Source organism: Bacteroides parvus (assembly GCF_017309675.2).
GTDB lineage: Bacteria > Bacteroidota > Bacteroidia > Bacteroidales > Bacteroidaceae > Bacteroides > Bacteroides uniformis.
Genome location: NZ_CP084680.1, coordinates 2710564 through 2768234, shown reverse-complemented (window position 1 = coordinate 2768234; position 57671 = coordinate 2710564). Strand labels below are relative to the sequence as shown.

Sequence of the window (57671 nt, the reverse complement as noted above, 5' to 3'; positions counted from 1 at the left end):
ATACGACTTGCCTTCGTATGGAAGAGACAAAAAATCGTGGAAAGAATTTGCAGAATGTGTCAAACGCGGAGAAACCTCCCAAGGCTATATTGTTCACAATCCGTTGCCACTGCGTCCGGAAGTACTCGCCATAGAAGGAAACGCCTATTGGGTAACGAGTGACAAAGGCGAAGGGACGGTCTGGACTTTCGGAAGGGATGTATCCACACGCATCCGGCATGAGCAACAAATCAAACAGTTCAACCTGATTCTGGACAAAATCATCGAAAACCTCCCGGCAGGCATTGTCGTGAAGGATATCAACAACAACTTCAAGTACCTCTACCGCAACCGCGAATCGTACAACCGCGAAATCCCCATACAAGAGGCATTGGGGAAAGACGACTTCGACTTTTATCCCCTGGAGACTGCCCAGGAAAAAAGAGCACAAGACATTGAAATAGCCAGGACCGGCAAAGAGATGCACTGGATTGCGGAAGAACGCGACGGAAACGGAACCCCCATCTATCTGGACAAGCGAAAGATGAAGATTGAAAGCAACGACTTCTCCCCCATCCTGCTGAACATCGAATGGGACATCACGGAAATGGAACAGATGAAACGGGAATTGCTCGTAGCCAAGGAGAAAGCCGAGACTTCCGACCGGCTCAAATCCGCCTTTCTCGCCAACATGAGCCACGAGATACGCACACCGCTCAATGCCATTGTAGGCTTCTCACGCATTATTGCCGAAAGTACCGACGAGGAAGAACGGCTAAGCTATTACGAAATAGTGGAATCGAACAACGAACGCCTGCTCCAGCTCATTAACGAAATCCTCGACTTATCAAAAATAGAATCAGGCATCGTGGAGTTCACCATCACGCCCGTACGCCTCCATCCGCTCTGCAAGGAGATACACGACGCACATATTTTCCGCTGTCCCAAAGGAGTGGAGCTGATATACGAACCCTCTGACGAGAATATCGTGATTGACGGAGACAAGAACCGGATTTTCCAGGTCATTTCCAATCTGATAGGCAATGCCTTCAAGTTCACCCCCGCCGGGTACATCAGTTACGGGTATCACCGGGAAGGCAAGTATGTAGCATTCCACGTCACCGATACGGGTATGGGCATTGCACCGGACAAAGTGGACCGGATATTCGAACGTTTTGTCAAGGTGAACAACTTTGCCCAAGGCACCGGATTGGGACTTTCCATCTGCAAGACTATCATCGAACGCCTGGGCGGCAACATATCCGTCACTTCGGAAGTGGGTAAAGGCACCACATTTATTTTTGTCCTCCCACTGGAATCCTCCAGCAAAACAGAGATGGAAAAGAAGGAAGAGAACAACCGGGAAACGACAGCAAAGGCACATTCCACTGAGCAGAGGAGCAGAAATACAGCCCCCGGAACTTCCCCGAAGAATGAAGAAGCCGGAACACTCCCTACCCCTCCTTCCAAAACCATCCTGATTGCCGAAGATACAGAAAGCAATTTCATCCTAATTAACGCCATTTTAGGCCGGCTCTATCGGTTGAAACATGCCAAAGACGGCATGGAAGCCGTAACTATGTTCGAGGAAGTCCATCCCGACCTCATCCTGATGGACATGAAAATGCCCAACCTTGACGGAATCGACGCCACACGCATCATCCGTGAACTGGCGCCGGACATCCCCATCATCGCCCTTACAGCCTATGCCTACGAACACGACAAGCAGGCTGCCCTGGAAGCAGGTTGCAACGACTTCCTTACCAAACCCTTCACCCAAGAAGTACTGAAGGAAACCATCAAGAAATGGTTGGACAATAAAGGATGACTGAAAGGACTGTAGGGTGATAAACTATCGCATTATCACCCTACTACGTTATCAACTTTCAGTGAAATTCCACTTTTTCAAGTTCTCATTTATGCAAAGATATCACTCCGCTGGATATAGGCTATCACATCGCCTTTATTGACCACATCCCCTTGCTTGGCGCAGACTTCCACCACACGTCCGGTAAATCCGGTCCATATCTTCTCGTATTCACCCCACGGCGTAGAGATGTAGCAGAACACCTCATCATGCTGGTACTTGCGTCCAATGAAAGGAGCAGAAGAAGGACCTTCGACGGAAACCTCCCAAAGCACTTGCCCTTTGGAAGGCGCGATTATCGGGTCTGCCTTTGCACGCTTCAGCTTCTTGATTTCCTCTTCCGAGTATCCGTTTTTGGCCATCGCCGCATCCTTGGCACGCTGCAGGTCATCCTCAAAACGTTTCTTGGCAACGCCGGATTTATAGTCGCGATACTGCCGGTCGTGCATGGCAAGCTCGAAGAGTTCCTCGTCATCATCGCCATATTCCCAACCGTTTTCGTCCATCTCTTTCCGGTATGTATCCAGAGCATCCGGGTAGTTCAGCTGCGGGTCCGTATCCACGAACTCAAAACCCTTGGACTTGGCCAGTTCCACTATCTCGGGCGCCAAAGTACCGGGCAGGCGTCCGCTCTTGCCCAAAATCATGTCCCACGTATGGTTGTCTATCATCGTCCAGCGCTCCTCTCCCTTTACTTGCTGCATGAGGTTCATCAGAGCCACATTCTTCACATACTGGCTGAAAGGAGTCACCAAAGGAGGATAGCCCAGTTTGGGCCATACATATTCCACTTCGTCGAACAGCATGACGAGTAAGTCGTCCAGACTGAGTTCCGGCTCATTCTTGCCGCGCAGTATCATGTTGATGCCGGAATGCACTCCCTTCAAGTCGGCCATCATGGAGCCCATCATGCCACCCGGCAAACCGCACTTCAGCAAGAGTGAGGACATATGTTTATTGGTGGGATCCATGAAATAGCCCAAGAAATCGTCAATGAACTCCTGCGTCATGGCACGGGCTTTCATGTAGGCTTTCATGTTTATGTCGGGCACCTGGAAACCCAGATCTTTCAGCATGGCCTGCACGGAGATGATGTCCGGATGAACCTTGCCCCACGACATGGGTTCCATCGCCACATCGATGATGTCGGCACCGTTCTCGCAGACTTCGAGAATGGAAGCCATAGAAAGTCCGGGACCGCTATGCCCGTGGTATTGTATCAGCACATCGGGATGCTTCTCCTTAATGGTTCTGACAAGCTGTCCCAGCATACCCGGACGTCCGATGCCAGCCATATCCTTCAAGCAGATTTCGGGTGCCCCGGCTTCAATCAACCGGTCGGCAATACCGGCATAGTATTCCACCGTATGGACAGGAGAATACGTGATGCAGAGCGTAGCCTGCGGTATCATGCCCGCTTCCAGGGCATATTTGATGGAAGGAATTATGTTCCGCGTCTCGTTCAGTCCGCAGAAGATACGGGTAATGTCCACACCCTGGGCATGCTTCACCTTGTACATCAGCCGGCGCACATCTGCCGGAACGGGATACATGCGCAGTGCATTCAGCCCGCGATCAAGCATATGCGTCTGTATACCTGCTTCCCTGAAAGGCGCGGTAAAGGCGCGTACAGCCTTATTGGGATTTTCGCCGTACAGAAGGTTTACCTGCTCAAAAGCTCCTCCGTTCGTTTCGACGCGTGCAAAACAGCCCATTTCTACTATCAACGGAGCAATGCGTACCAACTGGTCTACCCGGGGTTGATACTTACCGGACGACTGCCACATGTCCCGGTAAACAAGACTGAATTTAATTTCCTTTTTCATCATAGTCAGTAATAAGAGATTTTTTTCTTCGGTTAACTTAACATATACAAATATAAAGGATTATTCTGACATATAGTCAAGAATAATCCTTAAAAATTCATCGCAATCAATATGTTATATATCATATTGCTACTACCAAACTATTATCAGATGAAATCTTTCAGTTCATCCTGCAACTTCTGACGTGTAAAGAAGATGCGGCTTTTCACTGTTCCGAGTGGAAGACCGAGACGTTCGGCAATCTCACGGTACTTGAAACCGGACACGTGCATGGAGAAAGGGACTTTATAGTCGCGTGGAAGGGCATTGACGATGCGGTGCATTTCTTTCAGGTCGTAGGCACCTTCGGTACTGGCAAAACCAGAGTCCTGGGGCATACTGAGGTGATACTGATTGTCCGTCTGGTCTACAAAAGTCTGTTCGCGAACTATTTTCCGGTAATTATTGATAAAGATGTTGCGCATAATGGTATACATCCAACCTTTGAAATTGGTGTCGGGTTCAAATTTGTCTTCGTTATCCAAAGCCTTGAGAGACGTCTCTTGCAACAAATCATTCGCTTCTTCCCGGTCGGCTGTCAACTTGTATGCAAAGCGAAGCAGTTCTTCTTGCACTGCAAGTAAATCTTTTCTAAAACTGTAAGTATTCATACTTTGCTCAATTTTTAAATAGTTAATAATGGTTTAGGTTTTACGGTTGCAAGTATAAGGAAGATTTGAAGCTCCGGGGGACGGAATACGGTTTTTATTAGGGGTAAAAACTATCATTTGACAGTTTCCACCCCCTCTATGATAGTTTACGGGTGATATCATGTACTGAAAATCATCATTTTTCCGAAGATTTCGTAAATGTTACGTGATTTTTTTATAGCTTTGCCTACATATAGGGAAACACTTTTATTATATAAAAACACTTTATTTTATGAAATCATTTCAATTAAAGTCACTTCTTCTGCTGGCTGCCGTCATCATCTCCCTGCCCTCCTTTGGACAAGGACTGAAAGCGTTCAAGCTGAAGAACGGTCTTTCCGTATATATATGGGAAGACGAATCCAAATCGGACGTATTCGGACTGGTAGGCGTACGTGCCGGTTCCATCAACGACCCCGAAGAGTACACGGGACTTGCACACTACCTGGAGCACGTCATGTTTAAAGGAACAGACAAGATAGGCGCGCTGAACTGGACGGAAGAAGAACCGATCTACAAGGAAATCATCGCCAAGTACGACCAGATGGCCGAAGAAGCCGACCCGGTAAAAAAAGAAGCCATCAGCAAGGAAATCAATGAGCTGACCGTCAAGGCCGGAAAGCTGGGGCTTCCCAATGAATACTCCAACCTGATGGAAAGCATGGGCGCCAAAGGGGTAAATGCAGGAACCTACTATGACTGGACCTTCTATCACAGCTCCTTCCCTGCCTATCAGATAAACAAATGGCTGGAGATTTCCTCACAACGTTTCCTGCATCCCGTATTCCGTTCCTTCCAGTCGGAGCTGGAAAACGTGTACGAAGAATATAACCGTTCACAAGATGACCAGGGACGTGCACAGAACCAGTTCGTGATGGAGAAAGCTTTTGAGGGACATCCTTACTCCCGTTCCATCATCGGCTTGCCCGAACATCTGAAGAATCCCCGCCTGAGCAAGCTGATTGAATTCTACGAACAATGGTATGTACCCGAAAACATGGTACTGGTACTCGTAGGAAACATCAAAGCCCAACAAATCAGCGGACGCATCAATGCCGCCTTCGGGCGTCTGGCTGCAAAGCCCGCACCCGAGCGCAAGGTCTACCAGAACCTCGAAATAAAGGGCCGCAAACAATATTCGGCCAAAGTGGGATTCTACCCGCAAGTGGCAATGGTATTCAACGGAGTGCCTGCCGGACATCCCGACGAAGATGCTCTGGACATCGCCCTGGCACTGCTGAACAACAACAGCCAGACCGGAACCATGGACAAGCTGGTACTGGACGGTGAGCTGACCAGCGCCGGAGCCTACACCCGTACTTTCCGTGAACAAGGGCGCGCCATCGTAGCGGCCATTCCCCTCTACGACGAAAACCAGCGCCGTTTCGAGTCTACCAAAAGCGCCGAAAAGAAAGCCTTGAAAGCCATCCAGCAAATCGCCAACGGAGAATTCGAGGACTGGAAAATTGATGCCATCAAAGCCGAGAAATGCCGCCAGTTCGACCTGGAAATGGAGTCGAACGAGGACAAGGCCATGATACTGATGAACGCCTTCTACAACGAGCAGGATTTAGGCGACATACTCAACTACAAGGACAAGATTATGGCCATCACTACTGACGACATCAAGCGGGTAGCCAAGAAATACCTGTCGGACAACTACCTGGCCCTATATATCGAAAAAGGGAAACCTGACAAAAACGCCAAGATTGAGAAGCCGGGGTACAAACCCGTAGAACCTCCGGTAGGCAAGGAATCGCTTTATGCAACGCAATTCAAGAACCTGCCCATCGGACAGATGGAAGAGAAATTCGCAGACTACGGCGAAGTGCAAATCAAGCAGCTGAACGACCGTTCCAAGATGTACTACACGCCCAACAAGGAGAACAACGTATTCCAGCTGATTGTACAATACGGAGCCGGTGAACGCGAATTCCCGAAACTGGGCTATGCCGCCCAACTGATGAACAACGCAGGTATCATGGGAGCCTACGAACCGCAAGAGCTGAAAGAAGAACTCAGCAAGCTGAACGCAACCTGCCACGTGACAGCCGATGAAGACAACCTCTACATCATCATGGAGGGCTACGAAGCCACCCTGCCGCAAGCCTGCCAGCTACTTTCACGCCAGATTCTGATGCCGAAATTGGACGAAAAGCAACTGGCACGTCTGAAAGGTTCGGCAATGGGTATGCGCCAGCAGCGTAAAGACAACGTCAGCATCCTGAACGAAGCGCTGCGCCAGTACATGCTCTACGGAGAGAAATCAGACTACATCAAGGAGCTGACCGACAAGGAGATTTACGAATTGCAGATTTCAGAACTGACGGGCGACATCAACCGTGCCTCCAACTACGAGGCAAAGGTATTCTTTACCGGAACACTCCCCTTCGACCAAGTATACGACATCCTGAGCAAGAACCTCCCGTTGGTAGCCAACGAACGCCCGTCCAACTCCCCGCAGGCAAAGGAGATGATGCCGGTAACCGAAAACACCGTCTACTTCCTGCCTAACAACGATGCAGAACAAGCCCAAATCCACCTCTACATCCCGATGCAGAAGGCTGACAAGAAGGACGACGTGCTGCGTAGCGCATTCAACCAGTACTTCGGTCTCGACTTCACCGGCATCGTTCTGAACGAAATACGCGAAAAACGCTCCATGGCCTATACAGCCTACGCATTCGTCGGCACGCAAGGCATAGCTGGAAAAGCAAGCTACCTGCGCGGCTACATCGGTACCCAGAACGACAAGGCAAACGATGCATTGGACGTACTGATGAGTCTCGTCAATGACATGCCGAAGAATCCGGAACGTATCGGCAACATCAAGAGCTACCTCCGCCAAGCCATGCTGACCAGCCACCCCAGCTTCCGCAACAAAGCTATGGAACTGGTAGACTTGGGCTACAGAGGCTACACGGACGACCCAGCCAAAGAAAACCTGCCGAAAGTAGATGCACTGACCTTTGACGACATCGTGAAGTTCTACGAAGAGAACATCAAAGGTAAACCTTACTGCATCTCCATCATGGGCAACCCGAAGGACATCGACCTGAAGCGGCTGGAGAAATTCGGCAAGGTAGTGAAACTGAACGAACGCAAGCTCTTCAACACGAAGGATGCATTGTTCTAACCTAGTCTTATCTCTTTAGCAATCCTATCCTCGCTCCCTTTAATAAGGGGAACGAGACATATGAAAAATTCCCCGACATTTCGGTTTGAAAATGCCGGGGAATCTTATTTTAAAACATCTGGGAAGTGCTTCTCCGGAATGTCCGAGTTTCACCGGAAAATCCCTGAGGTTTTCAGACTGCAAACAACGGACTACATTTCCTGCTCCTCTTCATTACCCGAAAGGATAGGAAGGCAAATCCTATACTTTACTGCCAGTATACGGGTAACGAACACCGTCACACCACCCACAATCTGGCACACGAAAGACTCCATCCCCAAAAGGTGGCACATCCAGTAGAAGGTTCCTCCCACCACACAAGCCATCGCATAAATCTCCTTCCGGAATATCAGCGGAATTTCGTTGATGAATACGTCACGTATCACACCTCCCGCAGCCCCGGTAATGCTGCCCATGATGATGGCCACCCAGAAGGGATAGCCCAGCGCGATGCTCTTGCCCACACCAACGACCGTGAACAGTGCCAGGCCGATACTGTCGAATATGAAGAATGTATTGTGCAGATGGATGAGATGCTTACCGAAGAGGATGACCCACAACAAGGCCAGTCCGGTACAAATCAAATAAATAGGGTCCGTCATCCAACCCGGGGTGACGTCCAGCAGCAGGTCGCGTATCGTACCGCCTCCGATGGCCGTCACAAAACCCACCACATACGCTCCAAACCAGTCGAACCGCTTGGCCGAGGCCAGACGTATGCCACTAATGGCAAAGGCAAATGTGCCAATGAAATCGAGTATCTGAACAAATGTTGGCATTATCACTTTGAGAATTAAAAATTAAAAATTAAACAAGTGCTTCGAGTATCCAAAATTAAATCCGAGTATCCAAAACCGAAAAAGATAATACATATTTCAACAGACACTCTGAAAATAATAGGCAAAGTAACAAATAATTTCCCTAAGAAAGCGTATTTTTGTATCGACATTTTTTTACCAATTACGCCAATGAAAATAACAATCGTATCGGGCGCACGCCCCAACTTCATGAAAATAGCCCCCATCTGCCGCGCCATCGACGCCGCCAGAGAGGCAGGAAAGAACATCTCCTACCGCATCGTCTACACCGGTCCGCAGGATGACACCAGCCTGGATGCCTCGCTCTTCTCCGACCTCTCTATGAGGAAACCGGATGCCTGCCTCGGCGTCACCGGACATGACCACTCGCAGGTGGCAGCCTCCATCATGCTTGCCTTCGAGCGCGAGTTGGACGGGCACCCAGCACAAGTCGTACTGGTGGTAGATGACATGACCGCCACCATGAGTTGCTCCATCGTCGCCAAGAAGCGCGGGCTGAAGGTGGCGCACGTCATAGCAGGCACGCGCTCCTTCGACATGAACATGCCCCGCGAAGTGAACCGAACCATCGTGGACGCCATCTCCGACTATCTCTTCACTGCCGGCATGGTGGCCAACCGCAATCTCAACCAAGAGGGTATGATACCCGACTATATCCACTACGTGGGCAACATACTGATTGACACCATCCGCTTCAACCGCCACCGCCTGGTGCAGCCCATGTGGTTCTCCAGCCTCGGCCTGCGGAAAGGAAACTACTTGCTACTAACCCTCAACCGCCGTGACCTGCTGGCAAAGAAGGCCGTGCTGCACTCCCTGCTCCAAACCGTCATCGAAAAAGCCGACGGCATGCCTATCGTCGCCCCTCTGCACCCCTACGTACAAAAGGCAGTGAAGTCACTGGGACTGGATGCCCCTAACCTGCACATCCTGCCTCCACAGAGCTACCTGCACTTCGGGTTCCTCATCAATCAGGCACGGGGCATCGTCACCGACTCGGGCAACATTGCCGAAGAAGCCACCTTCCTTGACGTCCCCTGCATCACCCTCAACACCTACGCCGAGCATCCCGAAACCTGGCGTATCGGTACCAACGAGCTGGTCGGCGAAAACTCCTTCGCCCTCTCCGCCTCGCTCGACAAGCTGCTGCACGGAGAATGGAAGCACGCCATCCTACCCGACCGCTGGGACGGACGGACGGCGGAACGCATCGTACAGACACTACTGAACGGCAACAATTCATAATCCTCCATAAATTCTATCCCAAGCTTGCAAACGTCTATCCCAAACCTACGGACGCTTATCCCAAGCTTGGGTCTTTCTATCCCAAGGCTTGGGATAGAGCTTTCTCCATACATTGCGCAACTTTATCCTTTATATCCGGCAACTTCTCTACAAGGATTCCGTACATTTTTTATCTGTATCCAGCAAACAAGACATACGACTTTCACGTTCATTTAACCATATCTCCCGTTTCTTTAGTCTATATTTGCTTCTTGATTAACCTTAATTTGTTAACTTTGTGCCCGAATTATCTGTAACTTATGAAGCAAAGATATATAATTTATGCCCTTTTCCTGCTGTCACTGTTTGTCTCCATCAGCGCATCCGCCCAAATTAAGGGTGTCATCACAGACTCTCTCACGAACGAACCGCTGATGTATATCACCGTACAGTATGAAGGGAAAGGTGTAGGCGGCATCTCCAACGCAAACGGTGAATACCAGGTTGAAACCCACAAAGGCTGGGATGAGCTGACATTCTCCGCTGTAGGTTATATCACCAAGAAAGTGAAACTGAATCCCGGTACCCGGGTGCTGAACGTCAAGTTGCAACCGGACGACATCATGCTCTCCGAGGTCGTCGTGAAACCCAAGAAGGAGAAATATTCCCGCAAGAACAACCCCGCCGTGGAGTTTATGAAGAAGGTCATCGAGAACAAGAAGGCCTTGAAACTGGAAGAGAACGACTACTATCAGTATCAGAAATATGAAAAGATGAAGATGTCGCTCAACGACGTTACCCCCGACAAAATGGAGAAAGGTATTTACAAGAAATTCTCCTTCTTCAAAGACCAGGTGGAGGTATCGCCCAAGACCAACAAGATGATTCTACCCATCTCCATCAAGGAGACGGCGAGCAAGACCATTTTCCGTAAAAGCCCCAAGAGCGAAAAGACCATCATCGAAGGCATGAACTCCACTGGTATCGAAGAGTTCTTCAACACCGGAGACATGCTGGGGACCATCCTTACGGACGTATTCTCCGACATCAACATCTACGACGACGACATCCGGCTGCTGCAACGCCGCTTCGTCAGCCCCATCGGTCGCGGAGCCATCAGCTTCTATAAGTACTATCTGATGGACACACTCATGGTGGACAAGCAGGAGTGCGTCCATCTGACTTTCGTTCCGCAGAACCCGCAGGACTTCGGTTTCACGGGGCACCTTTACGTGGTGAAGGACTCCACCTATGCCGTGAAGAAATGTACCATGAACCTACCCAAGAAGACGGGTGTCAACTTCGTGGAAAACCTCGACATCGTGCAGCAGTTCGAACAACTGCCCGACAGCAACTGGGTGTTGACCGACGACGACATGACCGTGGAACTACACTTCGTGAAAGGTATCCAAGGCCTGGAAGTGCAACGGACCACCAAATACAGCGACTATCAATTCACGGAAATAGAGCCCCGCCTCTTCCGTCTGAAAGGAAACGTCATCAAGGAAGCGAACATGCTTGCCAAGAGCGACGAATACTGGGCGAAAGTCCGCCAAGTACCCCTCACCAAGAAAGAGAGCACGATGGACGTATTCATGAACCGCATCGAGCAGATTCCCGGCTTCAAGTACGTTATCTTCGGGGCGAAAGCCTTGATTGAGAACTTCGTGGAGACGGGTGGCAAGAAGCATCCCAGCAAGTTCGACTTCGGTCCCATCAACACGATGATAACCAGCAACTACGTCAACGGCACGCGCTTCCGTCTGAGCGGTATGACAACAGGTAACCTTGACCCGCATTGGAGCCTGAGCGGCTACGGTGCCTACGGAACCAAGGACAAGAAATGGTTCTACTCCGGACAGGTGGCCTACTCCTTCAACAAGCGCGAATACGTATTGTGGGAGTTCCCGAAACACTATATCGCCTTCAAGTACACCTACGACGTGATGTCTCCCATGGACAAGTATCTCGCCACGGACAAGGACAACTTGTTTGTCGGCTGGAAATGGACGACGGTGGACCAGATGTCCTACATGCGCGACGCCACGCTGACTTACGAGCTGGAGACCAATACCGGCTTCTCCGTACAGGCCATGGCGCGCCATCGTAACGACCAGCCTGCCGGACAATTGCAATACTGGAAGAACAACGGAGGGACACCCGGACAATGGGACGAAAAAAATACGTTGGTGCACGACATCACCACCACCGAGCTGGGTGTGACTTTGCGTTACGCTCCCGGTGAGACCTTCGTCAACACCAAGCAACGCCGCGTGCCCGTATCGTTGGATGCGCCCACCTTCACCCTCTCCCACACCGCCGGATTCAAGGGCGTGCTGGGTGGAGAGTATAACTTCAACCTGACGGAAGCCAGCATCCGCAAGCGCTTCTGGCTCGGCTCGTGGGGCAAGCTGGACGTAACGGCACGTGCCGGTGCGCAATGGAACACCGTTCCCTTCCCCCTGCTGAACCTGCCGATGGCGAACCTCTCGTACATCACGCAGAACAACGAGTCCTTCAACCTCATCAACAACATGGAGTTCCTGAACGACCGCTACGCCTCCCTCAACCTAAGCTACGACATGAACGGAAAACTCTTCAACCGCATCCCGCTCATCAAGAAGCTGAAGTGGCGCGAGATGTTCCGCATCCGTGGCTTGTGGGGCACGCTGACGGACAAGAACAACCCGTACAAGAGCAACAATCCCGACTTATTCCTCTTCCCCATGCGCGACGGTGTACCCACCAGCCACGTCATGGGCAAGACTCCCTATGTGGAAGCCAGCGTAGGTATCTACAATATCTTCAAACTGCTCCACATAGAATATGTACGTAGGCTGACCTATACGGACATACCGGGAGTGAAGAAGGGCGGTATACGCTTCATGATATTAATGATATTTTAAGAGTTACATACTATGCAACCATTAGCAGAACGGCTTAGACCAAGAACATTAGATGAATATATCGGTCAGAAACATTTAGTGGGACCAGGTGCAGTGCTGCGTAAGATGATTGATGCAGGACGTATCTCTTCGTTTATCCTATGGGGTCCTCCGGGAGTGGGAAAGACAACCTTGGCGCAGATTATCGCCAACAAGCTGGAAACTCCTTTCTATACGCTCAGTGCCGTGACCAGCGGCGTGAAGGACGTGCGCGACGTGATAGAGCGCGCCAAGAGCAACCGTTTCTTCTCGCAAGCCAGTCCCATCCTCTTCATTGACGAGATACACCGCTTCAGCAAATCGCAGCAAGACTCACTGCTGGGAGCCGTGGAGCAAGGCACCGTGACGCTGATAGGCGCCACCACGGAGAACCCTTCGTTCGAGGTCATCCGCCCGCTGCTGTCCCGCTGCCAGCTCTATACCTTGAAGTCACTGGAGAAGGACGACCTGCTGGAACTGCTGCAACGTGCCATCACCACAGACACCGTGCTGAAGGAACGGAAGATAGAACTGGAAGAAACCACCGCCATGCTCCGCTTCAGCGGAGGAGACGCCCGCAAGCTGCTCAACATCCTCGAACTGGTGGTAGACTCCGAAGCCGCAGACCCTGTCCTCATCACCGACGACATGGTGACCGAACGCCTGCAACAGAACCCTCTTGCCTACGATAAGGACGGCGAGATGCACTACGACATCATCTCCGCCTTTATCAAATCCATTCGCGGCAGCGACCCGGATGGCGCCATCTACTGGCTGGCGCGCATGGTCGAAGGAGGTGAAGACCCTGCCTTCATAGCCCGCCGCCTCGTCATCTCCGCCTCCGAAGACATCGGACTGGCCAACCCCAACGCACTGCTGCTTGCCAACGCCTGCTTCGACACGCTGATGAAAGTGGGATGGCCCGAAGGACGTATCCCACTGGCAGAAGCCACCATATACCTTGCCACCAGCCCCAAGAGCAACTCCGCCTATATGGCCATCAACAATGCCCTGGAACTGGTACGTGAAACGGGCAACCTCCCCGTCCCCCTGCACCTGCGCAACGCCCCTACCAAGCTGATGAAGCAGTTGGGCTACGGCGAGAAGTACAAGTACGCTCACGACTACCCCGGCAACTTCGTCAAGCAGCAATTCCTGCCCGACGAATTGAAAGACCGCCGTATCTGGGAGCCACAACTCAACCCTGCCGAGCAGAAGCACAAGGAACGGATGCAGCAACTCTGGGGAGAGGAAAAGAAATGGTAAACTATCAATTAAAATTAAAAGTTAGAGATTAAAACTCGGATACAGAAAATCCCCACAACAAATAACTTATAACTCCATGAATATAGTAGTATTAGACGGCTATGCCGCCAACCCCGGCGACCTTTGCTGGGACGAATTGCAAGCCTTGGGCGAGTGCACCATCTACGACCGCACCGCCCCTGCGGAAGTATTGGAACGCGCCGCTGGTGCAGAAATCCTGCTGACCAACAAAACCGTGCTCACCGCTGAGCACATGACGGCACTGCCCGAACTGAAATACATCGGTGTGCTGGCTACCGGATACAACATCGTAGACACCGCCGCTGCCAAAGAACGCGGCATCATTGTCACCAATATTCCCGCCTACAGCACCGACTCCGTTGCCCAGATGGTCTTTGCCCATATTCTGAACATCACCCAGCAAGTGCAACACCACTCTGAAGAGGTGCACCGAGGCCGCTGGACAGCAAGCAAGGACTTCTGCTTCTGGGACACGCCGCTCATCGAACTGCGCGAAAAAAAGCTCGGAATCGTAGGCCTGGGGCACACCGGCTTCACCACCGCCCGCATCGCCATCGGCTTCGGTATGAAGGTATGTGCCTACACCTCCAAGACCAACTTCCAGCTTCCTCCCGAAATCCGCAAGATGGAGCTGGACGAGTTGTTCCGCGAATGTGACATCATCAGCCTGCACTGTCCCCTCACCGACTCCACCCGCGAGATGGTGAATGCAGAACGGCTCCGGCTGATGAAGCCCACCGCCATCCTCATCAATACCGGACGCGGCTCGCTCATCAACGAACAAGACCTTGCCAATGCACTTAACAACGGCACCATCTATGCCGCCGGCGTAGACGTACTCTCGCAGGAGCCTCCCCGTGCCGACAATCCATTGCTCTCTGCCCGTAACTGCTACATCACTCCGCACATTGCCTGGGCAAGCACGGCCGCGCGCGAACGCCTCATGCTGATTATGCTCGAAAACATCAAAGCCTACCAAGACGGCAAGCCGGTGAACGTAGTGAATAAATAACAGACATTACAGCATCTCTTCGCTGTATATCCCGGTGGAAGAGATGCTGTAACAAGCTCTGTATGGCAGGGTACCATAACAAAACAAACAAGCAAACAACATGGGAAAGTCCGCCGTAAAAGGTCTGTTCTACATCTGCCTGATAGCAGCAACATTTGTTTTGGCCACCATCACCATAGTGGCAGCCTTCTCAGGAAACGTGGCTCCGGTCGATTCCGCCATCATGCCATTACTGGGGCTGGCAGTGCCCGTACTCCTGATTGTCAATCTGATAACGGCACTCTGCTGGGCATTGGCCCATAAGCGCTGGGCACTGGTTCCGCTGGCGGCATTCTTCTGCAACTGGGGATATCTGACGTCTGTCTTCCAGCTCCACCTGCCGAAAGACAAAACCCCGGCAGGCAAGTATCTGAAGATAGCCACCTACAACATACACAACTTTGGAGGTGAGATTACCGGTTATTCCTGCAAGGAGATAGCCCGGTACATGCAGCAGGAGGGCGTGGATGTGCTGTGCTTCCAGGAGTTCGGAGACAACAGCGACTTCCCCACGGACAGCATACGGCGCATACTCTCGCATTGGTCACACGCGCTCATCCCTTCCGAAGACTCCAAAGGCGTACTGCCTATCGCCGTATTCAGCCGCTATCCATTGGCGAACCACCGTTTCATTACTTACCAGCGCAGCTCCAACTGTAGCATGATGTGCGATGTAGTGATGGATACGGATACCATACGTCTGATAAACAACCACTTGCAGACCACCAGCGTCAGCCAGAAGCGCAGGAAGTGGGAACGCGAGCTGGCCACCGACGACACCCGCCGCGAAGTCCAGGCAGCCAAAGATGCCGCAGGCACCCTGCACGAAAACTTCGTGAAACGGACCACACAGGCTTATGTCATCAGCCACTACGCCAAGGCCAGCCCCTATCCCGTGCTGTTATGCGGCGATTTCAACTCGATACCTTCCTCCTACACCTACCACCATTTGAGGAAAACCCTCAAAGACGGATTCCGCACTGCCGGAAACGGATACATGTACACCTACCGCTATGCCAAACGCATGTTGCGTATTGACTACATCTTCCACTCCCCCAGTCTGAAGGGTATTGCATACTACTCTCCGGACCTGGATTTGTGCAGCGACCACAATCCAGTGATTATGGAGGTTGAAATACAATAAAGTAAAGAAAGCCCAAAACAGCAAGGGCTATCCCGGAATTTCCGGGACAGCCCTTGCCTCATCATATTCCGCCATTCAGCGGAGGTTGTCTACATCCGGTTAGTTGAACACATAACGGATGCCGACTTGCAACTTCCAGCATTCGCTGTAGTTCTGATAGGTGTCGTAAGTCTTGGTAGGATATTCACCGTTCACCTTATACATGGAGAATACCGGAGTCAGATCAGTGACGCTCTTCACCCCTTCATACTTCAGGATTCGGTTGCTGTTGGAAACGGTGTTGGTCTTGGAGATACCCCATTTGGAGTTGATAAGATTACCCACGTTCATGATGTCGAAACTCAACTGGAAGCAATGCTTGGTCTTGCCAATCTTGAATTCAAAATCCTCCAGCAGACGGAAGTCAAAGCGGTGCACCCACGGAGCACGGGCAGCATAAGCCTCGGCATACTGTCCTTTGTGATTCTTCAGGTACGAATCCTGCTCTACGAATTTCCAGAAAGCAACGCGGTCTTCCTCTGTCTTGAAGTTGATTTCACTATCATCCTTCGGAATATACATCAGGTCGTTGTTGATGCCGTCACCGTTCATGTCATTGGTGTAGCAGAAGCTGTAACCGCCGGAAGAATAACCGGAATAGAACAGATTCAGGTGTGTGCCGCGAAGCAGGCCTTTGTGTCTGAAGGGAATGTAGTAGCCCACGGAAGCAATCACCTTGTCGGGAACCACATACTGTGAACGTTGTGCATCCACATAATTGGAACCGTCAATCGTGTTCAGTCCCTGCCAGGTAGAGATGGGGTCGCTGCCCGGAAGACCGGAAACTTCTTTGGACTCCGTGTGCGTATAGGCCAGCATCAGCATCAGGTCGTCCAACGGCTGGGCATTCACCGTGATGTTTGCCGTATAGCCGTAGCCTTTGGATGTATTGTCGAGCACCACGGCATTCTTGCCATTGTAATGCACGAAGTCGCCTGCATATTTCACATTCTTATCGGGGTTGTCATAAAGAGAATAAGAGTACACCATGCGGTTATCCGCACCATTGAAACGTTGCATACCTGTATGCAGCAGTTCCGTAGTTGTCACCTCTTTTCCATCAGCGCCCTTGACGGTGGTCAGCTTATTGTATTTCCATTCGTCGGGGTTCTTGATATTGATATTGTTGATGGTAACGGCATTCACATTCTTTGTAAACATGAACTCTCCCGTCACGGTCAAGGGGAAAGATACGGGTACCTGATAATCCACCGCGATAGACGACTTCCACACCTGTGGCATCTTGAAGTCTTTGGCCACACCCGAAATCTTGCTTCCCGCCACGTGTTTCTCAATCGTGGTGGGGAGGTTGAACTTGTCAATTATCTGGTTCATGTCCGTAATCATGCCACCTGCCAACTGATCCAGACGGGAATCGTGGCCCACCACTTTTCCATTGTCATATTGGGTCTTAAAGGTAACGGAGTTCTGTACCATAGAAGCATTGGTCGGCATATTGGTAAAGAAAACCAACGGCAGACGTCCCGTAAACACACCCGTACCTCCACGTACTTTCAGCGACTTGTCCTTGAACACATCCCAAACGAAACCTACACGGGGAGAAATCTGCCATCTGGAATCCGGCCACTTGCCGGTGTCGATGTGCTGCCCGTCGAAGTCAAGCTCATAGATGGCATCGTTTCTCTGGAGGTCGTCGTTGTCGAACATCAAGTTGTCGAAACGGATACCGTAGGTCAGTTTCAGACTGTTGCCGAGATTCCATTCATCTTGGGCATAGAAGCCAAGCTGGTTGAAGGTAACCTGGGCATTGGGGTTAGCCACGCCGTTGAAACCATAAGTCAAAGCGAATGATTCGGGAGCTGCGCCACTCAGGAAATCTTCCAGACTGTTGTAGCGATAGTATCCCGTACCGTTACGCATATAGGCGTTATTGGCAAACTGGTGCTCGTAGCTAAGGCCTGCCGTCAGCTTGTGGTTACCGGTGAAGAAAGTGAAGTTATCGGTAATGTTCGTAATCTTGTTCTTCACACCATTGTTGTAAGTGAACAGCTCGTAACCGGCGCTCATATACGGTTCCAGAATCTGGTTTCCATTCTCGTCCTTGCCTGCCATGATGTCAATGAAGGGGAAAGGAGAAGAATTGGTGCCGCGCATGTCCTCAATATTGGTGTAGGTAAACAGCAACTGATTGGAAATCTTATCGGTGAAACGACTATTCAAATCTGCCGCCCAAGACTGCACCTTGTTGTCCATAGAATACATGCTGTTGGCAAACGCCATAGACTGCGTACCTACGCGGTAAGTATTGTTCAAACGGTATCCTGTATCGGAAGAGTTACCGTTCGGTGCATTCCAAGCCGTATTCTTCGTATTGTTGTAGCGGAGACTCAAGCGATGGCGGTCCGTGATGTTCCAGTCGATGCGGGCCAGCAGCTTGGTGTTCTCCTCGTCGGCAGGGAAATTGGTGTAGGAGCCTGCATCATAGCCGTATTTGTCCTTCAGATGGTTGTACACCTTCTCCATGTCCGACTTCAGTGTACGGGACACCATACCTTTCGCATCTTCGCCGTCCTCGCGCGCGCGATACTTTATAACCTCTCCCGGAGTCTTCTCTTTTTCGTAGTTCACAAAGAAGAACAACTTGTTCTTGATGATGGGACCACCCAGCGTGAAGCCGTAGGTGGTCTTGGACTCATCGGAACGTGCTCCCAGGTCCTCGCCGTTGATGCGGTTACCACGCATGTCCTGGTTGCGGTAATAGGTATAGGCAGTACCTCTGAATGTGTTCGTACCGCTCTTGGTGATGGCATTGATGCCACCGCCGATGAAGTTCGTCTGGCGCACATCGAACGGGGCGACAACTACCTGCACTTCTTCGATGGCATCCATCGAGATGGGATTGCCGCCACCGGGAAGGTTGGAACTCAGTCCAAAGTTGTTGTTGAAGTTGGCACCGTCGATGGTGAAGTTCGTGGAACGTCCGTCACCTCCGGCAAAGCTCATGCCATTGGCGTAGGGAGAAAGGCGGGCGATGTCGCTGATACTACGGTTCACGGTAGGGAGCTGCGTTATCTGTGCAGAAGAGATGTTGGTAGTGGCACCTGTCTTTTCGGCGGTGAACTTGGTCTTGGCCGCCGTCACAATCACTTCGTTCAGCAGCTCAGAAGATTCGCTCATCTCTACGTTCAGGTTATACACCTCGCCCAGTTGGAGAGTGATGTCCTTATAAATAACTGTCTGATAGCCGATATAGGAAATCTCCACCCGATAGGGACCACCGGTGCGCATACCCTGGATGGAATAGCGTCCATCGACATTGGTCACAGTTCCGTAGCGCGAACCGGAAGGCTGGTGCACCGCCTGAACAGTAGCGCCGATAATGGGCTCATTACTTGCATCCGTCACCTTACCAGCCATAGAAGCTGTGGTGACCTGCGCATCTAGACCTACGGCGGCCAGTAACAGCAGCACCGTCAGTATAATTCTTACTCTCTTTAACATAATGTCTTTTAAATTAGTTTCTTAAAACGTTATATTTCTTAAAACATTGGCAAAGATACGCAAAATTATATATAAAGTTGTTACAACACGATTACATTTTTTAAGCATTTATTCAATACAAGGCAGTATCACTGTGAAACGGCTCCCACGGCCTTCCTCGGACTGGAGTTCGATGCGTCCTCCCATCTTTTCGACGATGAGCACACAGATGGACAAGCCCAACCCGACGCCTTGGGAAAACTCGCTACGCTTGTAGAAACGCTCGAAAATCATCTTCTGCTCGCTGTGCGGAATGCCTATGCCGGTATCTTCCACATAGAGATGTACCTCGCTCATACCGGACGGACAGCAATACCCGAGCCGGATGCTGCCTTTTTTCGTAAACTTGTTGGCATTGTTCAGAAAGTTGGTGAGTACCTGTGTCAGTCGCATGGGGTCTACATTCACCTGCACATCTTCGGGAGGGAAATCCTTGAGGAACTGCAACGACGGCTGGATAAGCAGGCTATGCGTCTGATAGACGTCATCGAGCAGCCGGCGCACACTCTCCCGCTGAAAGGTGAACAAGAGGTTACCCGACTCGATGCGCGACAGTTCCAGCACATCGCCCACCAGCTTCAGTAGCAGTTTGGTATTGGTATTGATGATGTCCACAAACTCCTGCCGCTCTTCGTCTGAAAACTCCGGCTCATTGGCCAGCATGTCCGAGAAGCCGACAATGGCATTGAGCGGAGTGCGGATCTCGTGGCTCATGTTGTTGAGGAACGACTGTTTCAGTTCGGCCTGCTCCGCCAGCTCGCGGGATTCTATCAGCTCCTGCTCGTGGTCTTTCAGTTCCTGGATATTCTGCAGCAATCCGGCTATGATGGGTGCGTGTCCGGGGGTGTGGATGGTATTGTAGCTGAACTCCCACCACTGGAACTCACCGGTGAAGTTACAGCGATACTGCCCCTTGTGGTGCGTGCGTTCATGCCTTGCCGCTATGTTCTTGCGGAAGGCGGGTAAGTCGTCGGGATGGATGTAGGGAGTGATTTCATCGAGCAGAAGACGGCCGGGGCGATGATGAATAAGCTCGCAAAACTGCGAGTCGCAGGACACGGAATCTCCCTCCAGTCGCCAGGCGTAGGTAGAATTTCCTTCGATGGCCAGGCAGAGGGTCTCATGCTCGTAGAGGAGGTTTCGCAATGCCTCACGCTTGCGCCTGCGTTCGCGCAGCAGGCTAAAGGAGAGCAAGACTATCACCGTCAGCACGAAGACAGCGCCCAAGATGGAACCGATAAGTATAGGATAGCGATAGCGCTCCGAAAAAGGGATATACATCACAGTGTACTCTGCCGGAATGCTCTCGAGCGGGATACCATACTTCTGCAGCACATGCCAGTTCAGCACGTACTGCTTGGCGCATTCCGTCACCTGCTGCCGGGGCATCCGCCCTTCGAGGCGTTCCTTGATACCGGTCGCCATGTATCTTATCTGGCTTTCCAGTGGAGTGAAATATCCTCCCAGCAAGTAGTCGGCAAAGCCGAAGCCCTCGTTAATGGTCTGAAACGTGGGATTGTCGAAGAGCATGCCCACACGCTTGGTGGTATAGTCTCGCTTGGTGTAGAGCAGCAACGTATTGTCGCCGCGTCCCAGCCACATCAGATGGCGTATCGCTATGGAGTCGCTCGTCATGCGCACAATCTTCGTGGTGTCCAGCAACACGTCTATGTTCTGCCGTTTCAGTATAGGGCTGATAGTCTCCCTCTCGCGCACACGGTGATAGGAGGAACCGGCAAAGTAAGCACCCTCGGTAGAGGTCACGATGGCGAACCCCTGCCCACGGCACTGCTCATTCAACGCATGCCATATCTTGCGGTCCAGAAACACTTGTCCGTTCATCAGGCAGATGCGCGACTTTCCCATGATACTCTCTATCATGCGTATGGTACGCAAGTAATCGGGCGTGTCGGCATAGCCCGTGATGTTGGGGTATTGCAGGAGCAGAGATATGTTGGGATAGTTCACACCGCTGAACACAACGGGTATTTCATGCGCCAACGGGTGTCTGCATGCCATCAGCGCATAGGCAGCCTGGTCGTCGAGCACAGCTATCAACTCGGCTCCCCAGGCAGAGAGGTCGTCCACGAAACCGGCCATACGAAGGTTTTCTGCCTCCTCCATGTAGCGGTCGCAGTCCAGATAGTATTCGCGTACATCGCAGTCCAAGCCGAGAAGACTGAACTCTCTTTGCAACAGTTCCAAAGCCTTCGCAGCAGGTGGATAGCCCGGCTCGAAAGAGTGTATCAGCGCAATACGCCGCGTCTCCGCATGGGCAGGGTGTGCACACACGAGGCAGAGAGAAAGAATCAATATGTATCCGGCAACTGCCTTTATGTGCTTCATATCCGGAAGGTCCTTTTCGACTTGTATCAGCAAAGATACGAATGTTTTTTAAGAATAACGGACTATTCCTTCTGTTTCTGTAACAAAGAATACGTTTTCTTAAATCATTGACACATGCCAACTTATCTTTCAAAGGATTTACTGAATATCCCTGGAGAACCGATTCTTCGTCCAGTATCCAAAGTAGAGATCTATTTGTTATTAACCTTCGGCAACACCGCATTCAGTACCATATATCCCAACATACCGGCAACAATCGTTCCCAGCAATACACCAAACTTCGCCTGGTTCAGCAGATCCGGATATTCTCCTGCAAAAGAAAGGTTGGCAATAAATAAAGATACCGTAAAACCAATCCCCCCCAACAAGGATACTCCGGCAACACTTCTCCAATTCATTCCCGGAGGCATCGAGGACAAACCACTCTTGACCGCCAGCCAGGTGAATAGAAAAATACCGATAAACTTGCCAAGAAGCAATCCTGCAGCCACCGCTATACTAACAGCTCCAACAACGCCACCGCCTCCACTGAACACCACACCAGCATTGGCAAAAGCAAAGAGCGGCAGTATCACAAAGTTTACCGTACCATGCAAATTGTCTTCCAAGGATTGCAAAGGACTAATCACATAATCAGAAGCGCGTTCTACTTGTTTTAGAGTGGCAATCTGCTCATTGGTCAATATAATATTATCCGATTTGGAAACCGGAAAATCACCGATGATATCGCGGATACGCTTAATGTATTTCCCGGCATCCAAACGGGGACGAGCCGGTATCACAAAAGCCAGTATCACTCCGGAAATAGTGCTATGAATGCCCGACTGAAGGAACAAATACCAAATAATCAGCCCGATAAGTAGGAAAAATATCTTCTGTGTCATACCGAATTTCCCCATATAGTAAAGGAAGAAATAAAGGACAGCGGCTACAATTAGGTATCCGTAAGCCACTTCGGAGCTATAGAAAATAGCAATAACCAAAATACCGCCAATATCATCAACTACTGCAAATGCCGTCAGAAAAATTTTCAGACTCAGAGGCACCCGCTTACCCAGCAGACTGAGTACCCCCAATGAAAAAGCAATATCCGTAGCCATCGGTATAGCCATGCCGCGCGTTTCCGGAGTGCCCTGAACGACCAGAAGTGAATAGACAATGACCGGCACCAGCATACCGCCACACGCCGCTACAAAAGGTAAAGAGGCTTTACGAAAAGAAGAAAGTTCACCCACCAGCAGTTCCCGCTTTATCTCCAACCCCACAGCCAGAAAGAAAACAGTCATCAGGCAGTCGTTTATAAACTCAATCATTTTCAACGGATGACCGCCATGGGAGAACAAGTTGAAGTCTCCGATACGCAGATGCAGTTCCTGCAAAAGAAAGCCCTGATACAGCGGAGCCATCGGCGAATTAGCAATAACAGCCGCCAAAATAGCCATCAAAAACAGCAAGATGCTCGCCGCTATATTCAGCGACGAGAAGTTTTTCACAGTACGCAAAATAATCATAAAGAAGTATATTTGATTTAAGATTTCATCCTTTCGACATCAATCCAGCTTCAAGACTGCAAGGAACGCTTTCTGAGGTACTTCCACATTACCAATCTGTTTCATACGCTTCTTACCTCTCTTCTGTTTCTCAAGCAATTTTCGTTTACGACTCACGTCACCTCCATAACATTTGGCCGTTACATCCTTACGCACAGCCTTAATCGTTTCCCGGGAAATAATCTTGGCACCGATAGCAGCCTGAATGGCGATATCGAACTGCTGTCTCGGAATCAGGTCTTTCAACTTTTCGCACATCCGGCGTCCCAATTCGTAGGCATTGTCAAAGTGTGTCAAGGTAGAAAGAGCATCCACCGGCTCACCGTTCAGCAAAATATCCAGCTTCACCAGTTTGGAAGGACGAAAACCGTTGGGATGATAGTCAAAAGAGGCATATCCCTTAGAGATACTCTTCAATTTATCATAGAAATCGATAACTATTTCGCCAAGAGGCATATCATAGTATATTTCTACACGGTTACCTGAAATATATTCCTGCTTCACCAGCTCGCCACGCTTGCCCAGACAAAGAGTCATGATAGGGCCGATGTAATCAGTGGCGGTAATCACCGAGGCACGGATATAGGGCTCCTCAATACGGTCTATCATGGTAGGGTCGGGCATGCTGCCGGGGTTATGCACTTCAGTCATATTTCCCTGCTTGTCATAGATATTGTAGGAAACGTTGGGCACAGTGGTGATAACGTTCATGTCAAATTCACGGTCAAGGCGTTCCTGCACAATCTCCATATGGAGCAGCCCAAGGAAACCGCAACGGAAACCAAAGCCCAAAGCTAATGAAGACTCAGGCTGGAAAGTCAGCGAAGCATCATTCAACTGCAACTTCTCCAAAGAAGAACGCAAGTCCTCGAAATCTTCTGCCTCGATGGGGTACACACCGGCAAAAACCATCGGCTTCACCTCCTCAAAACCGGCGATGGCCTCTTCGCAAGGACGGGCAATATGCGTAATCGTATCGCCTACTTTCACTTCCTTAGAGGTTTTGATACCCGAGATGATATAGCCCACATCCCCCGTACGCAACTCCGGACGTGGCATCATTTCCATTTTGAGCACTCCGATTTCATCCGCATCATATTCCTTGCCTGTATTGAAGAATTTCACTTTATCCCCTTTACGAATCACACCGTTCACTATCTTGAAATATGCAATGATACCACGGAAAGAATTGAAGACAGAATCGAAAATCAACGCCTGCAACGGAGCTTCCTCGTCACCCTCCGGATGAGGGATACGCTCAATGACCGCAGCCAGAATCTCTTCCACTCCCATGCCTGTTTTGCCGGAAGCACGGATAATCTCATCACGCTTGCAACCCAACAGTTCGACGATCTCATCCTCCACTTCCTCGGGCATGGCGCTTGCCATGTCACATTTGTTGATGACGGGAATAATCTCCAAATCATGCTCAATCGCCATATAGAGGTTTGAAATGGTCTGCGCCTGCACTCCTTGCGAAGCATCTACAATAAGCAAGGCTCCTTCACAAGCGGCGATGGAACGTGACACCTCGTACGAGAAGTCAACGTGTCCCGGAGTGTCTATCAAGTTCAGAATATACTTTTCGCCTTTATATGTATACTCCATTTGTATGGCATGGCTCTTGATGGTGATACCTCTTTCCTTCTCAAGGTCCATGTCATCCAGCATCTGTCCGTTAGTTACTTGTATAGTATTGGTAAATTCCAGCAGACGGTCTGCCAAAGTTGATTTACCGTGGTCGATATGGGCAATAATGCAAAAATTTCGTATATTCTTCATTGTCAATAACTATCTATTAATTGGGTGCGCAAAGATAGTGAAAACAGAGCAAATAAAAAAAATGCGTTGATAACATATTCATGTACCAACGCATCTTTTTATAACATTCCAATCAATTCCTTGCTTAGTTCAGCTTTACAAACAATTCGCCTTCCACTTCAGAAGTAGAAACCTTGTCTTCTCTTAACAACCAGCCCAATCCCAGGAAGAAGTCCTTGTCGATCAGTTTAGTTGCTTTCTTGATTTGCTTGTGAGTCAAGCCATCTGTGCCATTCAGTGCAGTCCAAATCTGTCCTGCAACATTACCAGCTTTTTCTTTTAACATTTCTATTTGCTTTTAGTTAAACGTTATCCTCATCTCCAAAGATAGAGATGTCGGTGTTTTTATATCGCTGCAAAGATAGGTATATTTATGTTATACAACACATTATTAGGCACTTTTTTTCTTACTAAGGGGTAAAAAAGTTCTTTTTTCTTACTTTGAGGACGTTTTTTCCAGGTATTCGGTCCAAATTTGGGCAGCTACCTCTACCATCCTGGCACACGGGCGTTTAGCATAATACTGCTCGGTACGGGCTTCCGGAACGGACGAACCTTCCGGTTTTCTCAACCCCAACAATTCAGCACATACCAAAGAGCCGTTTCGTTTCTTGAACTCAGCAGCCAGCTCCTGCACCAACGCATAGTTTGCCGCCTTACCTTCACGGTCCTTGCCTTCCACAGCTCCTTTTTCCAATCCGGCCAATAGGAACATGCCGCATGCAGCACCGCATGTCTGCCTCATACGACCTATGCCACCACCAAAAGAGGCGGACATCCGGAAAGCCTGCTCTTCTGTAAAGCCATACATATCTGCAAAAGCTCCCACTACCGACTGCGAGCAGTTATAGCCACTCTTGAAAAGCTCCACAGCTTTTTCTATTCTGTCTTTTGTTTCCATCATCATTATTCTGTAATTTCCAACAACATCGGACAATGGTCCGAATGAACAACGTCACCCAATATTCTCGCCTCCTTCAACATCGGGCGCACCGGTTCACTCACCATGCAATAATCAATGCGCCACCCTTTGTTCTTGGCACGTGAATTAAAGCGATAGCTCCACCACGTATATTCCTGCTTGTCGGGATGAAGCCAACGGAAGGAATCTATGAATCCCGCATTGAGAAAGCGCGTCATCCACTCCCGCTCTTCAGGCAGGAAGCCACTGTTAGTGGCATTCCTGATAGGGTCGTGAATGTCTATTGCCTCATGGCAGATATTATAATCGCCGCAAAGAATGAGTTTAGGACGCGTACGTTCCAGCTCCAATACATATTCCTGGAATTTCTCCAACCAGACCATCTTGAAGGCCTGGCGTTCATCACCGCTGGTACCGGAAGGATGATAAACACTCACAACGGACACATCGCCGAAGTCGGCACGGATAAAGCGCCCTTCGTTATCGTATTCTTCAATACCCATACCATATTCCACATGGTCCGGTTCTTGCTTGCTCAAAATAGCGACTCCGCTATACCCCTTCTTCTGTGCAGAATACAGGTAATGCTTATACCCCAAAGCATCCAGCGCCTCTGCCGGATACTGTTCCGGTTGCAGCTTTGTTTCCTGCAAACAAAGCACATCCGGCTGCTCTTGTGCCAGCCACTCGGGAAAACCTTTTGTCACGGCAGCCCTCAGCCCATTTACGTTATATGTAATAATCTTCATACTACTTATTTGATTTCTTAAAAATGAATTATTCAAGATGTCAACTCGGATACCAGCAGCATGATATTCAGCACAGTGACCACCGCAGCAATGGCATAAAGTACAAATGTACTCCATTTGCTGTTTACATACTGCCCCATCACTTTGCGCGAAGAAGTCAGTCCTACTTGCAGGAAAACCGTGAACGGCAGCTGGATGCTCAGTATCATCTGTGAAATCAGCAGTCCTTTGAACGGGTCTCCGATAAAGAAAATCAGCAGCAGCGCAATGCCCAGCGACAGAATCACCCCCACCTGCGAGTGACTATCTTTGATATGATAGGATTCTCCGAAAATACCGGCAAAGATAGAACCTGCCGCCATACCGCTGGTTATCGTAGAAGATATACCCGCCATCAGTAATGCCAATGCAAAAACCACGGCAGCACTGCTCCCCAGCAACGGCTCCAGCAAGGATTTGGCCTGCTGCAACTCTTCCACCTGAATACCGCTCTTAAAGAAAGTTGCCGCTGCCAGCAGTATCATGGCACTGTTGATGGCCCATCCCACAATCATAGAGAACAGCGTGTCGAACAATTCATATTTCAACACCTTACGGATGGACGCATCATCTTTCTTATTATATTCATGGCTCTGTATCACTTCCGAATGCAGAAACAGATTATGCGGCATCACCACCGCACCGAGTACACTCATGATAATCAGCATACTCCCATGCGGGAACGAAGGTGTCACCCACCCTTGTGCAGCCAGCGGCCAATCTATCTTCACCAGAAACAGCTCATAGATAAAGGAGAGCCCGATAACCGAAACAAAAGCAATGATGGAACGTTCTATCTTCTTGTAGGAATTAGTGAAAAGCATGACGACTACAAATACGGTAGTCAAGATAGAGCCCCATATGATGGGAATGTCAAACAGCATCTGCAAAGCGATGGCACCTCCCAATATCTCTGCCAGCGAAGTCGAGATGGAAGCCAGCACTGCTGTACCCAATATGGGACGCGATACCCAGGAAGGAGTATATTTGGTAGCGGCTTCGGACAAGCACAAGCCGGTTACAATGCCAAGATGCGCCACATTATGCTGCAATACAATCAGCATGATAGTGGATAAAGTCACGACCCACAGCAATGAATAGCCAAATTCAGACCCAGCCGCAAAATTAGACGCCCAGTTTCCCGGGTCAATAAAGCCCACAGTCACCAGCAGTCCGGGACCTATATATTTAAAAACGTCCAGACCGCCCAGATAGCGTTTGTGGTCTCTCCGTTTCAAGTCTTTAAAAATATTCTTCATTGTGTCTGTTCAATTAAGAGCGTAAAAATACTCAAATAATAACAAATACCTCCATGTTAGGTTCAAAAAAAGCCCCTGGCATCTTTCAATGTCAAGGGCTCTCATCCATTCTTTCAGGCAGTAGGCTCAATACCCCATCTCGTGCAATGCCTTGCACAATTGGTCGGGGCAGGAAGTGGAACGTCTTCCGCAGCGAATTCCTTCCAAACGGGCAATCACCGCATCTACCGGCATGCCTTTCACCAAACGTGAAAGTCCTTGCAGGTTTCCATTACATCCACCCCAAAATGCCACTTCTTTCACAATACCATCTTCCACATTCAGTTCAATGTTACTGCTACACGTACCTTGCGTCTTGTATGTATATGTCATTATTCTCCGCCTTCTTCCGGTTTCATGTTAGTATAAACCGTCTGTACATCATCAAACTCTTCGAGACGCTCTATCATTTTGTCGATGGTTTCGCGTTGCTCGGGAGTCACATCCTTCATATCGTTCGGGATATAGGTAAACTCACCGCCGACATCTTCAAAACCGCACTCTTCCAAATGTTTCTGGATAGCTGCATAGCTTTTCGGATCACCATAAATAGTGATAGTACCTTCTTCTTCATCCTCTTCGTAGTCTTCCTCTACGTCATAGTCTATCAAGTCAAGAATGAGTTCCTCCATATCGATACCGTCTTTCTTCTTGAAAGTGAACACACACTTGTGGTCAAACAAGAAAGCCAGTGAACCCATTGTTCCCAAGTTACCGCCGAACTTGTTGAACACGGAACGCACATCGGCTACTGTACGGGTAGTGTTATCGGTCAGTGTATCCACAAAAACAGCTACACCGTGAGGACCGTATCCTTCATAAGTCATACCCTTATAGTCGCTCTGGTCCTTACCCATCGCATTCTTGATAGCACGTTCAATATTATCCTTCGGCATGTTTTCACGCTTACAAGTAGCGATAACCGAACGCAGTGTCGGGTTGTTTTCCGGCTCCGGACCGCCGGCCTTCACCGCAATAGCAATTTGTTTACCCAGTCTTGTAAAGGTCTTTGCCATGTGACCCCATCTTTTCAATTTGGCAGCTTTTCTATATTCAAACGCTCTTCCCATTGGAACTGTATTTTAAATTATGAATTATAAATTCTGAATAATGAATCAACGCAGCTTGGCATTCAATTTGTCCTCCAGGTTCTTCACTAGTTTGGACATAATCTTGTCAATCTGCTTATCGTTCAACGTGGCATTCTCATCCTGCAGCAAGAAGCTCACCGCGTAACTCTTCTTACCAGCTTCCAGATTCTTACCCTCATAAACGTCGAAGAGAGAGACCTCCTTCAGCAGCTTTTTCTCCGTCTCGTAGGCAATCTTCTCAATTTCCGCAAACTGCACTTTCTTGTCGAGCAGTAACGCCAAGTCGCGTTTCACGGCAGGGAACTTGGAGATTTCCGTATAGCTCACCTTCACATTGCGGATGGCCTTCAACAATTCTTTCCAGTTGAAATCGGCATAGTAAACCTCGTTGTCAATATCGAATGCCTTCAGCAGCTTCTTTGTTACAATACCGAAAGTAGCCAACCGCTTTCCACCCCTTGTCTGTACAGATAAACCGGCAGCATAGATGTCATCAGTCAGATTGCCGACAACCAAATCATGCATGTGCAGCCCCAATCTGGCAAAGACATTCTCAACGTATGCCTTCAGCTCATATACCGAGCTGTTCTCGTCCGGATGAGCCCATGAGTTGGCCACCCTCTTGCCAGTCACCCACAAACCAAGATGATAGTCTTCGGAATAAGCGGCAAGCACTTTCTCCGGATTCTTCTTTTCCTCGTTGAAGTGATAACAATTACCGAATTCAAAGAATTTCAGGTCTGCATTCTTACGGTTGGCGTTGTGCGAGATGCTTTCCAATCCACCGAAAAGCAGTGTCTGACGCATGGCATTCAAGTCTGCACTCAACGGATTCAGCAACATTACCAGATTCTTTGATGGATAAGACTCCAGATTGTCATAGTAAGCGGCACGCGTCAACGAGTTGTTCAGAATCTCATTGAAACCACAGCCCACCAGCTGCTCGGCAACCAGGTTCTGCAGTTTGTTGGATTTATCATATTCACCCTTGGTAGTCAGACAAGACTTCAAGGTAGTCGGAATCTCCACATTATTATATCCGTAGATACGCAGGATATCCTCTATTACATCGCAATCGCGCTGCACGTCCACACGGTAAGGAGGAACATCCAGTGTAAGCCCTTCGACTGTCTCGTCTACAATCTTCATTTCCAGACTTGTCACGATGCTCTTGATGGTATCCACCGGAATAACTTTACCAATCAGTGAGTTCACTTTCTCATAGGCAAGTTCCACACGGAAATCCTTGGCAGGAGCGGCGCACACATCTTTTATTTCAGAAGAAATGGTACCTCCGGCAAGTTCCTTTACCATCAAAGCAGCCAGCTTCAGGCAGTAAATAGTGGCATTCGGGTCAATACCTCTTTCAAAACGGAAAGAAGCATCTGTGTTCAATCCATGACGACGGGCTGTCTTGCGTACCCATGTCGGATGGAAGTAGGCACTTTCAAGGAACACATCCTTGGTGGTTTCCGTAGAACCGGAATCCAGACCGCCGAACACACCGGCAATACACATCGCCTCTTCCTTGTTGCAAATCATCAGGTCGCGTTCGTTCAATTTACGCTCCACGCCATCAAGAGTTACAAATGGAGTACCTTCCGGCATGGTCTTTACAATCACCTCACCGCCTTTAATCTTATCTGCATCGAAGCAGTGCAGCGGCTGGCCGAAAGCATGGACGATATAGTTGGTAATATCCACCACATTATTGATAGGACGCAGGCCGATAATACGCAACTTGTTCTGCAACCATTCGGGGCTTTCTTTCACTGTAACCCCTTTCACCGTAACGCCGGCATATCGGGGACATGCCTCGCTGTTCTCTACAGTTACTTTAATATCCAAGTCGTGATTTTCTACCGCAAAAGCGTCTACCGAAGGTTTCTTCAAGGTAGCCTGCTTACCGTTCTGTATCAAGTAGGCGTACAAGTCGCGTGCCACCCCATAATGTGAGCAAGCATCGGCACGGTTGGGAGTGATGTCCACTTCCAGCACGTAATCGCTCTTGATGTTATAGTAGTCCTTGGCAAGCGTACCCGGAACAGCTGTTTCCGGCAGTACGATGATGCCTGCGTGGTCCGTACCGATACCGATTTCATCTTCAGCACAAATCATGCCGACAGATTCCACGCCACGAAGTTTTGATTTCTTGATGGTAAAGCACTCGTCACCGTCATACAGTTTTGTACCCAACGTGGCTACTACCACTTTCTGTCCGGCAGCTACATTCGGAGCGCCGCATACAATCTGCACGGGTTCACCTTGTCCCAGGTTCACCGTAGTGATGTGCATATGGTCTGAGTTAGGATGAGCTTCGCATGTCAGCACTTCGCCGATGACCAGTCCTTCCAGTCCGCCTTTAATGGTTTGCACCTCTTCCACACTTCCCGTTTCCAGTCCGATGGAGGTCAGTGCCGCAGCAACTTCATCCGGTGTCAAATCGAAATCGACATACTCTTTCAACCAATTATAAGAGATATTCATATCATTATATTTTTATTGTTTCCAAAAGTGACCTGCAAAGGTAATAAGATTTTTTGGTTGGCAGGGAATTATAAATGAAGAAAATAACAAAAAGGCGATGAAGTGCTTTTCCTTCACCGCCTTTCTCCTAATATTCTATATAAATCTACAATTTATACATTCATTGCATTGGCGCCTAAAGCTCCCAATATGGCGGAAGCAACAGCTATCACTACCTTCAAAATCTTGTCCCAAACGTTCTTTTTCATAGTCTTAATCTTTCAAAATTAGTAAATACATCTTATCCTAACGGGTTCTCTCCCTGGTCACCGTCGGAACCGCCACCGGAATTACCACCATCACCGGCATCATCCTTACCGTCAGTCACCACTCCCGTCCATTTCTCAAACTCCACACCCTGGAGCATGGCACGCGTAGTGCCGATGGCAGCCGGGCGCGTGTATTCCGGAGTAAACTGGCAGCGCAAAGCAGTCACCTGATTGGGATTCACGTCTTCAGATTTGACCACTCCCTTACCTCGCGTACGGGCCTTCATGGTGAATGTGCCCAGGCCATCCAGACGCACCGTACGGCTGTTCAGCAACTGGCTCCTCATTACCGTCATCAGGTTACGGATTACATTATGTACGTCACCCGGAGTCAGGGAAGACTTCTCGGCAATCACCTCAGCCAGCTGTTGTGCATCCACGGCTCTTCCCACTTTCTTCAAACTCAGATGCCAAAGTTTGGCACCCTCTTTTGTCGCCAGAGACGACTGTCTTGCATAATAAAATAAAGGCATAGTTTCTTTCTCCTTTTTACATTTTTAATTCAACATGGTTTTTAATCTCGTTTTGTTGATCAACAATGCAAAGGTGAGGATATATTTGCCTGTAAACAAAGAAAACAGCCTCGCTGAAGCTGTTTTCTGAGATAAGTTCATAAAGTATTGATTTACAAGCTGACAGATTAGGCAAGCCAACTTAATCAAGATATCCTACGATGATGATTGCCTGTACTGCCATATAGGTCAAAGATACTATGACATGGGGAATCTTCAGCTCATTCGCCATAATCTGATAAGATGTTTGCGATGCGGTAGTCCGATATTCTCATGAAGCATCAGGCGGTGAATATTTGGCACGCTTGCAGAAATTGAAGAAGCAGAAGACTAGAACGGAACAGACAACGGTATAGATGAAATCCGCATTGACAAACGTATTGGCAACCGACAGCGTTGTCAAGGTCGTAGTTAAAAAAGCTGTATTTTCATCTATTATTTTACTATGGCCTCTTTTATACACTCCACGATATAATATACATCTTCATCAGTCACCCACGGCCCGGCAGGAAGGCACATACCGATTTTAAAAATAGCTTCGGATACCCCATTGATATAAGCCGGAGCATCCTTATAGACCGGCTGCTTGTGCATCGGTTTCCAAACCGGGCGTGCCTCTATTTTTTTGCCAAGCATAAAAGCACGCAAAGCCTCCACATTCTCGTTGGGCTGGCAATCTGTTGTAGCACAATCTACGGCATGAATCACACCTGCAGCACCACCTACGGCAGTCCTGACAACATCCTTATAAGCATTTTCCTGCCCTTTGATGCGAAGTGAAGAATCCAGAGTGATTGTACAAAGCCAGAAATTAGAGTCATAATCAGCCGAAGGAGCTTCATGCAGCAATACCCCCTCCACATCCTTAAGCAGTTCCTTATAGAGAGCCTGCACATGTCGGTGATGTGCAATATGCTTATCGGCAACGGTCATTTGACCACGACCAATACCTGCACATATATTACTCATGCGATAGTTATACCCTATCGCCTCATGCTGGTAATAAGGATAAGCCTCACGAGCCTGCGTAGCATACCACATGATTTGATTCTTGCTTTCGGCATCTTTACAAATCAACGCACCACCGCCACTGGTAGTAATCATCTTGTTACCGTTAAAGCTCAGCACCCCGAACTTGCCGAACGTCCCCAGTACCTGTCCCTTAAAACGGGAGCCAAAACCTTCGGCAGCATCTTCCACCACTGGAATAGCATACCTATCGGCTATCTCCATGATACGTGTACAGTCATAGGGCATGCCATACAATGCCACAGGAACAATAGCTTTTGGCTTTTTGCCAGTCTTGGCAATGCGGTCTTTGATGGCTTCTTCCAACAGTTCCGGAGACATGTTCCAAGTTTCTTTCTCAGAATCCACAAATACCGGAACAGCCCCCAGATAAGTGACCGGATGCGAAGACGCACAGAATGTGAAGCTTTGTACAATCACTTCGTCACCCTGTCCCACTCCGCAAGCCAACAGAGCCAAATGTACTGCCGCCGTACCGGCCGAAAGTGCCACCACTTCCTTGCCTTCGCCTACAAAACGTTTCAAATCCTCTTCAAAAGCATTCACGTTAGGACCGAGAGGAACCACCCAGTTCGTATCGAAGGCTTCTTTTACATATTTCTGTTCAATACCCTCCTCGCTCATATGGGCAAGGCAGAGATAAATGGTTTTATCCATAAATGTATATGTGATTATTTAATGATCAGACTTCGGATTCCTCACATAGTGGGGAATAAAAAAGAAAGAAAGAAGTTTACAGATCCTTTCCAAGTACTGTGTAGATAATGATTTTGATGTCATTCCAGAAGGACCAATTATCCAAATATTCTATATTTATCTGTACTTTATCCGGGAATAATACCGCATCATTATATTTTTGAGGATTCTCCTGTTCTGCCAATATCTCTTCCTCATTCCGGTATTTTAAACTTGCAGGACCTGTAATTCCCGGTTTCAAAAGAAGCATCCGCCTATTCTCTCCTTCAAGTTTGTCAGCATAACCGGGAACATCGGGACGGGGGCCGACAAGACTCATGTCACCTATCAATACATTCCATAATTCCGGCAATTCATCCAGTTTATATTTCCGCAATTTGGCTCCCAAAGGAGTAATGCGGCTTTCTCCTTTCACAGATACGGAGCTTCCCGAATGGCCGACAGTCATAGATCGGAATTTGTACATGGTAAACAATTGCCCGTGTTGTCCGACCCTTCTCTGCTTAAAGATTATAGGACCACCGGGCATCTTGATGCGAATCAGAATACCAACTACAATCAAAACTGGAAACAAGAAGACTAGACCGAAAAACGAAGCGGTACGGTCAAAAATGGATTTTAGGAGCATAATTTAAATTGTAAACACAACTTCCCATTCTGTCTATTTTCACTTCCCATAACCGATGCATTTATAGATTCCTACTAACGACCCATACCCATAAGAAAGATGCAGCACCACAAAAGATAAAAGCAAGTAAGAAATACTGATTTTACTACGCAAATTTATAGACATACTGATACAGAAAAGAACCAACAGATAGGATAATAATGAAAGAAATGAAAGAAAAGCGAACGGAAGATAAAACAATGCCGCAAACAACGGAAGAAGTAAAGACAGCAAAAACACCAACGGAATAAAATGCCTTACCGACAAAGATTTCAATTGCCTTGTATAATACACCGTCAAGACATTCCATTTTCCGTTAGAAAAATTATTCCTTGCCAATCCTTTAAACGTCTCACGAGCCAAATAGGTACAATAAGTTTCGGGCACAATACAAATGCGACCACCACCATGTATAATACGCTTGTTTAGCTCAATGTCCTGATTACGTATCAAGCGTTCATCATAGTAACCATATTTCTCAAACACCTTCCTGCGCCAACACCCAAAAGGCACGGTTTCCACATCCATTACCTTGTCCACACCCAAACGAAACGTGGAATTCCCCACACCAAACCTATTACTCAGTACCTCGCGTATGGCAAGTGTTTTAGGAGTCTTGTTCAATACGTCCGTCCTGCAAGCAGCCCCCACATTGTCCGCATTCAGTTCATAAAGTTTCTTCACCAAAACCCCAAAATAGTTCGTCGGATAACTGGCATGGGCATCCAGGCGCATCACTACATCTCCTTTGGATGCCCGTATACCAATGTTCATCGCCACCGGAACAATCTTTTTGGGGTTGTCTATCAATTTGATAAACGGATATTCACGGGCATATTCCAACACCCTTTCACGGGTTCCATCCCGGCTCATGCCATCCACAAAGAGCACTTCGAGCTGCTCTTTCGGATAATCCTGAAGCAAAACAGATTGAATGCATACATCAATGTATTTCACTTCATTATATATAGGACAAATTACGGAAAGCATATTTTTCCTACAATCTTCCGTCTATTTGGTTCTTGGGTAGAATGCCCTTCACATCATACACTACTCCATTCTCCGCCTTCAAGAAAGCGCGAGCATCCAAATCCTTGAATTCATTGTGTGCAACCCCGAAAATCACGGCATCAAACTTCCCTTCCAAACTTTCCATATCTCCTTTGGAAATTCCGATACCATATTCATGCTCTACGTGCGCTTTGTCCGCCCAAGGATCATAAACTGTAATGTTTGAAGTATATTCACGCAACGTGCTGTAAATATCCACAATTTTAGTATTTCGGATGTCAGGGCAGTTTTCTTTGAACGTGATGCCTAACAACAGAATCCTGGCATCTTTCACCAATACCCCCTTCTTGTTCATCAGCTTAATCACTTGATTGGCCACATAGTCACCCATACCATCGTTCAAGCGACGTGCCGATGACATCACACGTGGCAATACCCCATACACTTGCGCCTTCTGAATCAAATAATAAGGATCCACGCTAATACAATGACCGCCTACCAATCCCGGCTTCAACTTAATGAAGTTCCATTTGGAAGCAGCGGCCTCTATCACATCGTTCGTATCGATACCCATCGCATTAAAGATCTTTGCCAACTCGTTCATAAACGCAATATTCACATCTCGTTGCGAATTTTCAATAATCTTCGAAGCCTCTGCAACTTTGATAGTCGGTGCTTTATGAGTGCCATTTACCAACACAGAATTATATACATCATCTACTATATTGGCAATCTCAGGGGTGGAACCGGAAGTCACCTTCTTTATTTTTTCCACCGTATGTTCTTTATCGCCCGGATTGATGCGCTCGGGAGAATACCCCGCAAAGAAATCTACATTGAATTTCAGGCCTGATACCTTTTCAACCACCGGCAAACACTCCTCCTCTGTAACTCCCGGATATACCGTGGACTCATACACCACAATATCCCCTTTAGAAATCACCTTGCCTACCGTTTCACTAGCCCCCCACAAAGGTTTCAAGTCGGGACGATTGTCCGCATCAACAGGTGTAGGTACTGCTACTACATAAAAATTACAATCCTTTATATCTTCCAATTTCGTAGTACATACAAAACCATTATTTCTGATGGCATCCTGGAGCAAATCATCCGCTACTTCCAGTGTGGCGTCATGACCGGACATCAACGCATCTACACGCGATTGATTCATATCGAAGCCTAGCGTTTTATACTTTGTTGAGAAAAGTCGAGCCAAAGGAAGCCCTACGTAACCGAGACCGATTACGGCAATTTTAATTGAGTCCATAATTATATTCTAATGTTTTATAATAATTTTAATGAATCTATCCTAATGAATTAATCTAATCACATCACGTGCTATATTATCCCATGAGAAACGATAAAGTGATTTTCCTATCGGTTCATATTGTTCATATTCATCTATCAACCGACATATAGCTTTTTTTATAGAGTTCTCATCATAAGAATCAGCCGCCTCACCAATCTTTTCTTTTAACGTACCATCAATACCTTGTCCTCGAGTATAAAGAATAGGTAGCCCTTGACTAAGTGCCTCGATATAAACCAAGCCAAAAGTCTCACTATGCGAAACCATCACAAAAATATCAGATTCAGCAAACACTTTACATAAATCTTTTTTATCTAATATTTTTCCCTTAAACGTAAACAATTCCGGATGAAGCTTACAATATTTCAAGACCCTTTCATGTTGATTACCTCCTCCGCCAACCAATGTAAGATGTAAACCCTCATAACGAGATGAAAGATTTTCAACGACTTTCATTGTAGCAAGAATATTCTTATTATCATTAAACACCCCTATAAAAAGTAAACTTCTTGGAATCGACGAAACATGTTTACTTTTCGCATGCTCTATCCAATAAGATTCAATTCCATTAGGAATAATTTCCATCTTTCCTTGAACATTTTTTTTTACAGGAAGCATTATTTTCTTTTGAAAAAAATGCCGAGAAATAGCCTCTGTTATAAATGTCACCTTATGCGCACATCTTAACACATTCCAAGCTAATGGCCAGACATGAACCATATATTTCATATAAAAATTAACATCAGTCGCCCTTACAGCTATTACATAGGGAATACTATAATTCTTATATAACCGATATGCTACTGCCCCTTCAGAAAACAAAGTAGCAGCATAAACCATATTTACACTCTGTATATCAATATGACTAATTAGCCATGAAGTCTTCCGTTCTATTTTAAAGAAAAAGTCATACTTGTATTTTTGGGCTGATTCATCTAATTTATACAATAACGTCTGATAATTTATTCCTGTATATGTTGAGCGTAAATCATTTGAAAGAATATTATTTCGTAATACCGCATACACTATTACATTTATACCTTTACCTAAATCAACAATATGCTTGCACAACTGGTGGTGCACTTTAGAGTAAGGATAGTCTTCAGCTAAATAAAGAAAATTCATGTTATTTTACAGTTTAAAGACTTTTATATATTATTTTCCACTCTGCACAACAATAGGAGATATTTTATTTGAACCTTTCGTAGATAATTTCTCCATTTTATAATCAATTACATCATCGGTAAATAAATCAATATTTGATATTTTACATACAACTGCATCAGAAGATATATCAATTTTATTAAGAACTATTTGCGATATATATCCAAAAGATATTGGTAGTCTTTGAGTATCAGATTTAAATATATAGCATTCTTTTAAAGGTTCTTTAAACTCTATTTGACAGTTATCTATCTTTATATTAGGAAGGCATTTTTTTGCTAATTCAAATCTCTCATTTTCTTGTTTGGGTATCCCCATAATATAAATTATACCATCATTTAAAGAGGTCATTTTCATTATGCAATTTTCAAAAAACAAATCGAAAGGAGTATAAGCATTATAAGACGAGGTCAATAAACACGGAATAGCTGCATCAAAGACACAATTACGGTAAGAAATTTTACCATAAATAGAAGAGTACTGATTATAAAGGCGAAAAATAGTACAATTCTCAAAATCTATATCACGTCCATAACAATGGATATCAAATCTATTTATACAACAATCTTTCAAATGAGCTACATTAACATTATTATTTCCAAATATCCCCCACTTACCATCTCCTTTCAGCCTTAATATCGTTGTATTCCAAAGATTATTAAACATTATTCCATAGCCATATCGTTTTAACTGAGAGTAGGTTCCATTAATAACAATATCTTTAAGCAAGGAATTTGTACAATTTTGCAATGATATGGCAGCATCTCCATAGAGAGCATTCACAGGAGTATTTATAATTACATTACTAATAGTAACCCGATTCTGATTTTCAATAAGAAAACAGCGAGTCATACAAGTACTAGATTCCATCCTATTTATTGTAATACCATCTATAATTTTTTCATTCTGATCTACACTACAATATTTGAATTGGGGCTGTGATGCCAAAGTATTATAAGAAGCTACAGGAGAATTCACCACCTTGGCATCCGATATCAAAAGTACATCTTTACGCATAGCACCATAAGCATACCCTATACGATTTTTTACCCAAGGAGTTTTATCCTCTATAACCAACAATTTATCACCATATTTAAACTCTTCCCGATGCAAATAACTTAAAGAACAAAATTCCTGTTTTGAAATAGAAATAGGAATCAAGTTCTGGTTCATTTTAAATAGATAAATATTCTTCCTTTTATTCGTTACATTCAGAATCAATCCTTTAAAATCCGTATTATATCCCAAAGGAATACTACATCCATCTATAGGAATCTCAATATCCAACTCCTTTATTCCTGTATAATCTACTGTCAATCCTTTCTCTAATGCAAGCTTATGTGTTGTTAATAAAATTCGATAACGCTCTATACCCGTTTTTGCCTGCGCCAATCCATAATCTAAAGGAGAAATTTTTTGTGCAAAAAGACTTAAAGGCAAAAAAAGAAGAAAAAGAACAATCACCCTCATTTCATTTAAGTATGATATCTGAATTGCCCGCATATCAATTAAATTGTTTGAACGGATTAAGTCCATTTCTCTCATAATATAAAATAGTATTACGCAGTTGGCTATCCGTTAAATTATTTTCTCCTCCGTTACTAGAATACAACATCACATCTCTTGTATTTAATACAGGCAATATACCTTTGTAATTTTTTACTACAACAATCTCCGTATTTTGCAAACGTATCATTGTATTTAACCATAAATCATCCTCCAATGGACATAAATCACAGGCAAGTGCTATATTTAATGTATCCCGATAAAGACTAGTACCAGGCATTGGAAATAAAGTTCCTCCTCCTGTTCCTAGAAAGATATCTTGTCCGCCAAACTTTGTTTTATAAATACGCGACCATTTTAAACTAGATTTTATGGTCATATTACTATCCCATACAATACTTTTGGCATAACGACATATAACACTTTTAGGATAAAGTTCATGATACTGCACCAAAGTCTGGATCATAGTCGTAGGATAAAATATATCATCATCAACCGTTATTATAAGATCGTCAGGATAAGCTTGCATCACATAATAATATTTTTTGTGCGATCTAATATCTCCCTCCACGAATCTAATATCCAATCCTCTCGCTTTCATATTCAGAAGGGAATCTGGTAAATCTTCTTCTAGTCTGGGAAATTGTACTTTTGATAAATATAAGATAACCTTGTCCGGTTTTATACTCTGACTCAGAATTGTTTCTATCACCATCCATAGTTTTGAAATGCGATTAGGAAAGGATGTTAAACTAACAACAATTTTTTCCGTACGTTCTCCAATAAATAAACCATAATGTTTTCTATTAGATAAACAATAAGGCAATATTCTATTAGCCAAAACACGTACTGCATATCGCAGCAACGAATTTATCTTTAATTTATCCAAAAGGTAACTATCATTAAATGAGATAGAATAAAGTCGATTAAAAAGATTTACCATTATATTATTTTGTTTTTCGTAGAGAGGCTGTAGCACAAGAAAATATCAAAAATTGCCATACAGTAAAAGCAAAAGGACGTTGAAGAAATGATAAAATAAAAAGTAAATAAAAAAATAAAATATCTGGATTTTTTTTTCCAGCTAATATATAATAAGCAAAAAGCAAACAAACTATTGAAAGAAACCCATATTCTATTATAAATAATTTATATGATTGCCCCTCTTTCAGCTGCTTATCCATCATTTTATTATAACCAATGCCCAATAAAGCTTCTGGTGTATAAACAAAGGACTTATAAAAACGAGAAGCCTGATATCCTGTACGATTATCTAAGTTATCCACCCCTCCTCCAGATATCCGTTCCACTACAGAATACTGAAAAGCCAAATTATCTTTTAAGGTTGAATAAGCAATGAAAGCAAGCAATAAAAGAAAAAATATTGATAGTAGAATTTTTCTTACACTCTTCAAAGATTGAAATAAATACCCCATGAAAGTTAAAATATAAAAGGCTAATGAAAATGAAAAAAATGCACCTATCAATATTATCAAATTGCTTTTTCGCTTAAAATCGTACTTATTAGCAAATAAAACAAATGCAGAAAGAGTTCCTAACACTCCTGGTTCATCAAACATTGAATAAAAACGAAATGTATTTGCAGTAGCCATTGTGACAAATAACAAATAGTTATTCATGGGATAAACACTTCCTTTAAATTCAGAATTATCAATTTCTCCGAAAGAAGGAAACTCAAATACAAAAACATGGATCAACCATGCAGGCAATGATATACTTATTATACAAGCTAAAATTTTGGTAAATATATCCAATGCTTGTACTTTTTCAGATTCATCGAGTCCTAATGCTAAAAGAAAGCTCATGATAATGAGAACATTGCTCGCATGAAAGCCTACAAATAAAGGATGTATCAGAAAACATATACACAAAAAAATAAAAGCACTCCAATATTTCAGCAACATTGAAGCATTTACTATAGAAGATACTTTAATTCCAAATAGGACTATTAGCAAACAATAAGATATTGCTGTTCCTTTACCTCCCCACAATGGCCATATAGGATTTAAGCATAAAATAATGACTGCAACGATTAAAGATACAACACTATTTTTATTATACTTTACACGGAAAAAATTCAGCATTTTCTAAATGAGCATAAGCTAAACGAAATTCCTAACATCTCATACATTAGTTTTCCTCTTTTTTATAAGCTTCGAAGGGACTCCACCAACTATAGAATACTCAGGAAAATCCTTGGTCAGGACACAACCTAACGCTATAATAGTACCTTTATAAACATGACGTCCATTTGTAAAAGAAACATTTCTTCCAATCCAAACATCATCTTCTATTATGGTCTGTTTATGCTCTGAATGTCCTTGCAAAATCATAGGAATATTTGTAGCATCAAAAGCATGGTCAGCTTGAAGAATATAACAATTTGGTCCCATCATTACATTTTCACCTATGATTGTGTCATTAGGTATAGAGGAATTTATTCCTAATCCACTATTATCACCTATAATAATATTAACTCCAGATCCAAACCAAGCCTTACGTTCTATATTGACATTTTTTCCACATTTCCTGAAAATATGTTTGCAACAATTGTAACGTAATCGCCTACAATATTTACCTATAATAGGTGTAGTAGAAGCTGGAAGATAATATAAGAAAGAATAATATAATGCTAAAAATATAATCTTCTTTGAAAAAGTCATCCTCATTCTCTATCGTTTTTTAATGAATCTAAAAGAAAACTCAAAGATTTTTTACGTAATATATTTAATTGACTAGTCACTTTATCATAATCTATATCATTTTCTGGCAAATTATCGTCAGATACAATACGATCTGTTAGTCCTAGCTGAGTCAGCACTTCTGATACACGTTCAATATTTCCTCCATTAACAGAAATAAAAGTTTTTCTAAAAACAAGAGAAAGGGCTGTTCCATGAAAAGAAACACAAACTACACACTCCGCATATTTTATCAAACTTAATAATTCTGGAACAGATGCATCTATTATTTTAGCTTTCTCATAAGTATTACGAGTACTCCGATTACATGGAGCAACAACTACAATTTCGGCATTCAAGATTGCAGCTTTTTTCTTTGCAATTTGCATTAAATTAGAATTTTTCCCAACAGCATAAACTAAAACATAAGGATACTCAACTATACGTTTAGGAGTTATGCTCTCTAAGATACAAGGATTAGCCATTAATGTCGGATCAAGTACCACAGTTGCCTCATATCCATGTTTATTGACAAATTCCTCAAGTCGCTTTTCACGTACCCCAATCCTATTAAAACAAGAAAGCCATTTTGAAACATCCAAAAAACAATGACTATCAAAAAGCTCTTTTACACCACTACTAATAGCATATCCTATTATCTCAGATTGTTTTGAACAATATTGCCCCCAATAGACCAAATCAGGACCATCGGTAAGAATTGGGTTCCATACCTGATCACTGCCAATAATAAAATAATTATAAGGAGCTGTCCTTAAATTGATTGCTGTATATCGCTTTGACAAAACAAGAAATTCTGTTCTAAATTTATTAAAATTAGTGGCACGATGTTTATAAGATGGGAAAAAACGTAATACTCGGAATACAAAAAGAAATGGATGATATAAAAACTCAGAAAAAGAAAACGGATGCATTCTACTTTCTATAAGGGGATTCCTATAATCTACAATTTCCACATCAAATCCAATGCGACGTAACGTTTCTTGCAAACAATAAGCCTGTAATACAGCACCATAATTATTTGCATTATGAAAAGTCAATATTCCTATACGCATAATTAGTTGTTATTTAATGAAATAATTTATCCACGCCCCTCAAAATATATTTTTTTGTAGTAGAGCGTTCCGAAGATGTTAATGCGATAAAAAAAGTAAATATTGATAATAATAATACTGCAACAATAGAAGTTACAAAAAAATGAATGACAGCATTAGGGATACATTTCCCAATGAAATAGACAAAAATAAAAGAAAGTAAACCAATCATAAGCAAAGGGAAAAAAACATTAGCCATATAATCAACCACTTTATATCCCATTAACTTTTCCAAAATAAAACTACGAATAATAATCGTCACTAACGAAAGTACTATTGACACAATCATTGTCACTTCTGGAGCACATCCCCAAAATAATAAAATATATGACATTGGTAAGTTTAAGATCATTAATCCACCTGTAATTATTTCAAATTTTTTTATACGTCCTGTAGCTAATGCAGCAGCAATGGCAGGTCCATTTACAGAATCAATAAGTGCATTTATAAGAACTAATTGTGTAAAAAGTACTGTATAATCAGGTATCTGATTTAACCATAAATTTAAAACAAACTCCATATTCATTAATATAGGGTAAGCCAATATAGCAACAAGAAGAAAACAAATCTTAGAACTACGTGATAATAAAATATACATCTGATTTAACTCATTTGCACCATATAACTTATAAATCTGAGGCTTTACTGCTACAAAAAAACTATTAGTTAAGCTATCAACCGCCACACTCACTTGGAAAGCAATAGCACGAGCACCATTTACTACGGGATTGAAAAAGGAGTTTAACAAAACATTTACACCTTGATTTCGTACAATAACGGAAACAGCACCTATTAAATGCCATCCTGAATAACTCGCTACTTCGCGTATTTTATCACTTTTCCATAAATAAGAATAATGACTTTCTGGATACTTACATTTACAATAAACATAATAAAACAAAGTTATACAGCTTGTTGACAAAAACAGTAATACTGCATACAATATAAGTCTATCTACATCACCAAGGCTTAAAAGGAAAACGATACCAAGCCTTAACAAAACTTCTATTATAGATATATAAGCATAAACAGACATCTGTTCATGAGAAATAATCAAAGCATTATAAGGAATGGAGAAACTAGAAACGATGAATGTTAAAATAGAAAATTGATAAGTCCAATTCATTGCAACAATCCTATCCTGTGGAATAACTAAACAGTTATTGACAAACCAAAGCCCAATAGTTTCTGCAAAAAATATAACTACTAAAATGAAATACAAATAAACTGTTAAATTCAAGCGAAATAAAATTGATATTCCCTCCTGATTTCCACGACCTATTTCATAAGAGAAATAGCGTTGACATGTAGAAGATAATGTACTATTTAAAAATGAGACCATAGCTACCACTCCCCCTACGACATTATATATACCAAAATCTTCAACTCCTAATACCCCCAATATAATGCGACTTGTATAAAGAGATACTACCATAATTAGCAGCATTCGAATATATAGCATCAATGTGTTCTTGGCAATACGCCGATTATCCTTCAATGCAGATGACATATTTACACTCAAAACAAATCCTTACTTTTTAAAGCTATTATTATATCCCTCCCTAAAAATATCCAACTCATACATCCCATCATTGTCACAAACAAAGCACTTATTAATATTAATATTTTACTAGGCCGAGAGGGAGCAATAGGTATTGTCGCCGGCTCGAGCACCGTATAAATAGGAGTAATTTCCTGTACCTTCGCCTCAGCCACTTGCAACTGCTGTGCAACACTTGTATATACTTGATAGGCAAGATTCATTTCATTCTCCAATCGTACTTGTTCAGCACGGTAACTCTGAAGAATAATATTTTTGTTAGTATCAGAGAACTTTGCATAATTCTCCTGTGCCGTCTCATATTCTTTCTTTTTACGTTCAAAAAGTTTCTTTTGGAACTCAAAATCCTGACGAGCTTTATTTGTACGGTAATCCGTAACATAGCTCTGCAAACGATACATTACACTATCTGTCAAACAGGCAGCAATACGAGCATCCTGCATCGTAACAGACAAAGTGGCAAGCCCCGTCTTCTTGTCAACAGAAACACTGATACTATTACTCAAAAGTTTTGCAATGGATGATTCTTTTACTGTCAAGTGAAAAGGGTCAAGCTTTGTAATTCTATCCTCATCCTTTTCATCCTTAAACAAAGAAGCCACCCATCCAAGAGCCTTGAAAGGAGCAGAAATTATCACACTCCACCAAGGAGAACGTTGATACTTGTCCAAATAACAATAAAGTGTAGTATCTATTATCCCCTCCAGGTCTTTCACTGGAATATTGAAAAGACCAGTAATAAAGGGAGTCGAACTCACAATATCGGGATACAAATCAGGATAGATAGCATCAGCACCAGAAGAAGTATTTATATTAAATCCTGCCATGGCAGCAAGAGAAGACAATCCTCCCCCACTTTTTCCATCCGACAACTCCGGAGCAATCGTAGCTGTAGCTGTATATTCTTTCGGAATACTGAAAGCAATCACCAGTCCCACAATCACTGCATAGCTGCAACACTTCAATATCCACCTGCGCTCTGCCCAGACCTTCAAGGCAAGCTCAAGCAAATCAATCTCCTCTTCCTGTGAATGTTTATTCTGCTGTCCGTCATTCATATCAGCATTCTTTCTTTTTATATCTTCCACTTGTTTCTTATTTAAAAGTATTAGCCAAAGTAGCCACCATCGCCGCAATCGTCGCAGTCATGGAGCTTATACCCATAATCTCGGAAAGTTGGAGACGCTTCCTCTCAGACTTCGTGGGAACCACAATCTCACAACCCGGCTGGATTAAATCACTGTCACTCTTCTTAGCACGGGCTACCGTACCGTTCAGATAAATAATGTATGCCTTCTTCTTTTTCGCATTCTCGCCATAGCCACCTGCCATATTGATATAATGTTTCAGTTTGGCACCTTTCTCCCAAGTTACTGTATTAGGATACATCACAGAACCGCTAATCTTCACCGTATTGACGTATTCAGGAATATAAACGATATCTCCCTCACGCAGGATAATGTCATAATCACTACCCGGATGTGACAGAGCCTTTTTCATGTCAACGCCTACCGTGTAAGTGTCGGAGATAGCAAGCTTGTTCACTGCAATGCTATCGGAACCTTCACCGCTCTGTGCCATGCGAAGCACATCCGTCTCACGCCGACGTTCCTCATCATTACGCTTGCGAATCAAACGTCCCCCCTTTATATATGCCGCCGGAGTAATTCCGCCTGCACGACCTATCACATCACTCAGACGTTCATTCTTCTTCAACAACGAATAGCTGCCGCTGAAAAGCACCTCACCCGCAAGCGTCACCATGCGCTGAACTTGGTAGGCAGGACTGCGACGAACCTGGACTACATCGAAAGGTTGCAGGCAGAAACTACCGGCACCCGTCAGAAGACCGTCCTTGATGTCAAAGGTGAATGTCTCCGCAAGCTTGCTGCTATAGGCAGTACTCTTGGGATCCTTGATGCGGCGCGTCACGCTCACACAGGTAGTGGCGGCAGCCTCGGTAAGACCTCCCGCCTGGACAATCATATCCTCTATCGTTAAGTTGTCGGAGTACAGGAAAGTACCGGGATTGAGCACCTCACCATAAATGGAGACCGTCTCGCTCTCCTTCAGGTCATGGATACCGGGAACATACAGATGGTCGTTCTTCTGAAGGGGTATATCAGAAACCGTACCGTTCATAATACCCTCCAGATCAACGGCAACCATTTCGTGCGTAAGATCTTCACGCTCACGGTCCAGAAGGACACGGGCAAGGAAAGCATCTCCCCGGAGTCCCTCAGCCTTCTTTATCAGCTGCTTCACCGTGTTCACCTCACCGTCCAACTGATAAAGCCCCGGACGATAGACGGCACCACTGACCTCAACCTTGTTCTCAAAACGGTCGAGTACGGCGTCAACCGTCATTAAGTCACCGTCGTCTAAACGGAATACGGAATAGTCCATCTCATCCACATTATATACTTGATGTTCACGTCCGCTTTTACGGATGATGCGTACAGCCTTCTTATAGGCATCTCCCATAAAGCCACCCGCATACTTCAGTAAGGAAGCAACCGTCTCGGCAGGCTTCATTTCATAATACATGGGACGTTTCACCTTGCCTACTATCTCGACCAACGACTGGTAGGGACTCACGATAATCACATCGCCCTCCTGCAGACGGACATCGTCATTCATCTTGCCCTGCATGATGAACTCATAGACGTCCAAATGCTCTATCGTCTCTCCGTTACGAACCAGACGGATGTCACGCAAGCTACCGATATTATTCACACCACCGGCACGGTACAAGGCATGAAAAACCGTGGAAAAGGCCGAAAGTGTATAAGTACCCGGCACCGTGACCTCACCCATAATATGAATCTGAATGGTACGTATATCGCCTAAAGTCAGACGGATCTGTGAATTGGGATCCCCCCCTCCGATACCGGAATAGATCTTGGACAGTTCCCGTTGCAGATAAGCGTTGGCTTCTTTAACAGTCATGCCGTTCAGATAAACGGGACCGAGGTCTTTCACCTGGATACTTCCCTCGGGACTAATGGTCTGGCGGATGGTATTCTCGGAAGCTCCCCAGATATCTATGATCACCTCGTCACCGGGCCCCAGCCGATAATTTGCCGGAGTAGCCAGATTCACACTAGGTTCAAAGGAGAGATTACGGTTCTGGAACAGATTATGACCGAAAATCTGTATGCCGGCAGCCTCAGGGGCGGACTGGCTTTCAAGTCTCTCATTAACAACCGCTTTCTGATCATCCAGTTCGGCAGCCTCGTAGGATTCTCCCACAGCAATCGAACGCTTGCGCATCTGTGAGGAAGCTTCGGAACCCGGGACAGCAACACCCGAGTTCTCATATTTATCCTTGATGCGGAGCACCTGTTCGCGGGTCACCCCACGGCGCAACAGTTCGGCAGTCATCTGCTTCTGAGATTTTCCGGCTGCCTGTGCTTGTTTCACATATTCAACCACTTGCTCGTCGGACATGCGCTGGGCATAGGCAGAACCGAAGAAAATGAAAAGACATAAAATCAGAAATAAGATTCGACGCATAGTTTAATGTTTGTTAGATTCTTATATGTCACACACTGAAAAAATCAAACTAATCCGGGAAGGTGGAACCAAAGGTGATTTATATTTATTACTTCGCGTAGTAATGAAAGAGTTAGTACCACGCTTCCCGGATATTCAATAGATATTGGGCATCTACTAAAGGGGGTATAACCCACTTTGAATTATATTTTTAATCAAATAATAAGTTATTTTACTATATTCATTGGCAGAAATGCCATATAATCCGTTTCTCTGGAGACTATTTTTCGTAATACAATGTGTGGAATCCTTTTCACTCATTACATGAATATATCACTTGTATGTTTAGTTCTATATGCCTTTAACTTTTCCCGTGTCTCCTGCATTCTCCACTCCATTTCTTTTTTTGCCTTTCGAGAAAACTTTCACCTGTTTTAGTCCTCAAGATATTCCCACGGATAGGGATTGTCAACTACATTCCGGAATTCCTCGACAGCTTCCTGCTGTTCGGCAGTGAGCGATGCGGAGTCCCAGGAAGAAATAATCTTCCGGGCTTCGTCGGCCAGGGGCTCATCGAACACTTCTCCATAACAGGCAGTAAGCAGACGGAGTTTCAACAGCGAGGCGGGAAGGGTATCAAGGAGATTCCAGCAACGGTTTAATATCTTCTGGAGGTGATCCTGCTTCTCGCCATGGTCAATGAACGATGCGTTATAACCCATCAGGAGAGCAAGACAGACGTTTGCTTGTTCTTCCGTAGTAGTACCTCGGGCACTGGAACCATACAAAGCCGCAGTCAAGCGGTAAACCTCACCGTTGCGGCGGGAAAGGTCATCACTATAGATAGGACTACCGTCCATACCTAAATACATCAGTTCGTGCGCAGCACGCTGGAGATTAATTGCTTCTTCGAAAAGGGAGGAGGACATTTTTTGAATTATGAATTGTGAACTATGAGTTGTAAATTATGAATTATAATTCAGCCGATCACTTCTATAAGATCCGGATGGATAGTGGCCATGGCAAGAGCAATGACACCTTGTATCTCTATAACCACACGGCGGTCACGTGCCCCCTTTACTTTCAGAAAAATACCCTCCTGACCTGCAAAGTCACCACCCGTAATACGGACTCTAGTTCCCTTCGACAGATTCAACTCTTCGGGCTGGAAATAAAGCAAATGGTCGTTATAGGTTCCGGCAACGGCGATGAAGCGCTGCATCTCATGGTCGGGAATAATTATCTTCTGACCACTGCGGGTATCGGTTATATATTGCAAATAAGTAATTTGAGACTTAACACGCTGTACGTCGGAAGGACGTGCATGGACAAAAACCAGATTACGGATGACGGGAACCAAAGTACGGACTTTCTTACCCTTACGGATACTTACCTTATATTGCATGGGGACAAAACAGCCGAGGTTCTCCTTCTCGAGAAGATGCACCGCATCAAGCTCTCTGCGGTATGTGGCACGCATGGCATGCCAGACTTCAACCTCGTTATCCGTTTCCATTTTCGTTGTTTTGTTCACAAAAGAGTGTTCCTCTGGGGCTTTGAACCCTCGGTATATACCTGGTATCCAATCATTTGCGAGCACCTTATGTAAAATACAGCAAGCATTGTGCCCTTCTTGCCAACAGTTTTTTTGCAGTTCGTCATTACCTTCTGGTAAGAGACTATAAACGAACGGATTACAAACAAAAAGCGTTTTTTAAACGTTCGTTTAATGGACGCAAAGATAAGACTGTTTTTTATATCCTCAAAATGTTTAATAAAAGGGAATGGAAATTTTAAATATTAAATAAGATACTTAATATACTGAATTACTGTAGATTAAACTGAGATACGATGGGTTTTCCAAATTTTACATCCCCTTTTATTAACTCATTCCCTATTTCATTTCCTGAAATTTGACGTCCATTAAACGAACGTTTAAAAAACACTTCCAAGTCAAAGTCATTTCCATTTATATATCAACGCATTAACCCATCATAAAGATAAAACCCAGCTTTTTATCTCCATCCTTACTCCACAAAAACAAAAAACTTGATATACCTTTGCATTTATTTTACAAACTACAGTAATTTTAATTATTAACCCAAAAACATTAGAAAATGAAGGCAAAAGAGACACTCCAAAGTAAGGAAAAAAAACAAAAAGAGACACCCTTAAAACGGATGTAAAGCACGGCATATCAGCTCCGAAAGCAGGAGTAGGACGCCCCTCAAGTGGGGAGGTTATAGGAATACTGCCACAATATAGGAAAGAAGTCATTAAAGACATCATCCTATGGAAAAAATCAAGATACTTTATAGAAGAAAAGCCGACAAGCAACAAGGCATTGGCACAATGGGCATACTCACATTTCGACTTCAGAACGCCAGACTATAAAAGACTGTCAGAAAACACTATAATACAAGAGTTCGGTGAAGTGTGGCGGGAAATGAAGGTAGCAGGAGAGATATAGGGAATAAAACAAAAAAGGGCAGAAACCACGAAACTTATTGACAATAATTAAATATAAACAACTTAAGGAATAAACCACTTATCTTTGCCGCCACTTTGGTAAGGATGAAGCCACACCACCTACAGATGCCGCTTTCTCAATGAATGCGGCATCTTTTTTTATATACAAGCGTACCTCCTGCCAAACTAATACAATTATTAATTTTAAAGACAACAAGATGAGAAAGTCGACAAAGAACGCTTCACTTCACGAAGCACTGAGAAACCTATGGAAAATACGTATCATGCTGGAAAAGAACTACACGGAAACATGCACCACATGGATGGCCCGACGAATAGAAAGCCTGATAGACCATATGCAATACGGACACGCACTCATAGCCTACCACAAGCAGGACGGGACATTCAGGCTGGCGAAAGCCACCTTACTGCCCTACAAGGCTGACTTCAGAAGAGATTATGACATCACAAGAGTAACAAGCACCATAGCCTTCTGGGACGTGGAACTGCAGGCATGGAAAACTTTCCAGCTGGAGAACTTCCTCGAATGGAGCCCCATATGCTAATCATTAACCATTAATCACTAATCATTAAACACTAAAAACAATGGCCATGATGTACGGGGGAATGCTATACTTCCCCCTCAAAGTAAATCTATTCGAAGAGATAGCAGTGGAACTGGTGGAAGCCAGGTTCGGACTGAAAGGCACAGCGGCGGTAATGAAACTGCTGTGCAAGATACACAAGGAAAACGGATATTACCTGAAATGGAACGCGGAGCAATGCACACTGTTCACAAACAAGGCGGGAAAGGACATCAACGAGCAGGAGATGCAGGGAATCGTGGACATCCTGGTGGAGAAAGCCTTTTTCGACCCCAAAACCTATAAGGAGCAAGGGGTACTGACCTCTACCGAGATACAGAAAATATGGCTGGAAGCCACCAAACGAAGAAAAAGGGACCTCACCACCCTACCCTATCTGCAGGTAGAGACGGAGGAAGATAAACCGGACAAGGACAAGACTTGTATGCAAAAACGGGAAAATTGTACGCAGGATGCGGACATTTTCCCCGAAAATGCATGCAATTCCAAACAAAGCAAAGTAGAAGAAAGCAAAGCAAAAGAAAGTAAAGCACTTCCCCCTCTTACTCCCCCGGGGGAAAGCGGAGGAGCGCAGGGGAATCCTGATCTGGACATTCCCGGATATGCCTACAACAGGAATACGCACAACCTGGAATGCCTCATGCTGAATCTGGAAAAGCTCTACATCACCGACCGGGAGGAAATCAGGAAGATTCTGAAGTTATCGGACTACGGCAGGCTGGGAAACTACGTCTGGAAAATATTCAATGGGACGAACTGGAGCAAGGTGAACAGCAAGGGAGGGTACATCATCTCGGTACTGGCAAGAGAGAAGCGGAGTACGGGAAGCTGATTCCACAGGGCACAAGCTATCAATAACATGTCATGCAGGAAATCAATAACGTGTGATACAAAAAACAAATATCGTGCCGGCAGGAAATTAATTCCTTGCCGACACGATATGAATTTCTTCTTCGTCCTTAAAACTATACCTTATAATCATGCCGGTATTCAGCACAAAACCTCTGCAATTCAATAAAAAATGGCTGGAACACAGCAAACAGTTCCTCATCGTGCTCTTCAAGGTAACGAATAGCCTTGTCTACGGATATATCAATATGATGATATTCCACCATGATGTTCAAAGACTCTCTTATTCCGTTCAGAGTGGCGTATTTCCGCAAACGGTCGGTCAGGATAAAATGCCAGATAAAACGTTTGAACCGTAGCGGAAGATAGCGGTAATTGATGAGGAGGGAAAGATAGAAAGTCCGGGTATACCTCCTCAAGGAAACTCCGGAGAACGACTCGAAACGGGAAGCCAGCAAATAATCGAAATAAATATCCAGCAATACCCCCGAATACCGTCCGAATTCTGGTTGAAGCCTATGCACCACCTCGCAGACTGCCGGATGACGGTCGGTATAGTCGTCAATAGCGCGGTGAAGCTGAATACCCTTGGCTATATCCGGCGGATAATTCTTATAGGAGCTTCCCTTTACGGCATCGCCTACAAAATTGCCCAACTGTACTTTTCTGTTCGAACCGGAAAGAAATATATGTGCCAGATAGTTCATGACAAAAGATTTACCAGCTCCTTGCAAAGACGCTCCTTCACCTCCTCCATCGGCACTTCATGTCCCAGCTCTTTCTGCAAAGAAGTGACCCCCTTGTCGATGAATCCGCAGGGATTGATATAGCTGAAATAACGTAAATCAGTATTCACATTCAGTGCCAGCCCATGCATGGTAACAAAATGGCTGCTGCGCACGCCGATGGCACAAATCTTACGGGCACAGGGAGTATCGCCCTCCAACCATACGCCCGTTGCCTTCTCCAAGCGTCCGGCGGCGATGCCAAACGAAGCACAAACACGGATTACCGCCTCTTCCAGCAGATGCACATACTCCTTCAACCCCAAAGAAAAGTCCTCAAGGTTCAGAATAGGATAACAGACCAACTGTCCCGGACCATGATACGTAATGTCTCCGCCACGGTCAATATGATAGAGCGTAGCCCCTATCCTGCGCAGTTGTTCTTCTCCCAGCAGCATATTCCCTTCTTTCCCGCTACGCCCCAATGTATAGACATGGGGATGCTCGCAGAGCACAATATGATTGACATAGCACTCTCCTGCCTGCTTGGCATGTACAAGTGCGTCAAACCATTCCGTCTGCCGGCTCCATGCCCCGGCATAAGGAATCATGTCCCAATCTGATATTTCCAGTTTCATGCAAGCAAATATAGCACTTTTTTGAATTCTAAAAAGAACATTTCATTTTAAAAACAGAATGTCTTCCGTTACTTTTTCCCGGAAAAGAATTACCTTTGTGCGAACTCTAAACGACAAAGCGTATGGAATTTCCTCAAGTCGACCTGCCAGTAGACATGATTGCATGGACTGAAGTAACGGAAGACATTCTAAACATATACAAACAGTCTTGCCGTCTGAAAGCATGCATCTTTGCACTATGCATAGAAGGTTCCATCACGGTATCCATCAACCTGATGGATACGGAAATCAAGCAAGGGGATTTTATTACCCTGCTTCCCGGAACTATCATACAGTTTTACGAACAAAAGGAAAAAATGTGCCTGGGATTCGTGGGGTTTTCTTCCCATTGCCTCAATGGGGTCAACCTCATCCAGTCTACATTGAGCTCTTTCTCCAACATACTGGAGTATCCGGTACTGGCTGTCAACCCTACCGTCGCCTCCTATTTCAAGGACTATTTTGCCTTATGGGCACGCATCACGACCGGCCCCTACCCTCCTGACACCAAAATGGCACAGAGCGCTCTAAGCATGCTCCTCAGTGGGGTGGACAAGATGTATTGCCACCGTCCGCAAATGCAAAAAGGGAACAAGAGCCGGAAAGAGGAAATATGCCACGAACTGGTGCAGCTCGTCATTGAAAACTATACCCGCGAACGCCGCGCGCAATTCTATGCCGATAAACTGGGCATCTCCCTGCAACACCTCAGCACCACCGTGAGACAGGTGACCGGCAGAAATGTATTGGACATCATCGCCCACGTCGTCATCGTAGACGTGAAAGCCAAACTGAAATCAACCAATATGACCATTCAGGAGATTGCCTATTCCCTGAATTTCCCCAGTGCTTCCTTCTTTGGAAAATACTTCAAGAGGCACATGGGCATGAGTCCGCTGGAGTATAGGAACAGCTGAGAACATCAGAACCTGGAACTCAGACGAAGGCTGCTCAAAGCCACGGATACACAGGAAAGAGCCATGGCAGCACCTGCCAGCGCAGGACTCAGCAGGATGTCATAGACGGGATAGAGTACTCCGGCTGCGACAAAGATACCCACTGTATTATAGATGAAAGCCCAAAACAGATTCCGGTACATGAGGCCCACAGTCTGGTGAGACAACCGGAAAACTTTGGGCAACAGCAGCAGGTCTGAAGTCCTGAGAGTAATCATGGCGGTGTCCATCAACGTATCAGTCCCCTTTCCCATGGCAATGCTTACATCAGCACAGCTCAAGGCTTGCGCATCGTTCACGCCATCACCTACCATGGCGACCGTTTTACCCTGAAGCTGCAGCTTATGGATGAAATCCTCTTTGTCATCGGGCATGGCATCGGCCACAAAACGCATGATACCCAAACTGCCGGCCACGGAAGAAGCTGTACGCTCACCGTCTCCCGTAAGCATGCATATCTCGATGTCCTGGGTACGCAGTTCCCGGATAGCTTCCATAGAAGTCACCCGCAACTGGTCCTTGATGGCAATAACGGCAAGTAAATCGTTCTCACGCCCAAAGTAGACTATGCTGTTTCCGTCCGATTCATATTGCGTCAGCATATCGGCCAGAATATCCGACAAATTGGCCTGATAATCTTTCAGCAGTTTATGGCTTCCTACCCAATATTCCGCACCTTGATAGGCCACTCTGACACCTTTTCCGGCAATGCTTTCGAAACCGTCCAGATGGGCAGGGATAACCTGCTCTTCCCCTTCCAGGGCCGTAACGATAGCTTCCGCCAGAGGATGGTCCGAAGTAGACTCGGCAGCAAGCAGTACATCTTTATAATGATCCTCCTGCCCTTGCGCCCACAGCCAGCCTATTACCGTAGGATGCCCTTCTGTCAGGGTCCCGGTCTTATCGAATACCACCACATCCACATTGCGCATCTGCTCTAAAGCGGAAGTATCCCTGATCAGGATATGATTGCGGGCGGCTTTATTGAGGCCAGCCGCCAAAGCTACGGGAGTGGCCAGCCCTATCACACACGGACAAGCCACCACCAACACGGACAAAGCGGCAAATAGACCGTGTGACACTACACCTATGCCTCCGAAGAACACCCATATAAAAAAGGTCAGCAAGGAAACGATGAGAATGACCGGGACAAAAAAACCGGCGACGCGGTCGTCAATGCGTTGCTTCTCCGGCAGTACGCGGGCTGCGTTATGCTGCCAGCCTCCCAACCGGCGGATAGCCGCCGACACAGTTCTTCGGGCACGTTCCTCCATAAACTCACCAGTCAGGGAAAAGGCGATGATGACGGCGGCAACCCCATAATAGACATGCGGTTCCAGCCCGATGCCCAGCCAATAATCCGGAAAGAAAGTATTGAACACACTGAACAGAAAAGCCACAGAGGTGGTAAGTGCCACCAGACGGTCTATATTGTTGCGGCCCGACCAGGTTCCCTTCCAGGCACCGGCATAAAAAGGAAAGCCGAAAAACAGCAGTACCGGAATTGCCAGTACCATCTGTATTTCACGGGTATAGGGTATATGCACAAAGACTGTAGAAAACAGTATCAGCACGATGGCAAAAAGCCATGCGCCGACGACACGCAATTCCGTGCTGTGCATATCCAGCACGGGATGCGCCTTAGTAATTATATTGCTCATTCGATTTATTTTTTAGATGATTGTTGTTCCGCTTTAATAAAGCAACAACCGGAATGAGCAGTTTGTTCAATTACTTCTTATCGTCCTGCTTGGTTTCCTTGACAAACTCCGCTTCATAATGGAACTTTTGGAAACCTTTTTTCAACTTTTCCACATTGGTCTTGTCGGCATCATACGTGATGGTTACCGTCTTTGTCTTCAAGTCTGTGTGGAAGTCCTTCAGTCCCTTCTCAAAACGGATGTTATTGTTTATCTTCCTTACACAGTTCTCACACTTCATCTGTGCCACCTTGAACACGGCTGTACGGATGTCTTTTGCCATTGCGGCAGATGCCCAGAAGAGTACAACTGCCAAAGTCATTAAAAATCTTCTTGTTTTCATTGTTTCGCTATTGATTTAATAAATAATATTATATTCTCGGCAAGTTAAAACGGACACCTACATAGGCTTTTGCCCCATGCATCGGTCCCCACACCATCGTAGCGTCAAAGTTGCTTCCCCAGGGATTGGAAGCATCAATGATGGGTTTTTTCTGCTTGAAGTTTGTCAGGTTCTCGCCACCGACGTATATAGACCAGCGACGGAAATAACGCGTCACCTGGGCACTCAACTGCTCGAAGCCGCCATAGCGCCTTTCCCACGACCAGTTGCCGTCTGTCAGTTCGTATGGAGCCGGCATGCGCCCGCCACCGTTCAGTTGCAAAGTCACATCAAACTGCCACAATCCCAAAGGTGTCTGATAAGAAGCCGTCAGCAAACCTTTATACTTGCTGGTAAGGGGTTTCTCCATCAGCTCTCCGTTGTAATTCGTTTTGGCATCCGTCCAACG

At 45.7% G+C, this 57671-nt stretch carries 46 protein-coding genes and 1 pseudogene (2 of these 47 only partly in view); 10 read left to right on the top strand and 37 right to left on the bottom strand.

The annotated features are described in order from the left end of the window. On the top strand, window positions 1–1807 hold the 3' portion of the coding sequence (locus JXR92_RS11110) for a hybrid sensor histidine kinase/response regulator (RefSeq protein WP_138345492.1). 884 nt of this gene lie to the left of the window's left edge; the window shows 1807 of its 2691 coding nt (coding positions 885–2691); its start codon lies beyond the left edge, outside the window; the stop codon is at window positions 1805–1807. 89 nt (window positions 1808–1896) lie between these two features. On the opposite strand, the gene JXR92_RS11105 is transcribed toward JXR92_RS11110, so the two are convergent. Continuing rightward, window positions 1897–3672, bottom strand: a complete 1776-nt coding sequence (locus tag JXR92_RS11105; RefSeq protein ID WP_117600662.1) for a biotin/lipoyl-binding protein — start codon at window positions 3670–3672, stop codon at window positions 1897–1899. A gap of 146 nt (window positions 3673–3818) precedes the next feature. Continuing rightward, on the bottom strand, window positions 3819–4322 hold the full coding sequence (locus tag JXR92_RS11100; RefSeq protein ID WP_117600548.1) for an RNA polymerase sigma factor: 504 nt from the start codon (window positions 4320–4322) through the stop codon (window positions 3819–3821). Between the two features lie 271 nt (window positions 4323–4593). Between JXR92_RS11100 and JXR92_RS11095 the strand changes: the two genes are divergently transcribed. Next, window positions 4594–7497, top strand: a complete 2904-nt coding sequence (locus JXR92_RS11095; protein WP_117964446.1) for a M16 family metallopeptidase — start codon at window positions 4594–4596, stop codon at window positions 7495–7497. A 191-nt stretch (window positions 7498–7688) separates the two neighbouring features. On the opposite strand, the gene JXR92_RS11090 is transcribed toward JXR92_RS11095, so the two are convergent. Then, window positions 7689–8315: a trimeric intracellular cation channel family protein gene (locus tag JXR92_RS11090; protein ID WP_034528739.1), complete on the bottom strand. Its 627-nt coding sequence runs from the start codon at window positions 8313–8315 to the stop codon at window positions 7689–7691. A gap of 189 nt (window positions 8316–8504) precedes the next feature. Here JXR92_RS11090 and JXR92_RS11085 point away from each other — a divergent pair, with 189 nt between their 5' ends. The 5 genes from JXR92_RS11085 to JXR92_RS11065 all read left to right on the top strand — a co-directional run bounded on the left by JXR92_RS11085 (window position 8505) and on the right by JXR92_RS11065 (window position 15984). Next, window positions 8505–9599, top strand: coding sequence for a UDP-N-acetyl glucosamine 2-epimerase (locus tag JXR92_RS11085; protein ID WP_117600550.1), 1095 nt, complete (start codon window positions 8505–8507; stop codon window positions 9597–9599). A 299-nt stretch (window positions 9600–9898) separates the two neighbouring features. Next, window positions 9899–12484 carry a DUF5686 and carboxypeptidase-like regulatory domain-containing protein gene (locus JXR92_RS11080; RefSeq protein WP_117600551.1) on the top strand — a complete coding sequence of 862 codons (2586 nt, stop codon included), beginning with the start codon at window positions 9899–9901 and terminating at the stop codon, window positions 12482–12484. 12 nt (window positions 12485–12496) lie between these two features. Continuing rightward, window positions 12497–13768, top strand: a complete 1272-nt coding sequence (locus JXR92_RS11075; protein WP_117600552.1) for a replication-associated recombination protein A — start codon at window positions 12497–12499, stop codon at window positions 13766–13768. Between the two features lie 76 nt (window positions 13769–13844). Beyond that, window positions 13845–14801: a D-2-hydroxyacid dehydrogenase gene (locus tag JXR92_RS11070; RefSeq protein ID WP_117600553.1), complete on the top strand. Its 957-nt coding sequence runs from the start codon at window positions 13845–13847 to the stop codon at window positions 14799–14801. A 100-nt stretch (window positions 14802–14901) separates the two neighbouring features. Beyond that, on the top strand, window positions 14902–15984 hold the full coding sequence (locus JXR92_RS11065; RefSeq protein ID WP_117600554.1) for an endonuclease/exonuclease/phosphatase family protein: 1083 nt from the start codon (window positions 14902–14904) through the stop codon (window positions 15982–15984). 99 nt (window positions 15985–16083) lie between these two features. Here JXR92_RS11065 and JXR92_RS11060 read toward each other — a convergent pair whose 3' ends face one another. The 29 genes and pseudogenes from JXR92_RS11060 to JXR92_RS10920 all read right to left on the bottom strand — a co-directional run bounded on the left by JXR92_RS11060 (window position 16084) and on the right by JXR92_RS10920 (window position 50415). Further along, entirely contained in the window at window positions 16084–19485 is a 3402-nt protein-coding gene (locus JXR92_RS11060; RefSeq protein WP_138345494.1) for a TonB-dependent receptor, read from the bottom strand. Window positions 19486–19593: 108 nt separating this feature from the next. Next, window positions 19594–21870 carry a sensor histidine kinase gene (locus JXR92_RS11055; RefSeq protein WP_138345496.1) on the bottom strand — a complete coding sequence of 759 codons (2277 nt, stop codon included), beginning with the start codon at window positions 21868–21870 and terminating at the stop codon, window positions 19594–19596. Window positions 21871–22061: 191 nt separating this feature from the next. Continuing rightward, window positions 22062–23381, bottom strand: a complete 1320-nt coding sequence (gene nhaA, locus JXR92_RS11050) for a Na+/H+ antiporter NhaA (RefSeq protein ID WP_117600557.1) — start codon at window positions 23379–23381, stop codon at window positions 22062–22064. Window positions 23382–23420: 39 nt separating this feature from the next. Next, complete coding sequence (gene lepA, locus JXR92_RS11045) at window positions 23421–25202, bottom strand: translation elongation factor 4 (RefSeq protein WP_117600558.1); 1782 nt, start codon at window positions 25200–25202, stop codon at window positions 23421–23423. 124 nt (window positions 25203–25326) lie between these two features. Further along, window positions 25327–25527 (bottom strand): winged helix-turn-helix domain-containing protein, encoded by a 201-nt coding sequence (locus JXR92_RS11040; protein WP_005828272.1) that lies wholly within the window; start codon window positions 25525–25527, stop codon window positions 25327–25329. Window positions 25528–25677: 150 nt separating this feature from the next. Continuing rightward, window positions 25678–26148 (bottom strand): C-GCAxxG-C-C family protein, encoded by a 471-nt coding sequence (locus JXR92_RS11035; protein WP_138345498.1) that lies wholly within the window; start codon window positions 26146–26148, stop codon window positions 25678–25680. Continuing rightward, window positions 26148–26912: an exodeoxyribonuclease III gene (locus tag JXR92_RS11030; protein WP_005828268.1), complete on the bottom strand. Its 765-nt coding sequence runs from the start codon at window positions 26910–26912 to the stop codon at window positions 26148–26150. The genes JXR92_RS11035 and JXR92_RS11030 overlap by 1 nt, the downstream gene beginning before the upstream one ends. A 32-nt stretch (window positions 26913–26944) precedes the next feature. Then, window positions 26945–28210, bottom strand: coding sequence for an Nramp family divalent metal transporter (locus JXR92_RS11025; protein ID WP_008663224.1), 1266 nt, complete (start codon window positions 28208–28210; stop codon window positions 26945–26947). Between the two features lie 126 nt (window positions 28211–28336). Then, window positions 28337–28582 (bottom strand): TIGR03905 family TSCPD domain-containing protein, encoded by a 246-nt coding sequence (locus JXR92_RS11020; protein ID WP_005836420.1) that lies wholly within the window; start codon window positions 28580–28582, stop codon window positions 28337–28339. Beyond that, window positions 28582–29319 carry a YebC/PmpR family DNA-binding transcriptional regulator gene (locus JXR92_RS11015; protein WP_005828265.1) on the bottom strand — a complete coding sequence of 246 codons (738 nt, stop codon included), beginning with the start codon at window positions 29317–29319 and terminating at the stop codon, window positions 28582–28584. The genes JXR92_RS11020 and JXR92_RS11015 overlap by 1 nt, the downstream gene beginning before the upstream one ends. 45 nt (window positions 29320–29364) lie before the next feature. Next, window positions 29365–31827 (bottom strand): phenylalanine--tRNA ligase subunit beta, encoded by a 2463-nt coding sequence (pheT, locus tag JXR92_RS11010; RefSeq protein ID WP_138345500.1) that lies wholly within the window; start codon window positions 31825–31827, stop codon window positions 29365–29367. A gap of 152 nt (window positions 31828–31979) precedes the next feature. Then, entirely contained in the window at window positions 31980–32075 is a 96-nt protein-coding gene (locus tag JXR92_RS11005; protein ID WP_005828262.1) for a smalltalk protein, read from the bottom strand. Between the two features lie 32 nt (window positions 32076–32107). Continuing rightward, window positions 32108–32608: an HU family DNA-binding protein gene (locus JXR92_RS11000; RefSeq protein WP_119992780.1), complete on the bottom strand. Its 501-nt coding sequence runs from the start codon at window positions 32606–32608 to the stop codon at window positions 32108–32110. 187 nt (window positions 32609–32795) lie between these two features. Further along, window positions 32796–33026, bottom strand: a pseudogene (locus JXR92_RS10995) (hypothetical protein); the annotation flags it as partial. A gap of 56 nt (window positions 33027–33082) precedes the next feature. After that, complete coding sequence (locus JXR92_RS10990) at window positions 33083–34333, bottom strand: DegT/DnrJ/EryC1/StrS family aminotransferase (RefSeq protein WP_005836416.1); 1251 nt, start codon at window positions 34331–34333, stop codon at window positions 33083–33085. 76 nt (window positions 34334–34409) lie between these two features. Beyond that, window positions 34410–35000, bottom strand: a complete 591-nt coding sequence (locus JXR92_RS10985; protein ID WP_119992782.1) for a sugar transferase — start codon at window positions 34998–35000, stop codon at window positions 34410–34412. Between the two features lie 39 nt (window positions 35001–35039). Then, window positions 35040–35996 (bottom strand): glycosyltransferase family 2 protein, encoded by a 957-nt coding sequence (locus JXR92_RS10980; protein WP_370293220.1) that lies wholly within the window; start codon window positions 35994–35996, stop codon window positions 35040–35042. Window positions 35997–36036: 40 nt separating this feature from the next. Beyond that, a complete protein-coding gene (locus tag JXR92_RS10975) occupies window positions 36037–37317 on the bottom strand; it encodes a nucleotide sugar dehydrogenase (RefSeq protein ID WP_119992786.1) in 1281 nt (426 codons plus the stop codon). Window positions 37318–37359: 42 nt separating this feature from the next. Beyond that, complete coding sequence (locus JXR92_RS10970; RefSeq protein WP_119992788.1) at window positions 37360–38484, bottom strand: glycosyltransferase family 4 protein; 1125 nt, start codon at window positions 38482–38484, stop codon at window positions 37360–37362. Window positions 38485–38514: 30 nt separating this feature from the next. After that, window positions 38515–40068 (bottom strand): hypothetical protein, encoded by a 1554-nt coding sequence (locus JXR92_RS10965; RefSeq protein ID WP_131226093.1) that lies wholly within the window; start codon window positions 40066–40068, stop codon window positions 38515–38517. After that, window positions 40028–40918, bottom strand: coding sequence for a hypothetical protein (locus JXR92_RS10960; RefSeq protein WP_131226092.1), 891 nt, complete (start codon window positions 40916–40918; stop codon window positions 40028–40030). Before JXR92_RS10960 ends, JXR92_RS10965 begins: the two co-directional genes overlap by 41 nt. Before the next feature lie 58 nt (window positions 40919–40976). Then, window positions 40977–42134: a hypothetical protein gene (locus JXR92_RS10955; protein WP_131226090.1), complete on the bottom strand. Its 1158-nt coding sequence runs from the start codon at window positions 42132–42134 to the stop codon at window positions 40977–40979. A 39-nt stretch (window positions 42135–42173) separates the two neighbouring features. After that, on the bottom strand, window positions 42174–42719 hold the full coding sequence (locus tag JXR92_RS10950) for an acyltransferase (RefSeq protein ID WP_119992796.1): 546 nt from the start codon (window positions 42717–42719) through the stop codon (window positions 42174–42176). Beyond that, a complete protein-coding gene (locus JXR92_RS10945; protein ID WP_119992798.1) occupies window positions 42716–43804 on the bottom strand; it encodes a polysaccharide pyruvyl transferase family protein in 1089 nt (362 codons plus the stop codon). The genes JXR92_RS10950 and JXR92_RS10945 overlap by 4 nt, the downstream gene beginning before the upstream one ends. Before the next feature lie 13 nt (window positions 43805–43817). Continuing rightward, window positions 43818–45278 carry a lipopolysaccharide biosynthesis protein gene (locus JXR92_RS10940; RefSeq protein ID WP_131226089.1) on the bottom strand — a complete coding sequence of 487 codons (1461 nt, stop codon included), beginning with the start codon at window positions 45276–45278 and terminating at the stop codon, window positions 43818–43820. 83 nt (window positions 45279–45361) lie between these two features. After that, on the bottom strand, window positions 45362–46462 hold the full coding sequence (locus JXR92_RS10935; RefSeq protein ID WP_138345536.1) for a Wzz/FepE/Etk N-terminal domain-containing protein: 1101 nt from the start codon (window positions 46460–46462) through the stop codon (window positions 45362–45364). A 37-nt stretch (window positions 46463–46499) separates the two neighbouring features. Beyond that, entirely contained in the window at window positions 46500–48920 is a 2421-nt protein-coding gene (locus tag JXR92_RS10930) for an SLBB domain-containing protein (RefSeq protein WP_119992803.1), read from the bottom strand. Between the two features lie 413 nt (window positions 48921–49333). Beyond that, complete coding sequence (locus JXR92_RS10925) at window positions 49334–49828, bottom strand: UpxZ family transcription anti-terminator antagonist (RefSeq protein ID WP_120138577.1); 495 nt, start codon at window positions 49826–49828, stop codon at window positions 49334–49336. A 50-nt stretch (window positions 49829–49878) separates the two neighbouring features. After that, the gene (locus tag JXR92_RS10920; protein ID WP_120138579.1) at window positions 49879–50415 is read right to left on the bottom strand and encodes a UpxY family transcription antiterminator; all 537 of its coding nucleotides are present in this window, start codon (window positions 50413–50415) and stop codon (window positions 49879–49881) included. A 1171-nt stretch (window positions 50416–51586) separates the two neighbouring features. Here JXR92_RS10920 and JXR92_RS10915 point away from each other — a divergent pair. Then, the gene (locus tag JXR92_RS10915) at window positions 51587–51934 is read left to right on the top strand and encodes an SH3 beta-barrel fold-containing protein (protein WP_138345503.1); all 348 of its coding nucleotides are present in this window, start codon (window positions 51587–51589) and stop codon (window positions 51932–51934) included. Window positions 51935–51974: 40 nt separating this feature from the next. Then, on the top strand, window positions 51975–52805 hold the full coding sequence (locus JXR92_RS10910; RefSeq protein WP_138345505.1) for a DUF4373 domain-containing protein: 831 nt from the start codon (window positions 51975–51977) through the stop codon (window positions 52803–52805). 133 nt (window positions 52806–52938) lie between these two features. Here JXR92_RS10910 and JXR92_RS10905 read toward each other — a convergent pair whose 3' ends face one another. Further along, a complete protein-coding gene (locus JXR92_RS10905) occupies window positions 52939–53529 on the bottom strand; it encodes an acyl carrier protein phosphodiesterase (protein WP_138345509.1) in 591 nt (196 codons plus the stop codon). Next, window positions 53526–54197, bottom strand: a complete 672-nt coding sequence (gene lipB / locus JXR92_RS10900; RefSeq protein WP_226791319.1) for a lipoyl(octanoyl) transferase LipB — start codon at window positions 54195–54197, stop codon at window positions 53526–53528. The genes JXR92_RS10905 and lipB overlap by 4 nt, the downstream gene beginning before the upstream one ends. A 110-nt stretch (window positions 54198–54307) precedes the next feature. Between lipB and JXR92_RS10895 the strand changes: the two genes are divergently transcribed. Continuing rightward, complete coding sequence (locus tag JXR92_RS10895) at window positions 54308–55141, top strand: helix-turn-helix domain-containing protein (RefSeq protein ID WP_138345513.1); 834 nt, start codon at window positions 54308–54310, stop codon at window positions 55139–55141. Between the two features lie 5 nt (window positions 55142–55146). Here JXR92_RS10895 and JXR92_RS10890 read toward each other — a convergent pair whose 3' ends face one another. From JXR92_RS10890 to JXR92_RS10880, 3 genes are all read right to left on the bottom strand, one after another. Continuing rightward, entirely contained in the window at window positions 55147–56841 is a 1695-nt protein-coding gene (locus tag JXR92_RS10890) for a heavy metal translocating P-type ATPase (protein WP_138345515.1), read from the bottom strand. Between the two features lie 70 nt (window positions 56842–56911). After that, window positions 56912–57223: a heavy-metal-associated domain-containing protein gene (locus JXR92_RS10885; protein ID WP_119992822.1), complete on the bottom strand. Its 312-nt coding sequence runs from the start codon at window positions 57221–57223 to the stop codon at window positions 56912–56914. 28 nt (window positions 57224–57251) lie between these two features. Then, a protein-coding gene (locus JXR92_RS10880) for a TonB-dependent receptor (protein ID WP_138345517.1) crosses the window boundary here: on the bottom strand, window positions 57252–57671 show its end. It continues 1797 nt past the right edge of the window; 420 of the gene's 2217 nt are visible here — the last part of the coding sequence; its start codon lies off the right edge, out of view — the gene reads right to left on this strand; it ends in the stop codon at window positions 57252–57254.

What these genes read in the sequence shown, in the direction of transcription:
- JXR92_RS11085 (WP_117600550.1), top strand. Translation starts at nt 8,505, where the DNA reads ATGAAAATAACAATCGTATCGGGCGCACGCCCCAACTTCATGAAAATA.
- JXR92_RS10955 (WP_131226090.1), bottom strand. Translation starts at nt 42,134, where the DNA reads ATGCTGAATTTTTTCCGTGTAAAGTATAATAAAAATAGTGTTGTATCT.
- JXR92_RS10975 (WP_119992786.1), bottom strand. Translation starts at nt 37,317, where the DNA reads ATGGACTCAATTAAAATTGCCGTAATCGGTCTCGGTTACGTAGGGCTT.
- pheT (WP_138345500.1), bottom strand. Translation starts at nt 31,827, where the DNA reads ATGAATATCTCTTATAATTGGTTGAAAGAGTATGTCGATTTCGATTTG.
- JXR92_RS11030 (WP_005828268.1), bottom strand. Translation starts at nt 26,912, where the DNA reads ATGAAGATTATTACATATAACGTAAATGGGCTGAGGGCTGCCGTGACA.
- JXR92_RS11065 (WP_117600554.1), top strand. Translation starts at nt 14,902, where the DNA reads ATGGGAAAGTCCGCCGTAAAAGGTCTGTTCTACATCTGCCTGATAGCA.
- JXR92_RS10905 (WP_138345509.1), bottom strand. Translation starts at nt 53,529, where the DNA reads ATGAACTATCTGGCACATATATTTCTTTCCGGTTCGAACAGAAAAGTA.
- JXR92_RS11095 (WP_117964446.1), top strand. Translation starts at nt 4,594, where the DNA reads ATGAAATCATTTCAATTAAAGTCACTTCTTCTGCTGGCTGCCGTCATC.
- JXR92_RS10920 (WP_120138579.1), bottom strand. Translation starts at nt 50,415, where the DNA reads ATGGAAACGGATAACGAGGTTGAAGTCTGGCATGCCATGCGTGCCACA.
- JXR92_RS10965 (WP_131226093.1), bottom strand. Translation starts at nt 40,068, where the DNA reads ATGAGAGAAATGGACTTAATCCGTTCAAACAATTTAATTGATATGCGG.
- JXR92_RS11015 (WP_005828265.1), bottom strand. Translation starts at nt 29,319, where the DNA reads ATGGGAAGAGCGTTTGAATATAGAAAAGCTGCCAAATTGAAAAGATGG.
- JXR92_RS10890 (WP_138345515.1), bottom strand. Translation starts at nt 56,841, where the DNA reads ATGAGCAATATAATTACTAAGGCGCATCCCGTGCTGGATATGCACAGC.
- JXR92_RS10990 (WP_005836416.1), bottom strand. Translation starts at nt 34,333, where the DNA reads ATGGATAAAACCATTTATCTCTGCCTTGCCCATATGAGCGAGGAGGGT.
- JXR92_RS11005 (WP_005828262.1), bottom strand. Translation starts at nt 32,075, where the DNA reads ATGAAAAAGAACGTTTGGGACAAGATTTTGAAGGTAGTGATAGCTGTT.
- JXR92_RS10915 (WP_138345503.1), top strand. Translation starts at nt 51,587, where the DNA reads ATGAGAAAGTCGACAAAGAACGCTTCACTTCACGAAGCACTGAGAAAC.
- JXR92_RS11075 (WP_117600552.1), top strand. Translation starts at nt 12,497, where the DNA reads ATGCAACCATTAGCAGAACGGCTTAGACCAAGAACATTAGATGAATAT.
- JXR92_RS10945 (WP_119992798.1), bottom strand. Translation starts at nt 43,804, where the DNA reads ATGCGTATAGGAATATTGACTTTTCATAATGCAAATAATTATGGTGCT.
- lepA (WP_117600558.1), bottom strand. Translation starts at nt 25,202, where the DNA reads ATGAAGAATATACGAAATTTTTGCATTATTGCCCATATCGACCACGGT.
- JXR92_RS10925 (WP_120138577.1), bottom strand. Translation starts at nt 49,828, where the DNA reads ATGTCCTCCTCCCTTTTCGAAGAAGCAATTAATCTCCAGCGTGCTGCG.
- JXR92_RS10985 (WP_119992782.1), bottom strand. Translation starts at nt 35,000, where the DNA reads ATGCTCCTAAAATCCATTTTTGACCGTACCGCTTCGTTTTTCGGTCTA.
- JXR92_RS10940 (WP_131226089.1), bottom strand. Translation starts at nt 45,278, where the DNA reads ATGGTAGTATCTCTTTATACAAGTCGCATTATATTGGGGGTATTAGGA.
- JXR92_RS11080 (WP_117600551.1), top strand. Translation starts at nt 9,899, where the DNA reads ATGAAGCAAAGATATATAATTTATGCCCTTTTCCTGCTGTCACTGTTT.
- JXR92_RS11040 (WP_005828272.1), bottom strand. Translation starts at nt 25,527, where the DNA reads ATGTTAAAAGAAAAAGCTGGTAATGTTGCAGGACAGATTTGGACTGCA.
- JXR92_RS10910 (WP_138345505.1), top strand. Translation starts at nt 51,975, where the DNA reads ATGGCCATGATGTACGGGGGAATGCTATACTTCCCCCTCAAAGTAAAT.
- JXR92_RS10935 (WP_138345536.1), bottom strand. Translation starts at nt 46,462, where the DNA reads ATGAATGACGGACAGCAGAATAAACATTCACAGGAAGAGGAGATTGAT.
- JXR92_RS11100 (WP_117600548.1), bottom strand. Translation starts at nt 4,322, where the DNA reads ATGAATACTTACAGTTTTAGAAAAGATTTACTTGCAGTGCAAGAAGAA.
- JXR92_RS11060 (WP_138345494.1), bottom strand. Translation starts at nt 19,485, where the DNA reads ATGTTAAAGAGAGTAAGAATTATACTGACGGTGCTGCTGTTACTGGCC.
- JXR92_RS11055 (WP_138345496.1), bottom strand. Translation starts at nt 21,870, where the DNA reads ATGAAGCACATAAAGGCAGTTGCCGGATACATATTGATTCTTTCTCTC.
- JXR92_RS11070 (WP_117600553.1), top strand. Translation starts at nt 13,845, where the DNA reads ATGAATATAGTAGTATTAGACGGCTATGCCGCCAACCCCGGCGACCTT.
- JXR92_RS11105 (WP_117600662.1), bottom strand. Translation starts at nt 3,672, where the DNA reads ATGAAAAAGGAAATTAAATTCAGTCTTGTTTACCGGGACATGTGGCAG.
- JXR92_RS10970 (WP_119992788.1), bottom strand. Translation starts at nt 38,484, where the DNA reads ATGAATTTTCTTTATTTAGCTGAAGACTATCCTTACTCTAAAGTGCAC.
- JXR92_RS10930 (WP_119992803.1), bottom strand. Translation starts at nt 48,920, where the DNA reads ATGCGTCGAATCTTATTTCTGATTTTATGTCTTTTCATTTTCTTCGGT.
- JXR92_RS11020 (WP_005836420.1), bottom strand. Translation starts at nt 28,582, where the DNA reads ATGACATATACATACAAGACGCAAGGTACGTGTAGCAGTAACATTGAA.
- JXR92_RS10895 (WP_138345513.1), top strand. Translation starts at nt 54,308, where the DNA reads ATGGAATTTCCTCAAGTCGACCTGCCAGTAGACATGATTGCATGGACT.
- JXR92_RS11025 (WP_008663224.1), bottom strand. Translation starts at nt 28,210, where the DNA reads ATGAAGAATATTTTTAAAGACTTGAAACGGAGAGACCACAAACGCTAT.
- JXR92_RS10885 (WP_119992822.1), bottom strand. Translation starts at nt 57,223, where the DNA reads ATGAAAACAAGAAGATTTTTAATGACTTTGGCAGTTGTACTCTTCTGG.
- JXR92_RS11000 (WP_119992780.1), bottom strand. Translation starts at nt 32,608, where the DNA reads ATGCCTTTATTTTATTATGCAAGACAGTCGTCTCTGGCGACAAAAGAG.
- JXR92_RS11035 (WP_138345498.1), bottom strand. Translation starts at nt 26,148, where the DNA reads ATGATGATGGAAACAAAAGACAGAATAGAAAAAGCTGTGGAGCTTTTC.
- nhaA (WP_117600557.1), bottom strand. Translation starts at nt 23,381, where the DNA reads ATGATTATTTTGCGTACTGTGAAAAACTTCTCGTCGCTGAATATAGCG.
- JXR92_RS11090 (WP_034528739.1), bottom strand. Translation starts at nt 8,315, where the DNA reads ATGCCAACATTTGTTCAGATACTCGATTTCATTGGCACATTTGCCTTT.
- JXR92_RS10950 (WP_119992796.1), bottom strand. Translation starts at nt 42,719, where the DNA reads ATGAGGATGACTTTTTCAAAGAAGATTATATTTTTAGCATTATATTAT.